Raw genomic sequence first — 54747 nt, 5'->3', positions numbered from 1 at the left:
GCCCACCGGCAACGAAGTCCGCAGCATGTTGAACATGCCGGCGCACCCCGAAGGCGACAGCCTCGCCAATCCGCACATTACCACGACGCCGGCCGCGCCCTCGCCGGCCAATCCCGAACAAAAGGACGAGTCCCAATGAATGACAATCTTCCGGCCGGCCTAATCGTCGATCTCAACAGTTGGATCGACAAGTTCGAACGCGAACTCGATGAGAAGTTCAAGCCTGCCCTTGCCAAGGCAATTCACGAAGTTGTTGGCGAGTTTCTCGGCGACGACATGGCTGGATGCGTCCAAATTCGCGCCCGCGAGGGAGCCGACATGGAAGCCGGCTTCCATGGCAAGGCGGTTTGGACGAACGCCGAAATGCTTGCGTCAAAAGTGAAGAGCTACGCGGCCGGCGGCATCGTTGGAAAGCGCCCCGAATGAAGCACACCGCCTTTTTCGGTGACGCGACCTATACCTTCGCACTCACCGACACCACGACCACCGAACTTGAGCGACTGACCGGCGTCGGCGTCGGCGCGCTCTATCTCCGCATGGTCAATTCGTTGTTCTACGTTTCCGACATGACGCAGATCATCCGGCTCGGATTGATCGGCGGCTGCGTTTCGCCTGAGAAGGCGCACACTCTTGTCGAGACCTATGTGAATGATCGCCCCTTCGCCGAGATCGTCCCGCTTGCGCTCGATATCCTCGATGCGCGCTGGAACGGCTCGCCGGCCGCACCTGTCCAACCGTTGGACAATGAGGCAGCAGCATGAGCGACACCGAAAACCTCGAAATCAAAGCCGAGATCTCTATCGACGACGCCGGCACCGTGACCGGCCTTGCTTGGCCGTTCGGCGCGCCTGACAGCGTCGGCGACGTGATCGAAAAGGGAGCCTTCGGCTATGCCAACACCATGCCCATGCTCATGGAACATGAGCAAGGCAAAGGAGCAATCGGCGTTTGGGAATCCTTCGCCGAGACCGACAAGGGGCTTGAAGTCAAAGGCCGCTTGTTTCTGGAAGGCGTCAAACCCGCCCGTGATGCACACCGCGCCTTGAAGCTCGGCACCATCACAGGCTTGTCGATCGGCTTCCGACACAACGGCTTCGAAGAGCGTCCCGAAGGTGGCCGCGTCTTCAAGTCAATCACCGTCAACGAAATCAGCCTGTGCCGCCGTCCGGTTCATCCCGGCGCGCGCGTCACCGTCGTTAAATCTGTAATTGAGGAACTCAAAATGCACACCGAAGAAATGAAGAACGAACCGGAAACCAAAAGCGATCCGGTTGTTAGCGCCGAAGAATTTAAGGCCGTGAAGGCGCGCCTCGACGCCGTCGAAGCCAAGTCGAACCGCCTTCGCGGCGCGAACAACAATCAGCCGGCCGGCGAAAACGAAAACGGCGAAGAGAAGAAAGCCTTCTTCGACTTCCTCCGCACCGGCCGCAGGGAAGAAAAGGCCCTGACCACCTCGACGGGCGGCGTTCTGATTCCCGATGAATTCCGCGCCACCATTATCCAGAGGCTCATGCAGTTCTCGCCGGTTCGCAGCGTGGCGAACGTCACCCGCATGAACGGCTCGCTTCTGGAATGGCCGCGTCTCGTCAACGACGTGACCGTCGGTGAAGTCACCGAAACCAGCGCGCGCCCGGAAAGCGAGCCGACCTTCGACAGCATCGACCTGAAGCCGTTCGAAATGTCGGTGATCGTTCCTGTCTCGCGCACCATGCTCGAAGACAGCGTCGTGAACCTCGAAGGCTTCCTTCGCGACTACCTCGCCAAGCGCTACGGCCAGAAGGAAGGCGCTTGGTTCATCAACGGCAACGGCACCACGCAGGCCGAAGGCATTCTCACGTCCGCCGACGTTGCGGCCGGCGTCACCACGGCGAGCACGACCGCAATCACCGCCGATGAACTGATTGATCTCTTCTACAGCCTCTCGACGCCCTACGCCTCTTCCGGCGTCTGGATGATGAACCTCGCCACGATGGCGCGCATTCGCAAGCTGAAGGACGCAGACGGCTCTTACCTGTGGCAGCAGTCGCTCGCCGCAGGCCAGCCGCCGACCCTTCTCGGCCGTCCTATCATCGAGGCCAAGGACATGCCGAACGTCGCGGCCGGCGCAACGCCGATCCTCTTCGGTGACTTTGCATCGGGCTACACCATCGCCGATCGCGTCGATTTCGAATTCGACACCGATTACAAGGTTGGCTACGGCAACGGCCTTGTGAAGATCCTCACCCGTCGCCGCGTCGGTGGCCGCGTTGTTCTGGGTGAAGCCCTTACCAAGCTGAAGATGAAGGCCGCCTAATGTCTTCCCGGCTCGCATTCAATCCGATTCAGATTTCGGCCGGCAACATTGCCGTCCGTCTGCGTCCGTCTTTGCGGGCCGGTTTGCTCGTCGCGCAGCAATATGACCTCGACGACCTCCGGCAAAAACTCGATGAATGTCACTTCGGCGCAATCTCGTATCTCATCGCGATTGGATGCGACGACATCACCCGAACGTCTGAATTGATCGCGGCCAAGACCGAAATGAATGGCCTGTGCCTGATTCAGGATTTTACGCCGGCCATCGTCGAATTCGTGAAGCATTCACTCGGCTGGACAGACGACGCGCCCGAACAGGCCGCGCCGTCATCCAAACCTTTCGTGCTCACAGATCACCTCACCGAACTCTTTGAGTTTGCGACCGGCGTCCTGCACTGGTCGCCGGCCGATACCTGGGCCGCAACGCCCGCCGAGATCGAACACGCTCGCAAGGGCCATTTCGACATGCTCCGGCTCATCCACGGCAATGCGGAAGACGACGACCCTCGCAACCTGCCGACCGAAGCCGAGATCGATCAAGGCCTTGCCACGCTCCGCGCCCTGTCCGGGGAGGCCAGCTAATGCGCCCGCCTCGCCTCTGCCAGTGCGGCAACATCGTCCCGGCCAGCATCCGTTGCACCTGTCAGCAAAAGCAGGACCGCGAACGCAAAGCTCGCCATGACGCTCGCCGTCCTTCAGCCCGTCAACGCGGCTACACGAGCGAATGGGATAAAGCCCGGTGTGAATACCTCGCCGCGCATCCCCATTGCCGCCTGTGCGCAGCTATGGGCCGAACCACGCCGGCTAACGTCGTCGATCATATCAAGCCGCATCGCGGCGACATGCGCCTGTTCTGGACAAGAGCCAACTGGCAGCCCCTTTGCACGCCCTGTCACAGCAGCGCCAAGCAGAAGCAGGAGCGCGACGCATGATCAGGCGCAACTCTCACAATCCACCACCGAACCACACGCCATACATCGTCGCGAACCCGAACCAGAAAGTGATCAGAAGCCAGGCTGCGAGCAGAAATGTGAAGACGATCAGCACGGCCGCAGAGAGCCGCTTCCAGATTTCTGTTTTCAACGTCGACTCCACTTTCCGCACGCGAACGAAGGCTGACGGTTGCACATTGGAAGATCGCAATCAAGCGAGGTCCATCCAGTGACACCCGCCCAACGTGCTCGCCAAATCGATGCAGAAGAATTCCAACGTGACAGCAGGCAAGCCCTCGCGCGCGCCCTCGCCTATTCCAGACATAAGCAGGAAGAGCGCCGTCGCCAGTTCCTCACCGTCATCTATGGCGAGCAAGGCCAAACCATGCCGTTGTGGTCGACGCAGCCAAAAGACAATGAAGGGCTTCCCGTCGCGCCTGTGCAGCAGTCGAAGCCCAAGACGAAAGCGCCGGATGACCATCATGGCCGTGTCGCCAAAATCCATACCGTCAACGGTCGATCCCTCACGGCGCGGCAATGGGCGAACCTTCTCGGCGTCAGCATCTCAACCCTGTTTGCACGCGCAAAGAAACTTGGCAGCCTTGAAGCCGCGATCGGTCAAGGCGGCAAGCAGCGGAGCAAGTCCGACAAGCGCATCACCTTCGACGGCTTGAGCTTCACCCGCAAGGAATGGGCTCACCATCTCGGCATCAGCTACGACGCCCTTTGCGCTCGCATCTCCAAGCATGGCCAGCATGAAGCAATCGCCATGGGTGGACCCGGCGGAAACGGACCACAACGGGCCAATGACAGCACCCCGGGGGTGGTTGAGGACTTTTCAGAGCGCTTAGGGACCGGCGGCGGGAGTCACGCGCAAGAGACGCCCAAAATAAGTTTTTCAGGAAAGACGACCCAAGAATGACCAACATCATCAGCCTTGCGCTCTTCAAAGCGCACATTGGCAGCGACGAATTGATCGATCCCGGCGCGCTCGGCGGACTTGCGGCCGGCACCGACGAGTTGCTTCAGCACTATCTCGACGCAGCGGAGAGCCGCGCCGTCGCCATGCTCGGCAAGCCGCTTTCGGACTTCACGCCGGTTCCGATCGACATCAAACAGGCCATCTTGCAGCTTGCCGCGCACTTCTACGCCAACCGCGAAACCGTGCTTGTCGGCACCAGCGGCAACGAAATCCCCTATGGCGTCGCCGATTTGCTGCGTCCGTATCGTGTTCAGGTGACGGGTTATGTCCGAACCTAAGTCACTCACCGAACAATCCCGCGACCTTGAAAAGCGCTTGAACGCTATCCCGACCGCGATCTTGGAAGCACTTCGGCCGGCGCTCATGCGCAGCGGCGAGGAAGTCGCGCGGAACATGCGCGCGTTGGTCCCCGAAGACACCGGCAACCTCAAGGAGTCGATCACCGTCACCGGCCCCGGCGAGACGACGCCGCCCTATGCGGCCAACGGCGGCAAGCGCACGGCCGGCCCTAATCAGGTGCTCGTCACCGTCGGCGACACCCACGCCCGGTATGGTCACATGCTGGAATTCGGAACCGTGAAGATGGAAGCGCAGCCGTTCGTTCGTCCTAGCTGGCGCTTGGCGCGAACCCGCATCGATCGCCGCCTCAAGGCCGCGATCACGTCCGCAATTAAGAAGGCGGCGAAGAATGCTTGAGCCGACCCTTGCACTTCAAAAAGCGATTGGCGACACGCTCATCAATACGCCAGCCGTGACAGCGCTTGTCACGCCCGATCATATCCGCGCCGGCAGCACTCGCCCGGAGAACCTTCCGGAGATCATCATGAGCGGCGGTCAAACCATCTTTCTCGGCAACGCTTCCGGCTCGCAACTTGTCGCGCGCGTCTATCTCGACTTGCATGTTTGGGCCATCGAAGACGGCGCTGAAACGGCCAAACATATCGGTTTTGCTGTTTGCAACGCCCTGAAGATCGCCCCGAAGACACAGGGCTTTTCCATCGATGAATTCCAGCTTCCGGCTATCCGATGGATGCGCGACCCAGACCCGGCGCTCAACTACGTGCATGGCGTTATCACGGCTGAAGCCGTGGTGCGGTGGAAGGTGTAAATGCAAGCTGGCAAACTCTCCCGCGTCATCTTCATTGAACGCCTTGTTGAGGTGAAGAACGAATTTCACTCTATCGTTTCCACCTGGGCGACAGTCGGCACCGTTCGCGCCGAAGTCGCGCGCCAGTTGATCGACGAAGCGACGACCGGCTTCGGCGAGGCCGGGACCGATCGTGTCACCTTCCGCACGAAATACTTCACCGGCCTGACTACGGCCGACCGCATCCGTTTCTTGGGCCGTGCTTTCAATGTGAAGAGCATCCTTGACCTTGGCGTTCGCGACGGTCTCGAAATCACAGGCGAGGCCAGCGAATGACACGCGGCCTGAAACCAGCTTCGATCGCGCCGGGAAGTTCGCCCGTCGTCACCGTCCCGCCGCCGCCCGCATACCTCGCCAAGGACGCGAAAGCGGAATGGCGTCGTGTTGCGCCGATCCTCATTCTTGAGCGCAAGGTTCTCACCGTCGCCGACATGGCGACACTGGAAAATCACTGCATTTCCACCGGCACAATGCGCGAGCTTCATCGCCAGCTTCAGGACGAAGGTCACGTTCTGCCATCCGGCAAGCGGCACCCCGCAAGCACTGCCCTCATTCAAGCGCAGCAGATGCAGCTTCGCGCGGCCGGCGAACTCGGCTTGACCCCTTCGGCACGCTCACGTGCCGCCCTTGGCGAAGCCGCTGCCGACGATGAGGATTTTCTGTGAGCGCGCTCATTACCTATCCGGCATGGCTGTTTGACGACTCGCCGATTGAGGACACCTTCGGCGATGGCGAACGCGCCATTCAATGGCTGCGCAGAAACAAGCATCCGAAGAGCAATGCACCGGGCAAGCCTTTCCAGTTGGCCGAATGGCAAGAGCGTATCATTCGCGCCATCTTCGGGCCGCGCAACCCGGACGGCACCCGGATCATTAAGAAGGTGGTCATGCAAATGGGCCGCGGCTCACGCAAGACGGCACTCGCCGCGGCGATTGTTCTGCTTTGCACCTTCGGACCCGAACGCATTCCCGGCGGCCTTATCCAGTCCGCAGCCTTCGCCCGGAAGCAGGCACGCGAACTGTTCGAGGAAGTGTCGCTTATCGTCTCACAGGACGCGCGATATAAGCGCAAGGCTCAAATCAGGGATTACAAATCCCAGATCGTGAACAAGGATATCCGCGCCCGCTATGAGGCGATTTCATCCGAAGGTTTGGGGCATCATGGCTCTACGCCCAACGTGGTCATTGCCGACGAACTTCACGCTTGGAAGACCGAGAAACATCGCGAGCTTTGGCGCGTTCTGTCTTCAGCAGCCGACAAGACCAACAACAGCTTGACCGTCGTGCTGACAACGGCAGGCAGCGGTCAAGAGACGCTTGCCTATAAGGAAGTGTTTGCCGCCAAGCGTATTCAAACCGGCGAACTCACGGACCCGCACACCCTGCCCATCATCTTCGAAGCGTCCGCCGATGCGGATTGGCGTGATGAAGATCTGTGGCACAAACTGCTTCCCGGCCTCGCCGATGGCTATCCGTCGCTTCAGGCGCTTCGCGAGCGCAAGATCAAGGCCGAATATTCGATCATCGAGCGCGAAATTCTGCAGCAGCTTTATCTCGGCGTCTGGCAAAATCAATCTGCGTCACCGTTCGTTGATATGGTCATTTATGACCGTTGCGGCTCGCTTCCGATCGACTATGAGGCGCTCAAGGGCCGCCCCTGCTTCCTCGGCGTCGATCTCTCCCAAGTGTCCGACCTGACCGCGATCGTCGCCGCATGGCCGACCGACGACGGCGGCTATATCATCCGGCCATGGTTTTTTTGCCCTCAAGACGTGATCGAACAGAAGTCGCGGCTCGAAGGCGTGAACTATGTCGAGTGGGCAAAGCGGGGCTTGATTACACCGACGCCCGGCGCTGCGATCGATTACGACTTCGTCGAAGCCGAGATCAGGCGGATTTGCGCGGACCATGACGTTCGGCAAATCGCGTTCGACCCATGGCGCGCACAGAAGACGCAGCAGAACCTCTTGGAAGACGACCTTCCCGTTGTCGACTTCCGACAGGGCTTCATTTCCATGTCACCGGCCTGTGACGTTGTCGAGAAGGCTATTCTCGACGGCAAATTCTACCATGCCGGCAATCCGGTCTTGCGCTGGAACTTCGACAACGTCGCCGTCGTCAAAGACGCATCCGGCAATCGCAAGTTCGACAAGTCCAAAGCCCGCGACAAGATCGACGGAGCCGTCGCCGCGCTCATGGCCGTCCGCTTCGCCTCGATCTACCAAGACAACCGATCCCGATACAATGACCCCGACAGCGAGGGTATTTTTACATTTTGAGGAATTCCAATGGCGAATGAAGCAGCACTTCCCGGCCTTGTGGTCGACATCGAAGCTCGCGTCGACAAGCTCGAAAAGGGCATTGCGAAAGCGAACGCAATCCACAAACGCGGCGCGACCGACATGGAAAACCGCGCCCGGCAATCGGCGCGGAAGATTGAAGACACCTATTCCCGGTCATTTGACCGCATCGGCAAGACCATCGAGAACGGTTTCGCCGCCTTCAGCCGTGGCAGCGCCATGGTTGCCGGCGTTGGCGCGGCGGCGCTCGCCTTCAAGGAGATCGCCAATTCCGTCGCCGAAGTCGATCGCGAGGCCCGTAAGGCTGGCGTCTCGACGAAGGTTTGGCAGCAATGGGCCTTTGTCGCCAAGGCGACCGGCGCAAGCGTTGACGGCGTCACCGACGCCTTGAAGGAACTGAACATTCGCGGCGATGAATTCGCCCGAACCGGCAAAGGCGGCGGCGCGGAATGGTTCACGCGCTTCGGCTATTCCGCCGAAGAGGTGGGCCGCAAGCTTCGCGAGCCGAACGCCTTCCTCGACGAGTTGATCGGCAAGATCAAACAGCTTGATCAGGCAGGCCAGACGCGCGCGCTCGACGAACTGTTCGGCGGAACCGGCGCGGAAGAGCTTGCGAAGACCCTCGGCTTGTCCGTCGAGCAAATCCAGAAGCTCCGCAGTGAGGCCGCAACCTTCAGCAAGGAACAGATCGAAGCCGCCAAGCGCATCGACGCCGAGTTTGAAACCATGTGGCGGAACTTCACCGTTCGGGCCAAGGCCGCAGCCATCGACGGCGCGAACGTCGCCGCCTCGATTGCACAGGCCATCCGCGACGCAGGCGCAAGCGTCGGCGCTGATAAATGGCTCGACGGCACCCGGCTTGCACCCGGCGCGCTCGACAATGCCCGCCGCGACTATGATCAGCGCCAAGAGCTTTCCGAACTCAATGACCTTCTCAAGCGCCGCGCCGAACTCATGGCAGAGCTTGACGGTATGTCGCCGGTTGCCCGCTCGCTCGGCTTTGACGAGAGCGTCAAGGCCAACCTTCGGGACGTGGACGCGCGCATTCGCGAAGTGCAACAGGCATTGCAGGACACTCGTCCGGCGCTCGACGGCGTCAAGGATTCCAGTGAACAGCTTTCGCCGGCCTTCGACCGCAACGCCACGGCGGCGAGCAACTTCAAAACCGCCCTGGCTGAACTGAAGGCCATGGTTCCCGGCCTGAAAGCCGACCTCGACGCGCTGGCACAGTCCGACGCCCTGAACACCGCATACATGAACGCCGCGCGAAACGCCCGCTCTATGGGCGAACTCATGCAGGCGACGGACCTCGCCAATCGCGCCCGATCGATCGCGACCTATGGTCAACACGACAATATCCTCGACTTGATCGGCGCGGCCGAAGGCACCGACAGGGGGCGCGGTTATAACGAGACGCTCGGCTACGGCGCTTATACAGGCGGCGCGGTCAACCTCACCGGCATGACGTTGGACGAGATCATGGCGCTTCAGGGCCGTATGCTCGCCAACCCCGCCAACACTTTCAATTCGTCCGCCGTGGGCCGATACCAGATCACGCGCCAGACGCTTCAGGACGCCATGCGCCAAATGGGCCTTGCCGGCGATCGGACCTTCGACGCCGCGACACAGGACGAAATCGCCCGGTGGATTCTCCGCAGCACAGGCGGCAACGTCGACGCGTTGCGTGGGCGCTGGGAAGGTCTTCAGCGCGTGGATGATTCCACCATCCGGAACGCCTACGCGGGAACACCGACCGGACAGCAGCAGCTTGACCCGTCGCCGGGACAGGAACGCCAGACCGAACTTTTGCAGCGCCAAGCCGACGCCCGGCGCAACCTGAATCAGGCAATCGACGAAGGCCTTAGCCGCGCCCGCTTCGAACAGTCTCTTTCCGGCATGTCGGAGAGTCAGAAGCGCGTCGAACTCGAATTGTATGATCGTCTTGCGCAGTTGAAGCGCGACGGCGTCACCTTGTCCGACGCCGAGATCGCCAAGCTTCGCCAGAAGATTGCGATGACCGACCAGTTGAACGGCAAGAACCGGGAGGTTGCGACATCGACCGAAGGCTTGAAGCAGGCACAGCAATATTTCGCGGAGAGCTTCACGTCGTCGCTTTCTGGCCTTCTCACCGGAACGCAGACATTGAACGGCGCGCTCCGCAACTTGCTGAACAACCTTGTCGACGCGGCGCTTCAGGCGTCTTTGCTCGGGAAAGGCCCCTTGGCCGGTCTCTTCGGTATGTCAAAGGGCGGCGGCATCTTCGGCGCGTTGTTCGGCTGGGCCAACGGCGGATATACCGGCGACGGCGGCAAGTATCAGCCGGCCGGCGTCGTGCATCGCGGCGAATACGTCATGAGCGCCCAAGCCGTCCGCCGCATCGGCGTCGGCAATCTTGAGGCGGCGCACCGCTCGGCGCTCAAGGGCTTCGCATCGGGCGGCTACGTCGGCAGCAATCCGCCGTATCAGATGGACAGGTTCGCCGGCCGCTCAAGTTCTTCCGGCAACGGCGGCGCGGCGCAGAACGTCACCATCAACGCGCCTGTCACCGTGAACGCCAACGGCGGAACACCCGAGCAAAACGCCGACCTCGCCAAGCGCGTCGGCAAAGAGATGGAAAACACCATGCGCGGCGTCGTGGTCGACGAGTTGAGAAAACAGATGCGCGTCGGCAATATGTTGAACAGGAGACGATAAAGCAAAACGCCCGCAAGGCGGGGCTTTCCTTGCAGGCGTTCTGATCAATACGACCGGACAAGCGAGGGGAATTCCTCGCTTTTGGTTGAACGACTATTCTACGATTATTCCGCACGGTCGACAATATAGAATCGAGATGACTTAGCGTTTAATGCGCATAAGCCATCATGATCACTAAATTAAATGAGTTGTTGCACCAGCAAAAGCACAGGTCTATAATCGACCTCACCGGAAAACAAAAAGGGCAGGCCTGTTTTTTGGAAGCCGGCCAGCCCTTTCGCCTTGAACGATGAAAGTAAGATACGTTTTTACTCTCAAACAGTCAAGGCATTTGCTTACATTTCTTGGTTGTCAGACCGGAAATGCGATACTGGCCTTGAACGATACGGCGCTAAAAAGGGACTCTAGACCGGCGCTATGAGCTTGCCAGAAGCGAACAGAACGACAGCGCTGCGAAGACTGTCAAAAGACGAACGCTCTGTGCAAGGTCACAACGTTCGGTCACATGGCTGTTGAGTGATATGCAGCATGTGGCGCGCACCGAGAGGTGTAACCGCTTAATCGAAAGATTGGATTCGGAACTAATGCGAGGGCAATGGAAGCCTCCTCGCTGGCCTGACAGCCTTTGTTCTTTACCTACCTGTTGAACGGTATCAACAGACAATCCCCCGCCTGATAGACTCACGAGACTGAAACACTGTCTCTTGTATGTGTTCTATCAGGCGGGGGAATAGACCTATTCCCGGTGATTGATGGACAGGCGACACAGACACACTTCCCGGCGAGCAACCAAAGACGACCGGACGGAACGAGCGAAGCGAGTGAAGGACGGCCAAGCCCGAAGGGCGCGGAGGCGAGCGAAGCGAGCGCATCGCACGTCGCTCAATCTATGTAGGCCTGAAGCTCTTGCCAAAGCCAACAAACGAAGCGCCAGATCAGCCCAATCGCGTTGACGATGCGTGCGGCACGTTCCGCCTGATTGAAGGCGCTCGTAAACCGACGACGCGGCTCTTCACGCACAGCTTGCGTATGTTTCTGATCAGGGCGGGATTGCTTTTGGATTCTGGGCATAGGAGTGCGCCTATTAGGACGGCACTCTTGCGCTCACGCCTCAACATATGTGGCGCTCTAACAATTTCGTCAAGCCGCATCCCAAGCTTCTAAGCGATCAGTCAATATTGACTGATCTAACCCATTGATATTTATATTAAAAAATCCTTGACGACCGAGAGCGAATGATTCAGATCTTGTGACGCAACCAACGAAGGGGCGAACATGACTGCAATCTACATGAATGACGAAGATCACTCCCGGTATGTCGATTCTATCCTCGACAGCTTCCTCGGCGGCATCCTGAAAGACCGCATCCGGGACGACGTTGTCTTGGCGCTCGGCGAGCACCTTGGCATTTGGCCGGAGAGCAGCCGGCCGGTGGACGCGGAAGAAATTTTGCAAGTGGCGTAACTTCTGGGCTTGCCAATCATAACCGTTACCTCTAAACGCAAGGTTACTAGCAAGGGTTATGGTTATGGCACTGACAAACGCAGAAAAGCAAAAGCGCTGGCGCGAACGCCAGAAGGCAATCAAGGCAGGGCTTTTGGAGATCGAGAAGAAGCCGCTCGACACGTCATTCCTGCAACACGGCTTCTTTGAATGGGTCGCCGAAGACGAAGACCGCTCCGGCGCGCTCGAATATGCGCTTGAGGTTATGTCTTCTCTGCCGCCTGAGACGCTCAAGCCCGGCAAGAATGGACAGGAAATGATCGCCATTGCATCGGCGATCACAAGCTGTCTCGAAGTGTCGCGCATCCTCGCGCAGTTGATCGCGCTCTTTAAGCAAGAAAAGATCATGGCCCGGCTTCAGGCCAGCCCTGAAGTCGGAAGTAGGGATGCAAAAGACATTGCAGAGATGACGCAGCTCATGACGCTCTATCAGGGCTACGGCAAGAAATCGCGCCACGAATATCAGACGTTCGTTCTTCCAGAAGAGGCCGCTGCGTTGATGGCGCTGGCCCAAAGCTTGGACGATGATCAGTCATAAAGAGGTTCTGCCGGATAGGGAGTCGATTGGAACCCGCACCCTTTCCGGCAGACGCATGAGCGAGGCAGGCGCTTACACCTGCCACACAAAGCCCATAGGGCAGAAAGTGATAGTAGCATGAACTCCACATCTTCAGCAACGATGACCGAACAAGAGCTTTTTGCCCGGTTCGTTGATGAGAAGTTTGTCAGGCGCGGCAAATCCGGCCGGATCAATCGGGCGTACTTCCCGTCGATGGCGCTCGCACCGACCTCAGAATATGAGGATCTGAACGAGTTTCTTGAGCAGGTCGCCAAAGAAGCGGCAGCGTCGGATGACCCTGCAAATCACCTGATTGAAATCGCCGGCGAGCTTAAGGGCTACGTTGACCTTCTGCGCATGGTCGCCTTCGATTTTCAGGTTTTCAAGGATCGGCTTGAAGAAAACGAAACGCAGGCAGGGGCCGCGTAACATGGCGATGAGCATGGATGCAGTTGCGAACCTCTCGCCTCGCGAGCAGGCAATTGAAGTCATCTTCAATGCGCTCAATGAAGCTCAGGACACCAAACAGGGCGAACTGCCAGATTTCTACGAACAAGCGACTTCGCTTGTCGAGGAACTCGAAAGGCGCGTCATCGGCTATGACACGGCCGGCCACTTCGTTTTCGGCAGCGAACTTGACGAGAAGCCGCGCGTCCGCGTGAAAGCGCTCAGCCGCGCCGCGTAGTCGATCAATCCGACCTAACAATGAAGCCCGCCGGTGAAGATCGGCGGGCCAATTGACAGAAACCCAGATAAAGAACATAAAGAGAACACTGCAAGATTCTACATGAACCGGTTGAATCGATCAAGGATTGCAACAAACGCTGGAGCTTACTAGGTTTGTTGAGTCTAAGGGGAGATTCCAATGGCAAGAAAAATCAAGGTATCGGCGGCGTCGCTAAATATTCGTCTTCATCCTCACAGCCCAGAGATTTATATGGATTGGATGGTTGACATTTATCGCAAGAAGTTAATTGGGCCGGTGCATGGGGACCGACATGCGATGATCTCCACTTTGGATGCATCGAAAGCGAACGACGGCATAATAAGAGGCGTGATAACAACTTTTATCAAGTTTGATTCCGATGGGGATTGGTTCAATTCCGAGAAACTTGAAGAGGCAACTAAAGATGATGTCTCAGAGATTAAAATACCAGATAACCTTCATTATAATCCTGCGCAGTTTTACTTCACCTTTTATGCACGCTATCATCGGTTATATTTTCAGACCTATTCCAACAAGAAAGTATTAACACCCCCATCTGCCCATAATTTCTTTAGCCACCTTTCAAGGGATTTGGATGTTATGGAGAAATTTGGCGAAGCTCAGATATCCATTGTTCAGGATCGTGCGACGTTGGACAAGATGTTCAAAATTGAACGCATAAAAGAAATATCAGTAACTATTCTAAAGCCTAACACTGATGTTTTCGACGATGATTTTGAGAAAAACATCGAGGCTCATCTCGCAAATACAAAAAGTAGAGAATTTACCGTTAAATATAAGGCAGATGCGAGGGGCTCTATAGAGCCAGACGATGATATAAAAAGGATAAGCAAAATCGCACTGGACAATGGGTCGGTAAAAGTAATTGGCCGTGACGATAAAGGAGCGGTGAATTTAAACAGCGAGAAATATCCGGAAGAGTTTCACGACAAGTTCGATCCTGATGTCCAATCAGAACGCAGCGCCTTCGACGCTCTATTGCCAGCGGTTCCTCGGGTAGCACGTTAGCTATGTTTGATCAATGGAAAGCCCTGTTTAAGCGACTTCGGCGTTACTTCCACTCTTACGGAGGATTTCGCGGCCTTATCGGCTCGCCGCTTTTTGGATTGGCGGTGATAATATCTGGCTTAAACTACTCGATGTGGCTAACGCCGCAATGGCCTTCTAGGGTCGAAGCAGCCATGCCAACGTTACTGGGCTTTAGCCTTGGCACATACGCCATACTTTTTAGCATCATAGGCAGCCGACTCAAAGGTGCGCTTCGAAAAGTTGAGGCGCGACCGGGTGTGACCTATCTCGAAGCAATCAATGCCACGTTTTTTCACTTCATATTTGTTCAGGTTCTTTCACTCATTTGGGCGATACTGTTTCAGGGCACTTGGCTGATTGACTTTGCTATCAGTCACAAAGCATCGGACCCTTGGGTTGTCCCGACCTATTTCTGGGCCTCTAGCATCGGATCATTCATCGGTTTTTTTCTTTTCGTCTATTCGATTTTATTGATCATTGCCTCCGCACTCGCGGTGTATCGTCTTGCTCTAATCAAAGATCCAAACGAAGACTAACTGGCACTCTGAATTGCTCCAAATAAAATCACCCACAACATGAAGTTGATTTCCTCAAATGACATAGAATCGTTTGCAGCACTTTTCAGCCCTCTTGATTCGGCAACGCGACAGAGCTATTGGAGCGGCAGGCTTTCAGAGTCGCCGATTGTGCTTCAAAACACACAATATAATTTGCTACAAAAACTGCGAATGAGGGCTCTATAAGTGATTGAAATACAAAGAATAGTCGGACGCGGTGCGATTTCGAATCTCTCCACTCCGACCATTTCTTTGTAACGTAAGTGCCTGAAACGCCTGAAAAACGTTGAAAAACAACGACCTTTGTTCGAAACCCTGTTACAATCGTTGTTACAAACGGGCTTCGATAAATGGCGAAAAAGGCATTGGCTGATATCCCCTATCTTCTGGATCGTGGTGGGCGCTATTTTGCCCGTGTGGTGATTCCCAAAAAGCTTCGGCCCTTCCTCGACAACAAATCAGAGCTACGCGAGCCGCTTGGGCCCGATCGCCGCGCCGCGAAGGAAGCCCTTAACGAGGCCGTGGGCCGGCTCAAGGCCACGTTGCGACAAGCCGCCCGCGCCGCCGAAGCGGCCGGCGCTGGCCCGGTGTCGATCCCGGCAAATGCGCAGACGCCGGAAAAGATCATGGTCGCGCACTACCGCCGCATGATCGCCCTCGACAACGAATTCAGAAACACCGATCACCGCTTCGCCCGGTTCGGCTATGCCGACGAGCAAGTCGTGGAAGCACTTCGGCAGGGCATGGCCGGCGCGGTCACCGATGGCGAGCTTATGGACGTGATCGGCGATCGGTTTTGGCGCTTATGCGGGTGATCGAGAACGCGTCGCCCGCGCCGGACGAAGCCGCCTAGGCCGCTCACCGCGACCTGATAACGAACCCCGCCGGTGAAGATCGGCGGGCTTTCAGGAACATCGGCGTCTCGGATTTTTGTTGCTAAATATTCCACTACGCATTATGTTTAGCTCTCAAAACGCAGAGAGCAAGAAGAGAAATAACGCTTGCCACCGAACAAATCCTTAACTGTTTGCGTTTACTCTGCATAGACGTTGGAGGCCAAGATGGTCGCACTTCTGAAAGATGACGGCGAGTTCACGCCGATGCCAGTTGTTTATGATACGGCTAAATTCGAGCAGTTGAAAGCCAAGATGGAAAAGCCTGCCACTTCGGTGCCGGCTTTGGCAAAGCTCATCCGTGAATCCCGTGCGCAGTTTGTGACGCGCTCAAAGTAAGTCGTCTGGCGGATGGAAGAAATTGTTATCGAGCCCCTCGACGATCATCCGCGAGGGGCTTTTTGCTGCGGCCTTGATAAAATTGATAACTTTTTCAAGAACAACGCCTCTAAAAGCCACAAAGCTTACTCGCAAAGGGTGTTTGTAGCGCGTCACGCAGACGACAAGACGCCACTCGGATTTTACGCGCTAACAACGATGACGTTCAGACCGGGCATGAACGAAGAGGCTGACAAGAAGTTCGGCCGCTTTGCTGCAATTCCTTCGATTTATCTAACCATGATTGCGCGCGACAAAAACGGCCCCAAGGGGCTAGGAGTGCAACTCATGTTAGACGCCTTCAAGCGAGCTCTAGACGTGCGTGAGCAAGTAGGCGTGTATGCCCTGACGCTTCATGCTTATAACGATACCGTTCGGGCGATCTACCAATCGATGGGGTTCGAAGTGTTTGCCGATCCGGCGCAAGACCAAAACAACTTCAAGGCGATGTTCATTCCGCTCTCATCGGTCGCTGCAACGTTCGCCGAAGTCTAAATCGCAGCATCCTCCAAAAAGCGGTAGCTAACGCTAGGTGAGCGGCTCGCATTGCTGTGCGAAATTTAGGGAATGACGACATATGTCGTGTGTGGATGATTCTCAAAAGACGTTGCTAAGGCCCCGGATCGAAGCTAAAGACATCCTCACAAACAAAACGTCGTCGGTTACAATTTTTCAGATCGCCGATAAAAAGTGTTGAATTTCAAAGTCTTCCTTGATTTTGAATGTCTCCACTCCGACCAGTCTGAAACGCCACACATTGTTTTCCTTTTCAGGATTTTGTGGCAAAGTGCCGATATCGCGGCGAAAAGCCGACCGACGACCGCTTTTGATGCTTGATGAGGTGTCCGAGATTATGACGGCCAAGATCTACCGTCCCGCCAAGACCGCCATGCAGTCCGGCAAGGCCAAGACCCATCTCTGGGTGCTGGAGCATGAGATGGAAAAGCCCAAGGTCATCGACCCGCTGTTCGGCTATACCGGCTCGGGCGACATGAAGCAGCAGGTCAAGCTGACCTTCGAGACCCAGGAACTCGCCGAAGCCTACGCCCAGCGCCACGGCATAGCCTATCGCGTGATCCAGCCCAAGGAAGCCACCCGCAAGACCGTTTCCTACATCGACAATTTCCGCTATACGCGCACCCAGCCCTGGACGCACTGATCGTCCGCGCTTGTGTCACGGCCCCGGTCTCCGAGGCCCTCAGCGGTCCCTTAGCTCAGCTGGATAGAGCACCTGCCTTCTAAGCAGGTTGTCGCAGGTTCGAGCCCTGCAGGGATCGCCATTTATTTCATTGCTTGATCGCGGTACGTTCGTGCAGCCTAGTCGTTAAGCCGGGACGCTCGAAGGGCTGTTTCGATACGTTCGAAGCCACGGACGACAACGCCGATGATGATGAGCAAAAGCCCGATCGCATAGGCGTTTGCGCTGACGAACAAGACAAAGTAGTCATCGAATTGCAGGCCCAGCCATGCGGTCAATACGGCGCTGGCGATCAAGAAATAGCCGATCAAACTGACACGATGCGAGAACATCTCTTCTCCTCAGCGGGGCGCTAGCGAGTGGGGGAATGTTGGCTGATATGACATCGGTGAAAAGCTGACTTGGATGGACCGCGTGTGCTTCGCCGATAGAGTTGGGACAACGTCGACGTATAGCGGAAACATTTCCTGCGCCACCATCAATTGTTCTTCAACACGGTCGAAAGTATTTGATTGCGCTAACTTCATGGACCATTTGGGCGCACTCAACCGGCCTCAACCATTCATAGCAATTCGGAGATCACTCAGTGCATCCTCCGCCCAATCGCGGAAACCGTCCCTCTCTTCAAACGGCTCGATGAGCCGGTAGATTTCTTTGGGGTCGACATCAGAATGAAATAACCCAAGCTCGCCCAGCGCGACAATCGATGTGCCAACAATCCAATAGTCTTTACTATTTTGGAGCTGAAACTTCAGCTGCTCCAACAACCAGGATGAATCGTCGATGGAGTCAACCGCGTCCATCATTGCGGCGGTGACAATCTCGGACTCACCAGTCGTCAGCGCATGCAGAAATTCATCTTTTGAAATAACCTGGCGGCTTCTATAGGTATTCAATGATGACGTCCGATTTTTCAGTTGCCGCTTCGGCACTGTAACTCGACCAGACGCTGGCGTCATCAATGAAACTCACTCCGCAAAGTGAAAAGGGCTCCTTCTTTTGACCCGGCTCCGAATGGCCGCGTCAACCGACAGATTTTGGATTGTTCATCCAGCCCCCCATCTCGCATCCCAGCCGGATCCTGCGCCTTTCTGCGTTCGCACCGGAACAAATCCGCCTCTCTCACGTTCGGTTTGCGAAACATGATGGAGGCAACACATGCTCAAATGGGCGCTGATTTTTCTTCTGATTTCGATCGTCTCGGGCTTTCTGGGCTTTTCGGGCGTCTCGGCGGCGACGGCCGGCATCGCCAAGGTGCTGTTCGTGCTGGCGCTGATCATCTTCCTCGTCTTCGTGGTCCTCGCCTTCATGGCCGGCAGCTTCGTGCTGTAGCCTTGGGGACACGGTCGTCCCGAGAATCGTCAGGCAGGCCTTCGGGCCTGCTTTTCTCGTTGTGGCCGGGCCGAAACGACCGTACCGTCAGGTACATGCGGAGGGGAATCAGAATGGCGCGGCGCGACAGCGCGCAGAGCCGGGTCCAGCCTTCCGCCTGCGCCCGCCCTTCGAGCCCCTGAGAATCCATGTCCGACCTCGCCGCAAAACACGCCGTGCCGTCCGTTTCCGCCGTCAAGCTGAAAGCCGCCCTTCTGGGCCTCGCCTCCTACGGCACCTTCACCCTCGCCGACGCCACTGTGAAGCTGCAAAGCGGCGCCTATGCGCTGGCGCAGGTGACGCTGATGCTGGAGATTTCGGCGGCCGTGATCCTTCTCGCCATCGCCGCCGCAAGCGGGCGGGTGAAAAGCGTCGTTCCGCGCCAGCCCGGCTTCACCTATCTGCGCGCCCTGCTGCTGGCGATCGAAACGGCGTTGATCTACTACGCCTTCGCCAATATTCCCATGCCGGAAGCCTATGTGATCGCCTTCATGTCGCCGATCCTGGTGGCGGTGATGTCTTATCTCGTCTTCAAGGAGCGGCTGACGCCGATCGCCTGGGCCGGCGTGGTGCTGGGCTTCATCGGCGTCATCGTGGCGCTTCGCCCCGGCGCAGGCGCGTTTACCGCCGGTCATCTCGCGGCCATCGGCTCGGCCTGCCTGTTCTCCGTCACGCTGTTGATGGTGAAGAAAGCCCATCCCGACGAGTCGGATACGGCGCTCGCCATAGCGCCGGCGCTGCTGCTGGCCATCGGCGCCGGAGCGTATCTGGCTTATTCGGGCGAGTGGAAGCCGCTGACCCTGCCTGCCGCAGCCACCTTCTTCGCCGGTGGGGCGGCGATCGTCGGCGGCAGCATGTTCCTGGTGCGCGCCTTCCGGCTGGGCGAACCGTCGCTGGTCGCGCCCACGCAATATAGCCAGATCGTCTGGGGCACGCTGATCAGCTATCTCCTGTTCAACACGGGGATCGACGCCTACACCATCGCCGGCGCCGCGATCATCATCGTCTCCGGCCTGCTCGTCTTGAAATAACCTCGCTCCGGCTGGGGACGGGCCGTTTTTTCCGCCCTCCCCGCCTTGCTCCTGATGCGGTCGCCCCCTATAGACCGTGAAAATTCAGGAAGGACGCGCCGCATGGTCTTTTTTCCGCACCGCCATCTGCTCGGCATCAAGGGATTGAACGAGCTCGATATCGGATTTCTCCTCGACAAGGCCGACGAGGCCGTCAAGATTTCCCGGCAGCGGGAAAAGAAGACCTCGACGCTGCGAGGCCTCACCCAGATCAATCTGTTCTTCGAAGCCTCCACCCGCACCCAGAGCAGTTTCGAGCTCGCGGGCAAGCGGCTCGGCGCCGACGTCATGAATATGTCGGTCGGCAATTCCTCGGTGAAAAAGGGCGAAACGCTGATCGACACGGCGATGACGCTGAACGCCATGCGCCCCGATGTGCTGGTGATCCGCCATTCCGCCGCCGGCGCCGCCGCCCTTCTGGCGCAGAAGGTGTCCTGCTCCGTCGTCAATGCCGGCGATGGCCAGCATGAGCATCCGACGCAGGCGCTCCTGGACGCGCTGACCATCCGCCGCGCCAAGGGCAAGCTGTCGCGCATCATCGTCGCCATCTGCGGCGACGTGCTGCATTCGCGCGTGGCGCGCTCCAACATCCTGCTGCTCAACGCCATGGGCGCCCGCGTTCGCGTGGTGGCGCCTTCGACGCTGCTGCCCTCCGGCATCGCCGATATGGGCTGCGAAGTCTTCCACGACATGAAGGAAGGGCTGAAGGACGCCGATGTGGTGATGATGCTGCGCCTGCAGCGCGAGCGCATGGCCGGCTCCTTCGTGCCCTCGGTGCGCGAATATTTCCACCATTACGGCCTCGACGCCGAAAAGCTGAAGGCGGCCAAGGAAGATGCCCTGGTCATGCATCCGGGCCCGATGAATCGCGGCGTCGAGATCGCCTCTGAGATCGCCGACGGTCCGCAAAGCGTGATCGGCGAACAGGTGGAAATGGGTGTGGCCGTGCGCATGGCGGTGATGGAAGCGCTGCTGATCAGCCAGAACAAGGGAGAACGCGCATGAGCGTCACGATCCTCGATCGGGTCCGCATCATCGACCCCTCCCGCGACATGGACGAAGTCGGCGCCGTCGTCATCCAGGACGGCGTGATCGCGGCAGCCGGCAAGGACGCGCTGAACCAGGGCGCCCCTGAGGGCGCGACAATCCGCAATTGCCAGGGCCTGATCGCGACGCCTGGCCTCATCGACGCGCGCGTTTTCACCGGCGAACCCGGCGGCGAGCACCGCGAGACCATCGCCTCGGCCGGCCGCGCCGCCGCCGCCGGCGGCGTGACCTCCTTCATCATGATGCCGGACACCGATCCGGTGATCGACGACATCGCGCTGGTGGAATTCGTGCGGAAGATGGCGCGCGACGCTTCGCCCGTGCGCGTCTATCCGGCCGCCGCGCTGACCAAGGGCCTGACCGGTGACGAGATGACCGAGATCGGCCTGCTGAAAGAGGCGGGCGCAGTGGCCTTCACCAATGGCCGCAAGTCGCTGCACAACACCCAGGTGCTGCGCCGGGCGCTCACTTATGCCCGGGATTTCGATGCAGTAATCGCGCTCGAAGCCCGCGACAAATATCTCGGCTCCGAAGGCGTGATGAATGAAGGCCTGCTTGCAAGCTGGCTGGGCCTCTCGGGCATTCCGGGCGAAGCCGAGATCATTCCGCTCGAGCGCGATCTCCGCGTCGCCGCCCTCACCTGCGGCCGCTATCACGCCGCGCAACTCTCCGTTCCCGGCTCTGTGGAGGCGGTGAAGGTCGCTCGCGACCGCGGCGCCCGCGCCACCTGCGCCGTGTCGATCAACAATCTCGCGCTCAATGAAAACGACATCGGCGAGTACAGAAGCTTCTTCAAGCTCTATCCGCCGCTGCGCTCCGAGGACGACCGCGTCGGCATGGTGGAAGCCCTGGCGCGCGGCGATATCGACATCATCGTTTCCTCGCATGATCCGCAGGACGTCGACACCAAGCGCCTGCCCTTCGCCGAAGCCGCCGACGGCGCCATCGGGTTGGAAACGCTGCTGTCGGCGGCGCTGCGTCTGCATCACGACGGTTCGGTGTCGCTGAAACGCCTCATCGACGCGCTGTCGACCCGTCCGGCCCAGATCTTCGGTCTCCCCGGCGGCACGCTGAAGCCCGGCGCGCCGGCGGATATCACGCTGATCGATCTCGACGAACCCTGGCTCTGCATCAAGGAAGACCTGATCTCGCGCTCCAAGAACACGCCGTTCGAAAACGCCCGTTTCTCGGGCCGGGCGGTGGCGACCTATGTGGGCGGCAAGCAGGTCTTCGGCGCCTGATATCATAGCTTTTGCCGGTTGATCGTTGGCCGCGATAACCTCGTCGCCTATCGCGACGCGGGATTTCGCGCTAAATACCGGCGCATAGACCATCTATTAGAGGGGGATCGCATGGATTCGCTCACCACCTGGAATATCGCGGCCATGCCCGCGCTCATCGCCCTCATTCTCGGCTATCTCTCGGGCTCGGTGCCCTTCGGCCTGATCCTGACCAGGCTCGCCGGCCTCGGCGATGTCCGTGCGATCGGTTCGGGCAATATCGGCGCGACCAATGTGCTGCGCACCGGCAACAAGAAGCTGGCGGCCGCCACGCTGCTGCTGGATGCGATCAAGGGCACGGTTCCCGCCGCACTGGCTTACGCATTTTTCGGCGTCGGAGCGGGCGTGATCGCCGGTTTTGCGGCCTTTATCGGCCATATCTTCCCGGTCTGGCTGGGCTTCAAGGGCGGCAAGGGCGTCGCCACCTATATCGGCGTGATGTTCGGCCTCAACTGGCGGATGGGTCTGCTTTTTCTGCTGGTCTGGATTGCAACGGCCGCCATCACGCGTTACTCTTCTTTGTCCGCTCTGGTTGCAATGCTGGTTGTGCCGGTGGTGCAATATCTGACCGGAGATCCGAAGATCGCCGCCGTTGCGGCCGTCATGACGGTTATCGCCTACGCCAAGCATCACGCCAATATTTCCCGGCTGCTGTCGGGCACGGAAAGCAAAATCGGCAAAAAGGGGTAAGGCTCCATGTCTCAGGGGAGCGCCAAGGGAATAGCGCTCTCCGACCGACAAAGGATCGCCTGGCTGAGGCTGATCCGCTCCGACAATGTCGGGCCCGCCACCTTTCGCGACCTCATCAATCATTTCGGCTCCGCCGAAACCGCGCTCGACATGCTGCCGGAACTGTCCGCGCGCGGCGGTTCGACCCGACCGATCCGCGTGGCCAGCCGCGAAGAGGCTGAAGCCGAGTTGAATGAAGCCCTCAGGCGCGGCGCCCGCTTCATCGGCATCGGCGAACCGGATTATCCGCAAGCGCTCAGGCAGATCGAGGCGGCCCCGCCGCTGATCGCAGTCGAGGGCGATCCCAAGGTTCTGCGCAGTGTGGCGGTCGGCGTGGTCGGAGCGCGCAACTGTTCGGTCGCGGGCGCGAAATTTGCAAGCCTCATCGCCAAAGAACTGGGACGCGCCAGTTACGCCATCGTCTCGGGGCTTGCGCGCGGCATCGACGCCGCCGCCCATCGCGCCAGCCTCGACACCGGCACGATCGCTATTCTCGCCGGCGGTCTCGATCGCCCCTATCCGCCCGAAAATCTGGACCTTTTACGAGACATTATCGAACACGGCGGCGCGGCCGTCAGCGAAATGCCGTTCGGCTGGGAGCCGCGCGCCCGCGATTTTCCGCGCCGCAACCGGCTGATCGCCGGCATCGGCCTCGGGTTGGTGGTGGTGGAGGCGGCGGAACGGTCGGGCTCGCTGATCACCGCCCGCTATGCCGCTGATTTCGGTCGGCTGGTGTTCGCCGCGCCCGGTTCGCCGCTCGATCCGCGCTGCAAAGGGGCAAACGGGCTGATCCGCGACGGCGCGCAGATTGTCACCGAGCCGGAGGACGTGCTTCGGGCCATGGCCCCGATCACCGAACGCGACTTGTTTTCGCCGCCGGAAGCGCAGGAGCCGCCGCGTGAAGGCGACGGCGCGCATCTGCCGCCGCCGTCCGACAGCGAGCGCCAGCGCATCATCGATGCGCTCGGACCGAGCCCGGTGGAGATCGACGACGTCATCCGCCACACCGGCGCCTCGGCGCAAACCGTCTATCTCGTGCTGCTGGAGCTTGATCTGGCAGGCCGGCTCTACCGCCACCCCGGCGGTCTCGTGTCGCTCGAAATGGCCTGACGCGGCCGCGCCTCGAGCAGGTCGCCGGCTTCGGTGAACGCCATCTCGATCAGATAGACGAGAAGGTCGGCGCGCTCGGCTCGCGCCACTTGCGACAGTTCCGCCAGCATCTGCTTGATATAGGAGATGCGCTCCCAGGAGGTCGCCACAGCAGTGGCGCTCACATCCAATCGTCTGTCCATCGCACAACCAATCTCTACCCATGATAGTATCGCGGAGCTGAGCTCACTTAGAGTTAGTATAATTGATTAATTTCAGATTGCAACAAATTGCACAACATTTTATGGTTGTATCACGTTGCATCGACGACGTTCGCGGCTCCGAAAGGATTGTCTGGCCCATGGATTGCATTGCCGGGCGTTGCAAGGCTATAAGCGCGGCGAAGTCTGGACGCCAAGCCAGCAAGATTTCCCTCTCGCAAGCGGCGAAAGGGTCAACAAAACCACAATCTGAAGCCGTCAGGCGGAATGTCGATAATGAATGTAGTGGTGGTGGAATCGCCTGCGAAGGCAAAGACGATCAACAAATATCTCGGTTCGAACTACAAGGTTCTCGCCTCTTTCGGCCATGTGCGCGACCTGCCGGCCAAGGACGGCTCGGTGCGCCCGGACGAAGACTTCGAGATGTCTTGGGAAGTCGACGCCGCCTCGCAGAAACGGCTGAATGAAATCGCCGACGCGGTGAAGAAGTCCGACGGCCTCTTCCTCGCAACCGACCCGGATCGCGAAGGCGAAGCGATTTCCTGGCACGTGCTCGACATTCTCAAGAAGAAAAAGGTCATCGGCGACAAGCCTGTGAAACGCGTGGTGTTCAACGCCATCACCAAGAAGGCCGTGCTCGACGCGATGGCCGAGCCGCGCGATATCGACGCGCCGCTCGTCAACGCCTATCTTGCACGCCGCGCGCTGGATTATCTCGTCGGCTTCAACCTGTCGCCTGTGCTGTGGCGCAAGCTTCCCGGCGCAAAATCCGCGGGCCGCGTGCAGTCCGTGGCGCTGCGGCTGGTCTGCGACCGCGAAGCCGAAATCGAACGCTTCGTCGCCGAGGAATACTGGAACATCGTCGCGCTGTTGCGCACGCCGCGCAACGACACGTTCGAAGCCCGGCTGGTGTCCGCAGACGGCAAAAAGCTTCAGCCCCGCTCCATCGGCGACGGCGTGCAGGCGAAAGACCTGAAGTCGATGCTGGAAGGCGCGTCCTATCGCGTCGAAAGCATCGAGGCGAAACCCGTCAAGCGCAATCCCTCGCCGCCCTTCACCACCTCGACGCTGCAGCAGGCCGCCTCCTCGCGCCTGGGCTTCTCGGCCTCGCGCACCATGCAGGTGGCGCAGAAGCTCTATGAAGGCATGGATATCGGCGGCGAAGTCGCCGGTCTCATCACCTATATGCGTACCGACGGCGTGCAGATGGCGCCCGAAGCCATCGACGCCGCCCGCAAGGCGATCGGCGCGCAATTCGGCCCCCGTTATGTGCCGGAAAAGGCGCGCCTCTACTCCACCAAGGCCAAGAACGCCCAGGAAGCGCACGAAGCCATCCGCCCGACCGACTTCACCCGGACGCCCGACAGCGTGCGCAAATATCTCGACGCCGACCAGTTCCGTCTCTACGATCTGATCTGGAAGCGCGGCATCGCCAGCCAGATGGCGAGCGCCGATATCGAGCGCACCACGGCCGAAATCATCGCGGAAAACGCCGGCCGCGTCGCCGGCCTTCGCGCCGTCGGTTCGGTGATCAAGTTCGACGGCTTCATCGCTGCCTATACCGATCAGCGCGAGGAGATCGAGGACAATTCCGGCGAGGAGGAAGACGGCCGTTTGCCGGAGATCCGCGCCAAGGAAAGCCTCGCCAAGGAAAAGATCGACGCCAGCCAGCACTTCACCGAGCCGCCGCCGCGCTATTCGGAAGCAACGCTGATCAAGCGCATGGAAGAACTTGGCATCGGCCGGCCCTCGACCTACGCCTCGACGCTCGCGACGCTGCGCGATCGCGGTTACGTCACGATCGACAAGCGCAAGCTGATCCCCGACGCCAAGGGTCGCATCGTCACCACCTTCCTCGAAAACTTCTTCACCCGCTATGTGGAGTATGATTTCACCGCCTCGCTCGAAGAGAAGCTCGACAGCATCTCCGCCGGCGACTTGAACTGGAAGGACGTGCTACGCGACTTCTGGAACGAGTTCTTCGCCCAGATCGAACAGACCAAGGAGCTTCGCGTCTCCGACGTCATCGACGCGATGAACGAGGCGCTGGCGCCGCTTCTGTTCCCCGCCCGCGCCGACGGCGGCGATCCGCGCGTCTGTCAGGTCTGCGGCACCGGCAAATTGTCGCTGAAGCTCGGCCGCTACGGCGCCTTTATCGGCTGCTCCAACTATCCGGACTGCAATTTCACCCGGCAATTGTCGGCCGATGCGGCGGATGCCGAAGGCTCGGTGTCGAGCGAACCCGTCTCCTTCGGCGCCGATCCGATGACCGGCGAGGACATCAGCCTGCGGTCGGGCCGTTTCGGACCTTACGTCCAGCGCGGCGACGGCAAGGAGGCCAAGCGCGCCAGCCTGCCCAAGGGCTGGACGCCCGACAGCATGGACCATGAAAAGGCGCTCGCGCTGCTCAACCTGCCGCGCGACGTCGGCCAGCATCCGGAAACCGGCAAGATGATTTCCGCCGGCATCGGCCGCTATGGGCCTTTCCTGCTGCATGACGGCGGCTACGCCAATCTCGAAAGCGTCGAGGACGTCTTCTCGATCGGTCTGAACCGCGCTGTCAGCGTCATCGCCGACAAGGCCGCCAAGGGCCCGGGTCGCGGCCGCTCGGCGCCCGCGGCGCTCAAGGACCTCGGCGACCATCCCGATGGCGGCAAGATCACCGTCCGCGACGGCAAATACGGGCCTTACGTCAATTGGGAAAAGGTCAACGCCACCATCCCCAAGGGCACCGATCCGCAAAACGTCACGATCGAACAGGCGCTTGCCCTGATCGCCGAGCGCGCGGCCAAGGCGGGCGTCGGCAAGAAGCCGGCCGCCAAGAAAGCGCCGGCCAAGAAAGCCGCAGCAGTGGACGCCGAGGGCGCAACCCCCAAGAAGACCGCGGCGAAAGCCAAGACGACGAAGACCGCCGCCAAGACTGCGGCGACCAAGACCACAGGGGCCAAGACCAAGGCCGCTGCCAAGACGAAATCGAAGGAGAGCTGAGCTCAGTGTCCAAGGCGCCGAGATCCCGGACGGGCAAACCGGATCAGAAAACCACCAGCCGTTCCGCAATCATCCAGGGCGTGGCGCCGACGCGCGAGGTTCTCCTCGAATTCATTCAGGACAATCCCGATCTCGCTACCAAGCGCGATATCGCCAAGGCGTTCGGCCTGAAGGGCGAGCAGCGCATCGAGCTCAAAGAGCTTCTGCGCTCGCTCGAGGATGACGGCATGGTGGAGAAGAACCGCAAGACGCTGATGCGTCCCGGTTCGCTGCCGCCCGTCACCGTGCTCGACATCACGCTGCGCGATTCCTCGGGCGAACTCATCGCCCGGCCCGCAGAATGGGACGACGAGAACGGCGTGGCGCCCGCCGTGCTGATCCGCCGCTCCTCCGAACGGTCGAAGTCGAAGGCGCCGGTGGCGGGCCTCGGCGACCGCGTCGTCGCCAAGATCTTCGTCAACAAGGAGCGAGGCGGCCCGGCCTATACGGCGCGCGTCGTCAAGATCATCGACAAGCGCAAGAATGCGGCGCTCGGCGTGTTTCGCTCCCAGGGCGCGGGCGGCCGCATCATGCCGATCGAAAAGCGCGGCATGGAGATCGAAGCCGATCCCTCCTTTGTCGGCAACGCCAAGGACGGCGATCTGGTCGAAGTCGAAACGCTGAAGATCGGCCGCTTCGGCCTGCCGCGAGCCAAAGTGGTTTCGGTCGTCGGCTCGGTCGCCTCGGAAAAGGCGATCTCGATGATCGCCATTCACGCCCATGGCATTCCGCACATTTTCCCGGACGCGGTGCTGCGCGAGGCGGACGAAGCCGGTCCCGCCGACATGAAGGATCGCGAGGATTGGCGGCAGCTGCCGCTGATCACCATCGACCCCGCCGACGCCAAGGACCATGACGACGCGGTCTGGGCCGAGCCCGACGCCTCGCCCGACAATCCCGGCGGCGTGATCGTCGTGGTCGCCATCGCCGACGTCTCTTATTATGTGCGGTCCTTCTCGGGACTGGACCGCGAGGCGCTGAAGCGCGGCAACTCCGTCTATTTCCCCGACCGCGTCGTCCCCATGCTGCCGGAGCGGATTTCCAACGACCTCTGCTCGCTCAAGGAAAATGTCGACCGCCCGGCGCTCGCCGTGCGCATGGTCTTCTCCAAGGAAGGCCGCAAGGCGGGCCACACCTTCCATCGCATCATGATGCGCAGCGCCGCCAAGCTGTCCTATCAGCAGGCGCAGGCCGCCATCGACGGCGCGCCCGACGACAAGACCGGACCGCTGCTCGATCCGATCCTGAAGCCGCTCTGGAACGCCTATGCGATCCTGAAGGACGGACGCGACCGCCGCCAGCCGCTCGAACTCGACATGCCCGAGCGCAAGATCCTCTTGAAGCCCGATGGCACGGTCGATCGGGTCTATGTGCCGGAACGGCTGGACGCGCATAAGCTCATCGAAGAGATGATGATCCAGGCCAATGTCTCAGCCGCCGAGACGCTGGAGAAAAAGAAGCAGCCGCTGATCTTTCGCGTCCATGACCAGCCGTCGCTCGCCAAGCAGGAGACGCTCAGGCAGTTCCTGAACACGCTCGACATTTCGCTCGCGCATGGCGCGCTGCGCTCCAACAACTTCAACACCATCCTGCAAAAGGTCGAGGACAAGCCCTATCAGGCCATGGTCAACGAGATGGTGCTGCGCTCGCAGAGCCAGGCCGTCTACAGCCCGGCCAATATGGGCCATTTCGGCTTGAACCTGATGCGCTATGCGCATTTCACCTCGCCGATCCGTCGCTATGCGGACCTGATCGTGCACCGGGCGCTGGTGGCGTCGTTGGGCCTCGGCGCCGGCGGTCTGCGGCCGGAAGAGGAAGAACAGCTCGAAGATATCGCCGCCGAGATCTCCACTTTCGAACGCCGCGCCATGGCGGCCGAGCGCGAGACGGTGGAGCGGCTGATCGCCCATCATCTGGCAGGCCGCATCGGCGAGGAATTCGACGGCCGCATTTCGGGCGTCACCAAGTCGGGACTATTTGTCTCACTGCCCGCCTATGGCGCCGACGGCTTCGTGCCCGTATCTACCATCGGCCGCGATTACTATATTTATGACGAGGCGCATCAGGCCCTGACCGGCGACAAGACCGGTCTCGGCTTCCGGTTGGGCGATCCCGTGCGGGTGAGACTGGCCGAGGCGGTTCCGCTTGCCGGAGCCCTGCGTTTCGATATTCTGAGCGAAGGCCGCAAAATGCCGACGGCCATGCGCTCGTTCCATAAGTCGGGTAAGCGCGGACGCGAACCGGCGCGCAAGACGCCGGGCACAAGACCGCCTCGCGGGAGACGGTGACCGACATCCCAAGGAGAGACCCGATGGCCAAGATCGAAGACAGCCCAGTCTGGACCAATGCGCAGGTGAGCGAACGCCCGCCGCGCGACATCTGGGGCGCGATCAAGCGAGGCCTGTTCTGCCGCTGCCCGCATTGCGGCGAGGGTCGCCTGTTCAGGGCCTATCTGAAGCCGGTCGACGCCTGCGCGGTCTGCGGCGAGGACATGACCCATCAGCGCGCAGACGACCTGCCGGCCTATCTCTCCATCGTCGTCGTGGGCCATGTCGTCGTCGGCGGCTTCATGATGACCGATCTCGTCTGGCCGGCGTCCAACTGGACCCATCTCGCCATCTGGACGCCGATCACGCTTCTCCTGGCGCTGACCACCATCCAGCCGATCAAGGGCGCTGTCATCGGACTGCAATGGGGCGCGCGTATGCACGGATTCGGCGGCGAAGAACCGAAGCCCGAATCCTGACATCTTTAAAAATTACCGGAAAATGCGCGTCAGGGCTTTGAAATCCGGCCCTGAGCCGTCTAACTGTCTGGAGCCGTCAAAGCGCGCGGCGCGAGCAGGAAGCGAGCCTTTGAAAGTGAAGTTGCATGAGTGAACCCTTGGGAGGCGAAAGCGAGGCGATCCACTGGCCTTCGCTGATCGCTGCGATTGCGTCCATCTCCGCCGTGGGCATCGCCATCGGTCTCGGACTTCCGCTTCTGTCGCTGCTGCTGGAACAGCGCGGCATTCCCTCCTCTCTCAACGGGTTGAACACCGCCACGGCCGGCCTTGCCGCGATGATCGCAGCGCCGATCACCACCAAGCTCGCCCATGACTATGGCGTGGCCACCACCATGATCTGGGCGGTGTTCGTCGCCGCAATCAGTTCGCTCGGCTTCTACTACATCGAGAATTTCTGGGCCTGGTTTCCGCTGCGCATCGTCTTTCACGGCGCCACGACCACGCTGTTCATCCTGTCGGAATTCTGGATCAACCATGCGGCGCCGCCGTCGAAACGCGGTTTCGTGCTGGGAATTTACGCCACGGTTCTGTCTATGGGCTTCGCCGGAGGCACGGCGATCTTCTCGCTGGTCGGAACCCAGGGCGTGCTGCCATTCGTGATCGGCGCGCTGGTGATCACGCTGGCCGCGATCCCGATTTTCATCGCCCGCAAGGAAAGCCCCTATCTCGACGAAAAGCCGCGCCAGCACTTCCTGCGCTACACATTCGCGGTGCCCACCGCCATCATGGGCGTCTTCGTGTTCGGAGCGGTCGAAGCGGGCGGTCTCGCTCTGCTGCCGGTCTACGCCACGCGGCTCGGCTTCACCGAGGCGCAGGCGAGCACGCTCCTGACCGTAATGGCGATCGGCAATGTCGCGCTGCAGATCCCGATCGGGCTGATGGCGGACCGCATCCGCGACCGCCGCCTGCTGCTGCTCATCATGGGCGTGATCGGCCTCATCGGCGCCGTCCTGCTGCCGCATGCCTCATCCTCCTGGGTCAAGCTCGCGGTGCTGCTCTTGATCTGGGGCGGCGTGGTGGCCGGTCTCTACACGGTAGGTCTGAGTCTCATCGGCCAGCGATTCTCAGGCTCCGACCTCGCCGCCGCCAACGCCGCCTTCATTTTCTTCTATGCAGTCGGCACGGTGGCGGGTCCTGCGGCAATCGGCGCGGGCATGGATCTGCGTGGAACCGATGGTTTTGCCTGGACTTTGACGGCCTTCTTCGTGGTCTTCGTGGTCTTCGCCCTCTACCGCCTGATTTTTCATCCGCGCCGGACTTGACTTTCCAGGCTTTATGCGTAGTTTCGCGCCAGATTTCGCCGTGGCCTCACCGGTTTTCACGGCGTCAACTTTTTAAGGGCAGTACGACCATGGCGAAAGCAACAACCATCAAGATCAAGCTTCTCTCGACGGCTGACACCGGCACGTTCTACGTGACCACCAAGAACAGCCGCACCTTCACCGAGAAGATGGTCAAGACCAAGTATGACCCGGTCGTGCGCAAGCACGTCGAGTTCAAGGAAACCAAGATCAAGTAATCTGGTCTTCCGGTTCCGGAATGAGAGCGCGTCGCCCAAAGGCTGACGCGCTTTTTGTTTGTGTGGATCAGCGAATGGCCCGCCGGCGAAATGCATGAATGAGGGCGCCGAGAACCGATACGGCGATCTCCGCCGGGCTGATCGCGCCGATATCGAGCCCGATGGGCGCGTCGATCCCGGCGATCTGTTCCTCCGTCAGGCCAAGCGCCATCAGCCGCTCCACCCGCTTTGCATGCGTCTTGCGGCTGCCGAGCGCGCCGACATAGAAGCAGCCGGCCCTCAGGCCCGCAGCGATCGGGTAGTCGTCGATCTTCGGATCATGCGTCACCGCGATCAGCGCCGTATAGGCGTCGAGCGGCCGCGCCTCCAACACATCCTCCGGCCAGTCGGCGACGAGATCCACACCCTCGAACCTCTCGGGCGCCGCAAAGGCGGTGCGCGGATCGATCACGCTCACATCGAAGCCGGCAATGGCCGCCATCGGCGCCAAAGCCTGGGTGATGTGGACGGCGCCGATGGCGACGATGCGCGGCGGCGGAACCTGAACGTTGAGGAACAGACGCTTGCCGTCGATCTCGACCTGGTTGGACTTGCCGCTGAGAAAGGCCGTCCTGACGGCTGCGCCCAGACTGTCCTCCACCACCTCGCCTTCGGCGATCAACCGACCTCCGCCTTGTTCGAGATCGGCGACATAGACGGATGCGCGGCGCTCTGCCCTCAGGGCATTCAAGCGGACAAGATCCTCGCGCTTCATCAGGCGATCCTTTCGACATAGACGGCGATGCGGCCGCCGCAGGACAGGCCCACGCGCCAGGCGGTCTCGTCGGCGACGCCGAACTCCAGCAGTTTCGCCTCGCCCGAGGCGATGACGTCCTGCGCCTCGGAAATGACGGCGCCTTCGACGCAGCCGCCGGACACCGAGCCCTCGAAATTGCCCTCGGCGTCGATCACCAGATGCGACCCCACCGGTCGCGGCGCCGAGCCCCAGGTTTCAATCACTGTGGCGAGCGCCACACTACGGCCCTCTCCGGTCCAGGCCTCGGCAATATCGAGCGGATCAAGCGGCATGGCGATCAGTCCTTTCGTCTTTCGGGAAGAAAACGGCGCGGATCGGCGTCACGCGATGGCGCGCCCGACAGCGCACGGGCGAGATCGCCGATGGCGTCGAGATTGTGGACTGCCCTGAGTTCGTCGACATGGGCGGCCATGGCAATCACCCCGCGCGCCCGCGCCTCGAAACCTTCGAAGCGCAAAAGCGGATTGAGCCAGATCAGCCGCCGGCAGGAGCGATGCAGCCTGTCTGTCTCCTCGGCCAACAGCGTGGCGTCATCGCGCTCGAGCCCGTCGGTGATCAGCAGCACGGTCGCGCCCTGCCCCAGCACCCGACGCGCCCAGCGGCGGTTGAATTCCTTCAACGTCTCGCCGATGCGGGTGCCGCCCGACCAGTCCTTGACCGAGCCGAGGCAAAGCGCCACCGCTTCATCCGGATCGCGATGGCGCATGGCGCGCGTCACATTGGTGAGCCGCGTGCCGAACACGAAGGTATGGACGCGTTTGCGGCGCTCGGTCAGCACATGCATGAAATGCAGGAAGATGCGCGAATACTGGCTCATCGAGCCGGAAATATCGGCGAGCACCACCAGCGGCGGCTGCACGCGCCGGCGCTTGCGCCATTTCGGCAGCATCAGGTCGCCGCCGGTGCGCATGGCCGCCCGCAGCGTGGCGCGGGCGTCGAAGCGGGCGGGACGCTTGGAGGGCTCGTAGCGCCGGGTCAGAACCTCGTCCATCGGCAGCGTCAGCTTGGCCAGCGCCGCCCGCGCCTCGCGCAGTTCGACGGCGCTCATCTGCGCGAAATCCATCTGCCGGAACGTCTCGCGCTCGGAAACGGAGAAGCGGGAATCGATCTCGATCTCCTGCCGTTCCCGCGTCTGCTCGGGCCGTTCGGCGTAGAGCGCATCCGTGGCGCGCGCCTGCGCCGGGCGCGGCTTTTCCTTCTCTCCCAGATCCGGCGTCATCCGCGACAGCATCTGGATCAGCTTACCCTCGAAATCGCGCGGCCTCCAGAAGATATCAAAGACTTCATCGAACACAGCCATGTCTTCATGCCGCTTCACCAGCGTGGCCGATAGCGCCGTGTGGAATTCATCGCGCGAACCGACGCCGATCGCCTCCGCCGCCTCGATGGCGTCGATCACCGCGCCGGGGCCGATCTTCAGGCCGGCGCGACGCAGCGCTCGCGAGAAATGCACGATATTGTCGGCGAAGCGGCCCGCGCCCGGCGCGACCGGGGGAACGACGAGACCGTCCTGAACGCTCGAACGCCCCTCGATCATGGCCTCGCCTAGTCCGCCGCCAGAAGTTCGGCCTTGACGGCGTCGAGCGTCTGCCGTCCCTCGCTGCCCTGGATGCGGGCGATGTCTTCCTGATATTTCAACAGCGCGCCGACCGTGTCGGAAATGGTTTCGGGATCGAGCGCGACGCGATCGAGTTCGGTCAGCGCGGTCGCCCAGTCGATCGTCTCGGCGATGCCAGGATTCTTGAACAGGTCCAGCGTTCTCAGCCGCTGCACATAACCGACGATTTCGGAGGCCAGCCGCTCGTTGCAGCCGGGAACCTTGCGCCTGACAATGGCGAGCTCCAGCGTTGAGCTGGGATAATCGACCCAGTGATAGAGGCAACGGCGCTTCAGCGCATCATGCACCTCGCGGGTGCGATTGGTGGTGATGATGACGATGGGCGGCTCGGCGGCCTTGATCGTGCCGAATTCCGGGATCGTCACCTGATAGTCGGACAGGATTTCGAGCAGGAAGGCTTCGAAAGCCTCGTCGGTGCGGTCGAGTTCATCGATCAGGAACACCGGCGCAGCGCCCGAGGCGCTGGACAAAGCCTGCAGCACTGGTCGGCGGATCAGATGCTTTTCCGAAAACAGATCCTTTTCCAGCCGTCCGCGATCGGTCACGCCTTCGGCTTCGGCCAGGCGGATATCCAGCATCTGGGCAGGATAATTCCATTCATAGACGGCGGAGGAGACGTCGAGCCCCTCATAGCATTGCAGCCGGATGAGCTCGCGGCCCAGCCCCTTGGCGAGCACCTTGGCGATTTCGGTCTTGCCGACGCCGGCGTCGCCTTCGAGAAACAAGGGACGCCTGAGCTTCAGCGCGAGATAGAGCACCGTGGCGAGCGGCCGCCCTGCCAGATAATCCTGACTTTCCAGAAGCCGCAGCGTTTCGTCGATCGAAGCGGGCAGCGCGGTCTGGACCATCAGGCGAACTCCTCTCGACCCGGCGCGACGCGCGGGCATCCGTCCGCGCCAGACTACAGCGAATGATAGGAGCGGTCCATATAGACGAGCGCGGCATCCTGCCCGCCCAGTCGCAGGGATGCGACTTCGCCGATCAAAATCGTATGCGTCGTATAGGGAATCTTCTGCACGACGCGGCAGTCATAGGTCGCCACCGCATCTTTCAGCGTCGGCGCGCCGGTGGCGAGCGCATCCCACTCTCCATGAGCGAAACGCTCGTCCATCGTCAGCTTTTCGAGACCGGAAAAAGCGTGGCTCAACGGCTGGTGATGGGCGGCGAGCGAATTCAGCGCGAAGACGCCGCTGTCGAAGAAGATCTTGTTCTTCTCATTGTTGTGGTTGAGGCAGACGAGCACCGTCGGCGGCGCGTCGGACACCGAGCAGGCGGCGGTGACCGCCACCCCGCGGCGTTCGCCGTTCAGCGCCGTGGTGACGATCTGCACATGCCCGGCATAACGCGCCATGGCGTCGCGATAGAGTTTGGCTTCGACCAATGTCTTCCCGCCTTCGATTGTTGTTGATGACGCTATATACAGACGAAGGATTGAAAAAGTTCGAAGTCCAGCGATAGGCGCTTGCGAAATTGCGCCAATCCAGCTTTTGATGCGCACTCATCCCCAGGGGACGAAAACCTATGTCGATCAAGCCGTTCCTCCTCGCCGCCCTCGTCGCGGCGCTCGCATCCAGCGCCCTTTGCGCGCCGATCAAGATCGCCGTGGTCGCCCCGGAGGGCGAAGCGCTGGGCCTTCTCGGCGATCAGGTTCGGCGCGGCGGAAATGCCGCGGCCGGCGACAAGGCGGAACTGGTGACGCTGACCGAGAGCTGCGAAGACGGTTCGGGCCCGGCGCTGGCCGAAGCGATCAAGGCGTCGGGCGCCAAGGCGGCGATCGGCTTTCTCTGCACGGAATCGCTCGACGGTGCGCTGGCGCCGCTGTCGGAGGCGAAGATCCCGGTGATCACTGTCGGCATTCGCGCGCCCATTCCCATGGAGGACGCGCTCAAGCATGGCTGGCCGCTCTTCCGTCTGGCGCCGGGGTCGCAGGCCGAACGCGAGCGCATCACTGAAACCATTCGCCGCTACTGGGCCGACAAGCCCTTCGCCCTCCTCGACGACGGCACGATCACCAGCCGCGACACGGCCGAATGGGTGCGCAACGCGCTGGAGACGCAAGGGCTGAAGCCGACTTTCACCGATACGTTCCGCCCCGCCCAGGAAGTGCAGACGCAGCTGATGCGGCGCCTCGCGAAAGCCGGCGTCACCCATGTCTTCGCCGCCGCCGACCGCAGCGACATGGCTGTGATGGCCCGCGACGCGAAGAAGGCGGGCCTGCCGCTGGTCTTCCTCGGCGGCGACGCCTTGAACGCCGTGGATGTCGATGCGCCGCTCGAAGCAGGCGTGCTCGCCGTCACCCTGCCCGACTGGCCCGAACAGCCGGACGCCAAGACGGCGATCGAAGCGCTCAAAGCCACCGGCCAGTCAGCGGACGGCTACGCCCTGCCCGCCTATGCGGCCGTGACGATCGCCGTCGACGCCGCCGAGATCTCCGCCAATAGCGGGGCCGACATCGCCGAAGCGCTTGTAGACACGCCTTTCGACACCGCCATCGGACAAATCCGCTTCACCAAGAACCATGAACTGGCCGCCAATCCCTTCACTCTGATGCGCTGGACCGGCGAGAGATTCGAGCCGGCCGTGACAGTGGAGTAAGTCGCGCCAGAGGCTTGCGCAGTCAGCCGGATTCAATGTCTCAAGTCGGTGACTCAAACCTCGAGCAACCACCCCCAAACCACGGAGATCGTTATGAAAGCCGGCCCGCGCAATCTGCTGACCGATGTCGCCGGCCTCACCGTGGGGCATGTGACCGACGCCCGGCTTAAATCCGGCGTCACCGCCATTCTCTGCGATCCACCGGCCGTGGCTGCGGCGCATGTGATGGGCGGCGCGCCGGGCACCCGCGAGACCGATCTCCTGGAGCCGCACAACACCGTTCAGGCCGTGAACGCCATTACGCTGTCGGGAGGCTCGGCTTTCGGGCTCGACGCCGCCTCCGGGGTGCAATCGGCGCTTCGCGAGATGGGCCGGGGCTTCGCGGTCGGATCGGCGCGCGTGCCGATCGTGCCCGCCGCGATCCTGTTCGACCTGCTGAACGGCGGCGAGAAGGACTGGGGACGCCACTCGCCCTATCGCGATCTCGGCTACGAGGCCGCGCTCGCAGCTTCGGTCGAGTTCAGCCTCGGCTCGGTCGGCGCTGGCGCGGGCGCGCTGACGGCGGGTCTCAAAAGCGGTCTGGGTTCGGCTTCGGCCATCCTGCCGAACGGCTTCACCGTCGGCGCCCTCGCCGCCGTCAACGCGCTGGGCTCCGCCACCTTCGGCGCAACGCCCTATTTCCGCGCCGCGGCCTTCGAACTCGATGGAGAATTCGGCGGGCTGGGCCTGCCGCCGCAGCTGCCGGAGGATGCAGCCAGGATCTTCACCAAGATGGATCTGGGGCAACCCAAGGACGCCAACACCACCATCGCGGTGATCGCCACCGACGCCGTGCTGACCAAGGCCGAAGCCAAGCGGCTGGCGATGGCGGCCCATGATGGTTTCGCCCATGCGCTCTGGCCCTCGCATACGCCGTTTGACGGCGACATCGTCTTCGCGCTGGCAACAGGCGCCTCCGGGCGCCGTCCCGAGCCTGCGGATCTCGTCGCCCTGTCCGCGGCCGCCGCAGCCGTCATGGCCCGCGCCATCGCCCGCGGCGTCTACTCAGCCGAAGCCGAGGACGGCGACCTGCTGCCAGTGTGGACGGACCGAGCCCGCGCCTGATAGTCTTCCGCCACAAATCTCGATTCACGGAGCCTTCCATGCGCGCCTGCCTTACAGGTCTCCTCATCGCCGCAGCCTTCGCCGCGCCGGCTTTGGCCGATCCTACCGGCTCCTGGCTGGTGAATGGCGGCAACGCCGACGGGACGGGCGCCTATAAAGGCAAGATCACGATCAATCGCAGCGGCGAGACCTACAAGGCCGTCTGGATCGTCGGCGATACGAAATTCACCGGCACCGGCGTGGGAGGCGTGATGGCCAAAGGCGTCTTCACGCCCGGCCCGGCCTCCGAGGCGGACACCGCCATCTCCATTCTGTTCCGCAGCGGCAAGGATGTCGGCCTCGCCGTCTATTCCGAGCAGGCCGACGGCTCCTGGAGCGGCACCTGGACCTATGAAAATCTCGATCGCGTCGCCTATGAGATATGGACGCAGAAAGATGGCGCGCGCGCCATGCCCAAGACCAAGACGACGACTCCCCCGGACGCCAAGCCCCAGGCGCCCGCGCCCTCCGCGCCCAAACCCTGACCAGAACAGCAACTGACGGAAGTTCCTTGTCCCCGATCGAAATCTATGTCGACGCTGACGCCTGCCCGGTGAAGCCGGAAATCCTGAAGGTCGCCGAGCGGCATGGCCTGAGGGTGACGCTCGTCGCCAATTCCGGCCTGCGCCCGTCGCGAGATCCGCTTGTGCGCAACATTATCGTGTCCAACGGTTTCGACGCCGCCGACAACTGGATCGCCGACGAGGTCAAGACCAACGACATCGTCATCACCGCCGACGTGCCGCTCGCCGTGCGCTGCGTGGCCAAGGGCGCGCATGTGACCGGCCCGACCGGCCGCGTCTTCGACCAGACCAATATCGGCATGGCCTCCGCCATGCGCGACCTCGGCCAGCATCTGCGCGAAACCGGCGAAAGCAAGGGCTACAACGCCGCCTTCTCTCCCCGCGATCGCTCGGCCTTTCTGGAGACGCTGGAGAAACTGTGCCGGCGGGCGAAGGCTGCCGTAACATGACAACCAAGCTGGACCGCGCACGGGGATGTCTTTTGGGGCAACTTACCGGTGACGCATTGGGCAGCCTCGTCGAGTTCCTGACGCCCGAGGAGATCGGGCGACGCTATCCCGATGGTGTGCGGGAAATTGCAGCGGGCGGAACCTGGGACACCATCGCCGGACAGCCGACCGATGATTCTGAAATGGCGCTCTTGCTCGCACGTACCATCGTTTCACAGGGCACATATGTTAAGGCCGCGGCCAGAAAAACCTATGAATACTTGCTGAGCACCAAGCCTTTCGACTGCGGGATGACCGTGATGAGCGGCATAAGAGGGCAACCGAACGAGGAGAGCCAGGCCAACGGCGCGCTGATGCGGATCAGCCCTCTCGGCATTTTCGGCGCGGATCGTCGCGGTCCGGACTTGGATGCATGGGCAGTTCAAGACGCTGTTATCACGCATCCCAACCCGGTCTGCCGTGACGTCAACGTCATTTTTGTGCGCGCTCTGTCGACTGCGATCGCCGACGCTCCGCCTCCACGCGAACTCTTTGCCGCTATGATCCGCTGGGCACAGGAATTGGACGTAGAGGAAAGTGTTGTCAGGGCATTGAGAGCCGCGGAAGACGGGCCTCCCAAAAACTTCCTTCATCAGCAGGGCTGGGTGCTGATCGCGTTTCAGAATGCGGTACACAGGATGTTGAACTGTTCGAATGTCGAAGACGCAGTCGTTGCGACTATCGCTTGCGGCGGCGACACGGATACGAATGCCGCAATCTGCGGCGCGCTGATGGGCGCGCTCTACGGGATCGACGCAATTCCATTGCAGTGGCGGGACGCGGTCCTCTCATGCAGACCGGAAGTGGGCAGGTTGGACGTTCGGCGCCCGAGACCAGTTGATCTCTGGCCGATTGATGGGAAGAAATTTGCAGAAGAACTCCTTTTCCGCAAAACATCCTGAAGGGCCCGCAGGCTATGATCGCAATGAAGCAACGGACGCAACCCAAAGCAATTTTTTGGCGAATGCGCGAACAATCAATGTCAAAGCTGCCAGAATTGCCGCAGCAAGCCAAATCGATTACCATAAAAATAATAAACAATATAGAAAATAAATCAAACATACATATTTAGTCGGACCTTTGTATAAAAGGGAATTACCTCAGTTGTTTTTGCAATATTTTTTGATATATTGCGTGATTACCGTCGAAATATTGATATACATTTCCGCCAAAAATTGCATAATTTTAATGAAGCGCACTTACTTCGATAAAAGTGAAAAAGCAGAAATATTTGATTTAAAATACTACATACTAAAAACAATATAATATATTTTTCCCTAACGATTGAACAGGAAATAATCAAAGCGTGAAACAAACTTTTTACCAGATGCCGTTTTAAATTCCAAAATATACTTTGGACTGAATTGCTCTTCCCAACGGAAACTCCATAAATTATCTACTCCAGTTGTAAATTTAATATTGTATATAACTTTGTTTCCAAATAGATCTCGGCCATTTTCGAGCAAACAACGTTCGAATTTTCGCATACTAGATAACTCAGCATCGCATTTAATATGATTCCCCGCCAATTTCTTGAACGGTATATTCAGTGAAAGAACGAAGGCTTTAGCCTCGTGAGGCGCGATAGTGAAAGGTGTTTTTTGCTCATCCATAATAGGCGAAAAATTTTCTAGAATAGGACTCGTATCACTTGTATAGATTGGCATATTATTCTCCAATATTTGGAAAACACGATAATCAACGAGTGAAACGGGCTTATCGTTTTCATTGAATATGCGAACCTTCCAGCTTATTGGACCGAGCATTGGAGACGGCTCAACATCATGCGACTTTAGCAACCCAACTCCCAAGATTTTTATAGGTCTGTCAGTCTCGATACGACTTTCGACCACAACCTGAATATTATCATCTTCTGGCCAAAATTGGGAGATCGCAGTTATAGTTGCAGTCAACAATCCTAGAACTCCGACAACAGAATTTATTGTCTCGTGCTTCATAATTTTAATTCGCCTCCATAAAAATTAATATATTATATTTTGATTTTACTTGATCTGTCAAATATATAATAGAAAATACATATGGAGCAATTCTCGCGGTAGCTCGGCCTCGATGACAAGGCCGTAATGGCTCTACACCAATGGGCTCAGTATTGGTCAACGGTTGACCATGCGTGTGATTTGAAGAACATGACGGCCGCACGAAAAGTAAGGAACGCCGCCGCTCAGGCGACGCGATCGAAACAGAGACACCTCCATGCTCCCCATCCTCCTCGTCGCGCTCGGCGGCGCGCTCGGCTCCGTCGCCCGCTATCTCACCGGCGTTTTGACCACCCGCCTGTTTGGCCCTTCCTTTCCCTGGGGCACGCTGATCGTCAACATCGCCGGCTCCTTCGCCATCGGCGTCCTGGTGGAGCTGATCGCGCGCAGGCTCAATGCGTCGATGGAGATGCGGCTGTTCCTGGTCACCGGCGTCATGGGCGGGTTCACGACGCTGTCGTCTTTCTCGCTCGATTTCGCCACTTTGTTCGAGCGCGGCGATCTCGGGCTCGCTTTCGTCTATGTGGCGGCGACGCTGGTGATCTCGATTGCCGCGGTTTTCGCGGGGCTGGCGCTCGGGCGCGCTTTGCTCTAAAGCCTGCCGAAAAGGAAAATTGAGACGATGGCTGGCGTAGAGCATAAACAGGTGGAAACAGACGAAGCGGGCATGCGGCTCGATCGCTGGTTCAAGGTTCATTATCCCGGACTGGGCTTCGGCCCGCTGCAGAAATTGCTGCGTTCCGGCCAGATCCGCGTCGATGGCGGCCGGGTGAAATCCGACACCCGCGTCCAGCCCGGCCAGACGGTGCGCGTGCCGCCGCTCGATGTCGACGAGAAGAAGGGCAAGCCGCTGTCGGGCAAGGAGCTCTCGCATTCCAGCGATCACGAGCTTCTGTCGCGCATGGTGCTCTATGAAGACAAGAAGGTCATCGTGCTCAACAAGCCGCACGGCCTGCCCGTCCAGGGCGGCTCCGGCGTGGTCCGCAATGTCGACAAGATGCTGGAAGCCTGGACGAGCCCGCGCGGCGAAAAGCCCCGCCTATGCCATCGCCTCGACCGGGACACGACCGGCGTCCTGGTGATCGCCCGCACCCGCGGCGCGGCGCAGGCGCTCACCGGCGCTTTTCGCGAGCGCGACACCAAGAAAACCTATTGGGCGCTGGTCAAGGGCGTGCCGCGTCCGGCTGAAGGCAAGATTTCGACCTGGCTGGTCAAGGAACAGACGCCGGATGGCGATCGCATGCGCGTCGCCAAGCATGGCGAGGACGGCGCCGATCACGCCGTCTCCTATTTCCGCGTCCGCGAACAGGCGGCGCAGCGCCTCGCCTGGCTGGAAATGGAGCCCTATACCGGCCGCACCCACCAGCTGCGCGTCCATGCCGCCCATATCGGCCATCCGATCATCGGCGATCCCAAATATTTCGAAGCCGAACAGGGCTGGGATTTCCCGGGCGGCGTGCAGAACAAGCTGCATCTGCATGCCCGCCACATCGATATTCCGCATCCCGACGGCGGCCGCCTGCGCGTGACCGCCCCCCTTCCCCCGCATATGGTCCAAACCTGGAACCTGCTCGGCTTCGAGGAAGGCAACGGCGACGACTACGGGGAATAAGCCTGTGAAACTGGTTCTCTTCGATTGCGACGGCACGCTGGTCGACAGCGGAAAGCTGATCCATGAAGTCATGGTCCGCACCTTCGTGCATCACGACATGCCCGAGCCGACTTATGAGGCGACGAAATCGATCATCGGCATCACGCTCGACAGCGCCATCGCCCGCATCATGGGCCAGGAGCATGTCGATGAGCGCGTGGCGGCGATGACGGCGCATTACAAGTCGATCTATAGCGATGTCCGCGCGCTGCCGCATTTTCAGGAGCCGCTGTTTGACGACATCGCCCATGTAATGGACACGCTGTCGGCGCGCGGCGACCTGCTGCTCGGCGCCGTCACCGGCAAGTCGCGACGCGGGCTGAACCTGATCGTCGACGCACATGGCTTCGAGAAGACCTTCTTCGTGTCGCGCACGGCGGATGACTGCCCCTCCAAGCCGCATCCGGCCATGGTGCTGGAATGCTGCACCGACGCGGGTATCGACGCCGCCGACACCATTGTCATCGGCGATTCCATTTACGATATGGGCATGGCGAAAGCCGCCGGCGCGAAAGCGATCGGCGTTTCCTGGGGCTATTGCGCCGTTGACGCGCTCTGGGACGCCGGCGCCGACGCCGTGCTTCACACCCCTCTGGAGATCCTGGCCCATGTCTGAAGAGGAAAAATCGATGCGCGACATATTCAGCGACCTCGCCGCGCCCGTGCTGTCGGATGAAGATCCGACACGCCGCGCCCAGATCCAGATGAAGCGGCCGCTGCCGAAGCGTTTCTACAAGGACGTGTCTGTCGAACAATCCGACGCCGGTTTCCAGATTCTGCTCGACGGTCGGCCGGTCAAGACGCCGATGAAATCCGCTCTCTTGCTGCCGACGGCCGCCGCAGCGGAAATCGTCGCGGAGGAGTGGCGTTCTCAGGGCGAGGAGATCAATCCCGCCAAAATGCCGGCGACGCGGCTGGCCAACACCGCCATCGATGGCATCGCCCGGGAGATCGACGCGGTTGCCGAGGATATCGTCTCCTTCGCCGGCACGGATCTCCTCTGCTATCGTGCCGAACATCCGGAGCGGCTGACCGCCTTGCAGGCGAGACATTGGGATCCGGTGCTGTTCTGGGCGGCGGACAATGTCGGCGCGCGCTTCATTCTGGCCGCAGGCGTCATGCATCAGGAGCAGCCGGAAGAGGCGCTCTCAGCCTATCGCCGCGCGCTTTCCGATCATCACCAGCCGCTCGCGCTCGCAGCGCTGCACACGATCACCACGCTGACAGGCTCGGCGCTTCTGGCGCTGGCTTTCGCCAAGCGCCGGATCGACGCCGAAGCGGCCTGGGCGGCGGCCCATGTCGACGAGGATTTCAACATCGAGCAATGGGGCTCCGACGCCGAAGCAGAGGCCAGACGCAAGGCCCGCTGGATCGAAATGAAAACAGCCGCCGATCTGTTTCACAGTCTCTCCGCTTAACGGAGAGACTACGCGCCGCCGCTCGTTAACGCTACGCTAACCATAAACGTTCATGGTCGCTTAAGCACTTGCTTAAGGGGGAATCGAACGATGCTGGGGCATTTTCTGCGCGTGGTCGTCATCTTAGCGGCTGGCGTCCTTCTGTCCGCCTGCGGAACCAGACCGAAGAGCCTGCCGGAAGTGACCCAGATCTACGAGGTCCGCGCGGCGCTGGTCACCGGCAATGCCGGAACGCCCAAAAAGCTCATGAGCGCCATTCAGGACCGGCTGGACGATGCGATCGCCGCCACCGTGCGGCCGACCCCCATGCCCCGCGCGGTGATGACGGTGCATATCGTCGACGTCCAGCAGGCCCCGACCGAAGACGGACTGCAAACGCAGACCGAAATTTCCGTGATGTTGACCGACGTCGTCTCGGGACATCCCGTGCATGTCCGCAGCTATCTGGTGCTGAGCCTTTCGGTCGACCGTCGCGCCGCCAACTGGTCGGCCGCGGAAGCCATCGCAGCGCGCCTCCGCTACGAATATCGCCTCAACCAGCCGCCGATCGTCAAGCGCCTGACCCACGACCCGCGCCTGTCGACCCAGATCAGCGGCCCGGCGCTGCCCGCCGAACAACAGATCGCGCCGTCCGCCGAGGGAGAGATCAAGCCGGTCGTCATCCCCCTGCAGAACGCGCCCGTGGTCGGCGCCGACCAGGATCCGCTGCTGAATTCCAAGACCCCCGTCACCGAACAGGCGGCCCCGGCGAAGGTGCCGCAGGCAGGAATGAACGACACGACGCAACCCGACGCGACCGCCCCGGCCACCGTGGAAGACGGCGCCAAGGCGAAGGTGGTGATCATGCCGAAAAAACCTGCCGCCGAACCTGCGGCGACGACGCCCGCCGCCGATGATCCGTCCGCCGACGGCGAACCCTGCGTCGAGACGCTCGAGAAGAAGTGCTGAGACCCTGCCTCTCCGTCGTCACCCTCGGCCTTGCGCCGAGGGTGTGAGCCAGTCAACCCGACCGCGACGTCGCGCCGGATAATCCGCGGGTAGATACGCAGGACCAACCCGGGCAGGACGATCGCGCAGTCAGTCGGGGCTTACTTCGCCAGACGCTCCGCGTGCCAGCGCAGATGATCGTCCATGAAAGTCGAGATGAAATAGTAGGAGTGGTCGTAGCGCTCGTGATTGCGCAGCGTCAGCTTCATGTCGGTATTCTCGAGCGCTTCCTCGAACTGCCAGGGGCGCAGTCCGGTCTGCAGGAAACTGTCGGCGAGCCCCTGGTCGATCAGGAATTCCGGGAACGTCATGCCGTCCTCGACCAAGGCCACCGCGTCATATTTCCGCCAGGCGAGCTCATCCGTTCCGAGATATTTCTCGAAGGCCGGCCGCGACCAGTCGGCGGTGGAGGGCTGGACGATCGGGGCGAAGGCCGAGCAGCTCTTGAAGCGGTCGGGATGCTTGAGCGCGATGGTGAGCGCGCCATGGCCGCCCATCGAATGGCCGAAAATACCCTGCCGGGTCATGTCGGCGCGGAAGGTCTTGCCGATCAACTCGGGCAATTCCTGGGTGACATAGGTGTACATCTGATAGTTCTCGGCCCAGGGCGCTTCGGTGGCGTCGAGATAGAAGCCGGCGCCCTTGCCCATCTGCCAGTTGGTCAGCTCATCCGGCACGTCATTGCCGCGCGGCGAGGTGTCGGGGCAGACGATGATCAGGCCGAGTTCGGCGGCGAGACGACGATATTCGCCCTTTTCCATGACATTGGCGTGGGTGCAGGTCAGGCCCGACAGATACCACAGCACCGGGCGCAATTCGTCCTTGGCCTGCTGCGGCACGAACACCGAGAAGGTCATGTCGCATTTGCAGGCCTCGGAGGCATGCGAGAAAACGCCCTGCATGCCGCCATGCGCGGTGGTTTCGGAAATGATGTTCAGCATGTGTAGTCTCCTGTGAAAGTCGGCGGCCTCAATGCCCGGCGCGGGTGGCGGCCAGCCATTGGTGAAGCTCGTCCTCGAAACCCGGCTTCATGCGGCCGGCGATCCGCGCGCAGGCGTCGAAAACGCTGGCGAGGTCGTCGCTCGGATCGCTGACGGCGGCTTTGAGTTCGGCGATGTAATCTTCGAAACCTCGGTAGCGCTCGGCATTCTGGGCGGCGTTGCGCAGCAGCGATCCCAGAAGCGCGATGGTCGCCGTATAGAGCGCCTTGAGGCGATCGACCTCCGGCAGCGACAGCGACGGCCGCTGCGTCGTCACGAAGACATCGAGATATTTGAACAGCAAATCGAACTTCGCCGCCCAGTCCGGAAGGCCCGCATCGAGATAAAAGCCCCTGACCGACGCGTCGATGCTCTCCTGCCGGCGCCAGCGGCCGAGATCGTAGCGATAAAGCGTCGACGGATCATGCGCGACCTTGCCTTCGAACAGAAGCGAGGTGGTCACCGCCCAGTCGAAATCGCCGATCACGGTTTTGCGCATGCGCCAATAAGGCTCATGGACGGACAGAAAGGAGTCGCGTCGGAAAAAACTGTAATAGAGCGAATTGCAGCCGCCCCGTCGCTGCGCATAGGCGTGAAACCGGTCAACCGGACTATCCTCCGGCAGAGCGTAGTCCAGGCGACGGAGTTCGGGCTCCCCCGCCGCGAAAATCACCACCGTCGGCCGCGCGCCGATGAAGTCGTCCGGCAGCCGAGCCAGATCGATCCCCGCCGCGCCCGCCGCCTCTTCGATGAAATCATCGTCGCCCACCGGCAGGATGAAAGGCGTATCGGCCGCCTCAACCGTGCGCATCAGGTTGTCGAGCGGACCAGCGCCCGGATTTTGCAGCACCGTCACGATGTCCGAATGCGCGGCGTAATGCGCCGCCTTGCCCTGCTCATCGGAATTGTCGGAAATGATCAGCCGACAGTTCCGCGCCCGCGCATAGGCGGCCATGCTATCGATCGAGGCTTTGGACGTCGCCAGCGGACGGCGGCTCGGCATGCATAGACTGACGAGGCTCATCCCCATTCCTCATTTCTCGCCCCGCTCCTCGCGGAGTTTCGTCCAATATTGCAGGCGCTTGTTGATCTCGCGTTCGAATCCGCGATCCGGAGGCGCATAATAGCGGCGCCGTCCCATCTTTTCCGGGAAATAATTCTGGCCGGAAAAAGCGTCGGGCTCGTCGTGATCATAGCGATAGCCATCACCATAGCCTTCCTGCGACATCAGCTTGGTCGGCGCGTTGAGAATGTGCTTGGGCGGCAAAAGCGAACCATTGGCCTTGGCGTCGCGCACCGCCGCCTTGTAGGCGACATAGGCGCCGTTGGATTTCGGCGCGGTCGCCAGATAGATGCAGGCATTGGCGAGCGCGAGCTCCCCTTCCGGCGATCCCAAGAAATCATAGGCGTCCTTGGCGGCGTTGCAGACCACCAGCGCCTGCGGATCGGCAAGCCCGATATCCTCCACCGCCATGCGCACGAAGCGGCGGGCGACGAACAGCGGATCTTCGCCGGCGTCGAGCATCCGACACATATAGTAGAGCGCCGCATCCGGATCGGAACCGCGGATCGACTTGTGCAGGGCGGAGATCAGATTGTAATGGCCGTCCTGACCCTTGTCATAGATCGGCGCGCGGCGTTGGACGACATTCAGCAGCTGCGCGGAATCGAACAGTTCGCCGTCGCGCGCCGCCCGCCAGACTTCCTCGGACAATGTCAGGATGGCGCGGCCGTCGCCGTCGGCAAGCGTCAAAAGCAGCGCGCGCGCTTCCTCGTCAACGGGCAAAGGCTTGCCCATCTCGGCCTCGGCGCGGCCAAGCAGCGAAGCGAGGCTCGCCTCGTCATGCGATTTGAAGGTCAGCACGCGGGCGCGCGACAGAAGCGCCGCATTGAGCTCAAAGGACGGATTTTCGGTGGTCGCGCCGACCAGCACGATGGTGCCGTCCTCCATCACCGGCAGGAAACTGTCCTGCTGCGAGCGGTTGAAGCGATGGATCTCGTCGACGAACAGCAGCGTCTGGCGCCCCTGCTCCCGCCGCATCCGCGCAGCTTCGAAGACTTTCTTGAGATCGGCGACGCCGGAAAAGATCGCCGAAATCTGCTCGAAATAGAGATCCGTTTCGCGGCTGAGAAGCCGCGCCACGGTGGTCTTGCCGGTTCCCGGCGGGCCCCAGAAGATCATGGAACCCAGAGATTTCGCTTCGATCATGCGCGTCAACGCGCCGTCGGGCCCGGTCAGGTGTTCCTGGCCCGAGACTTCGGCGAGGCATTTTGGCCTGAGACGGTCGGCAAGCGGCCGAATGGCGTCGGCGACGCCGGCATGATCGAACAGGCTGCTCATCGAATGAACTGCCGGATGCGCTGGCCGCCGCGATCGATCTCGACCCGCCAGAAATTGGGATCGGATTCGAGCATGGCCTGCAGTCCCTCGGTGGAGGTGATTTCCTGGCCGTTGATGGCGATGATGATGTCGCGCGGCTCGAAGCCGAGGCGGGCGGCGGGCGAGCCGCGGGAGATCTGCTCGATGACCACGCCCGTGGCCTCCGACGGCATCTGCAGCTCCTGGGCAAGCCGCGGCGACAGATTGGCCACCAGCGCCCCGGCGAAGGGATTGCGCCCGTCAATCAGCCGCTCATCCTTCGGCCGCGTCTCCGGCGCCTGCTGCAGGGTGAGGCTGACTTCGCGCTCCTTGCCGTTGTCGGAGACAGCAAGCGTCACGGTCGAGCCGAGGCCGGCGGTGGTCAGGCGATAGCCGAGCGCATCGGGATGTTCGACCGGGCGCCCATTGACGGCGGTGACGACCTCGCCGGGGCGCAGGCCCGCTTTATCCGCCGGTCCATCCTTGACGATCTTGGTGACCAGCGCGCCGCGCGCGAGCTTGAGACCCAGGGCTTCTGCGACCTCGGACGTGACGGGTTCGAACGTCGCGCCGACATAGGGGCGCGTAAATCCGCTCTGGCCGCCGCGCGCCGCCTCGATGAACACTTTCACCAGATTGGCGGGAATGGCGAAGCCGATGCCGTTCGAGCCGCCGTCGCGCGACACGATCGCGGTGTTGAGGCCGATCAGTTCGCCGCGCATATTGATCAGAGCGCCGCCGGAATTGCCGGGATTGATCGAGGCGTCGGTCTGGATGAAGAAGGAGAAGTCGCCCTCGCCCACCCGGTTGCGCGCCAGCGCGGAGACGATGCCGGAGGTCACGGTCTGGCCGACGCCGAAGGGATTGCCGACCGCCAGCACGAGATCGCCGACCTCGACGCCGTCGGAATCGCCGATCGGCAGCGCTTCGAACGAGCCGCCGCCCTGGACCTTCAGGAGAGCGAGATCGAGCCGCTCATCCTTGAACGTCACCTTGGCGGAGAATTCGCGCCCGTCCGACAACGCGATCTTGATGTCGTCGGCGCCGGAAATGACATGGTTGTTGGTGATGACGAGACCATCCTTGGCGATGATGACGCCGGAGCCGAGCGAGCTCTGTTTTTCCGTGCGGTTGGGCAGCCGCTGGCCGAAGAATTCCTCGAAGAACGGATCGGAATAGAGCGACGGGCGCTCCACGACCTTTTCGGCATAGACATTCACCACCGTCCCGGCCGTCTGTTTCACCAGTGGCGCAAAGGACAGCTGAACTTCGGCTCGGCTCTGAGGCAGCGTTTTCACCTCTTCCGCCCCAACAGGCGCGGCGAGCGACAGAGCCATGACCATCAACAGGATGCGCGGACGAAACAGCATGTGATTCCCTTTTTCTTGCGGTTTTCTTTCTCTCATTCCAGCGCGCGGCTTGCCAAGTGCGGCAACGACGCTTTGCGCCGGCCGCACTATAACGCGCCGATCGGGGCGAGATTTCATCGCAACCTGAGAAAAATCAGTGGGCGGGCGCAAAACTTTCCGCGCGGGCGATCTGCCAGGGAATGTGGAAGCGCACGTCGTTCGTCCCTTCCAAGAGTTCGCCGGACCGCAGCGGCGGATAGAGATGGGTGAACGTGGTCACCTGGCTGTGATTGATGCGCTTGTGGAAATGAAAGGGCTTGAATTCGGATGGGTGGTGCAGCCCGGCGCCCGCCACCACTTCCGCCAAAGCTTCGAGCGTCTTGGCGTGAAACTGCGCCACGCGCGTCGCCTTGTCCGGCACCACCAGCGCCCGCTGCCGATGCTCGTCCTGGGTGGCGACACCGACGGGACAGTGATCGGTGTGACAGGCCTGCGACTGGATGCAGCCGATCGAGAACATGAAGCCGCGCGCCATATTCACCCAGTCTGCGCCGAGCGCCATGACGCGGGCGATATCGAAGGCGGAGATGATCATGCCGGACGCGCCGATGCGGATCTTGTCGCGCAGGCCCGCCCCGATCAGCGCATTGTGCACGAATGTGAGGCCTTCACGCAGCGGCATGCCGATATGGTCGATATATTCCGAGGGCGCAGCCCCGGTGCCGCCCTCCTTGCCGTCGACCACGATGAAGTCAGGGGTGACGCCCGTCGCCAGCATCGCCTTGACTACGGCCAGGAATTCATGGGCATGACCGATGCAGAGCTTGAAGCCGACAGGCTTGCCGCCCGACAATTTGCGCAACTGGGCGATGAAGGCCATGAGTTCGAGCGGCGTCGAAAACGCCGGATGGCCTGCGGGCGACACGCAGTCGCGATCCATCGGAATGCCGCGGATCTCGGCGATCTCAGGCGTGATCTTGGCCTTGGGCAGCACGCCGCCATGGCCGGGTTTGGCCCCCTGGCTGAGCTTGATCTCGATCATCTTGACCTGCGGATCTGCCGCAGCCTTCTCGAAACGCTCCGGTGAAAACGAGCCATCGTCATGACGGCAGCCGAAATAGCCAGATCCGATCTCCCAGATCAGATCGCCGCCATATTCGCGGTGATAGGGAGAAATGCCGCCCTCGCCGGTGTCATGGGCGAAGCCGCCCGTCTTGGCGCCCTTGTTCAGCGCCCGGATGGCGTTGGCCGACAGCGAGCCGAAGCTCATGGCCGAGATGTTGAGCACGGAATGGCTGTAGGGCTGCGTGCAGTCGGGACCGCCGACAATGACGCGGAAATGGTGATCGGCGATCCGGGTCGGGGCCAGCGAATGCGAGATCCATTCGTAGCGCGGCTCATAGACATCGTATTCCGTGCCGAACGGCCGCTTGTCGAGCTGGCCCTTGGCGCGCTGATAGGCGAGCGAGCGCTTGTCGCGCGGGAACGGCCGCCCGTCCTTCTCGCCCTCGAAGAAGTATTGCCGGATCTTCGGCCGCAGGTCTTCCATGATGTAACGCGCATGTCCGCTGATCGGATAGTTGCGCAAAACCGCATGCCGGCTCTGGACGATGTCGTGAATGCCGACAACCGACAGGAACAGCGACAGAAGAAAAAAGCCGAGAATGACGGGATGAAAGAAACCCATCGAAATCAGGGCCAGGCCGAAGATCGCAACAAAGGCGATGCTGATGGTGAGCGGCAGGATGCGGGCGGAGAAGAGAAGACGGAACGCGGCCATGGTGCTACCCGAAAGGATGCTGAAGGCCGTAAATTACGTGAATTCGATTATACAAACGTGAAGCCGATACGGAGCATTCACCGCTTTTTCGTGCTCCGCCGCCTCTTTGTCTTGCGCTATCGTCGCGGTGCCGGGCGCGAACCCTTCGCAAAGGCCTCGTCAGGTTTCGAGCCGGCCCAGCACCGTCACGGCGCCCTTGTCCAGCGAAACGAAAATGATCTCGCCCGAGGCCGGGAAGACGCCGGTCAAACCGGTGATGTTGACCTGATGGGTGACGAGGACCACGGGCGCCGCCGGTTTCAGCGAACGGATCCAGGCAAGCGTCTGCGCGCTGCGCGCCTCGCTCTGCCCGGGTTCGCCGAAGAAGGAATTGAGGAGCGGCTGTTCGGCGACCTCTCCCAATCCGAGGCCGCGCGCTGTGTCGAGGCAGCGGCACCACTGGCTCGAATAGACGGAGGCGGTGTTGACGCCATTCTGACGAAACAGCGCGCCGATCCGCCGCGCCTGCGCCCTGCCCTCGTCCGATAGATTGCGTTGCGTCGAGCAATCCCTCAGTTGAAACCCGTCCGGATCTCCCGTTCCCGGCGCAGTCGCATGCCGCATCAGCGCCAACACGTCGCCGCGACGAAAAAGCGGCCAGATCTCCGCAGCCCAGGCGCTGCCGCCCGCCAGCATGGCGGCGGCGGCCAGACAAAATGCGCGTCTCTCGATCAGCGGCATGCGGCGTCTCCATCATCTCGAACCCTGAACGGACCAAGGACGCCCGGGGGAGCGTCCTTGGTTTATAGGGCGGAGACGCGCAGCCGGATCAGCCGACGGCGCGAAGCGCCCGGGGTGGATGAGTTGCAGCCCGCTCATTGCCGACCTTGAAGCGCGAGATCAGGCGGGCGAGCTGGTTGGCGTCGTCTGCGAGCCGGCTGGTGCTGGCGGTGGTTTCCTCGGCCATGGCGGCATTGCGCTGGGTGACCTGGTCGAGCTGGTTGACGGCGTCGTTGATCTCCTGAAGCTTGTAGGACTGGTCCTGGGCGCCGGAGGAAATCTCCTTCACATGCAGGTTCACCTCGCCGACATGCTGGCGGATGGCGGTGAGCACATTGCCGGTGGCGGTGACGAGGCGAACGCCTTCGGTGACCTCGGTCCCGGATTTGCCGATCAGGGCCTTGATATCCTTGGCGGCGCCGGCCGAACGGCTGGCCAGTTCACGCACTTCCTGGGCGACGACTGCGAAACCCTTGCCGGCCTCGCCCGCGCGCGCCGCCTCGACCCCGGCGTTGAGCGCCAGGAGATTGGTCTGGAAGGCGATTTCGTCGATGACATTGATGATCTTGCCGATCTCGGTGGACGCCTGTTCGATCCGCTCCATGGCAGCGACCGCCTCGCCGACCACGCTCGACGATTTCTCGGTGCTGTTATGCGCGAGCGTGACCGCCTTGGCGGCCTCGATGGCGCGCTCGGTGGACTGGCGGACGGCCACCGTGATCTCTTCCAACGCAGAGGAGGTTTCCTCGAGCGCCGCCGCCTGCTGTTCCGTGCGCCGCGACAGATCTTCCGACGCCAGGCGAAGTTCGCCTGAACCCGAATTGATCATGTCGATGGAGGCGCGCACCTCGGTGACCAGCACGCGCAGAACCTCCATGGTCTGGTTGACATTGTGCTGCAGTTCGGCGAATGCGCCCTGGAAGACGCCGCGCATCTGCTCGGTCAGATCGCCGTCGGACAGCGACGACATCACCCTCCGGACTTCGGACAGGCCGCTGCCGATCGACTCCACCAATTCGTTCATCGATCCCGCGAAAGCGTTGAGATCGGCATTGCCGAAATCGGCGCGGATGCGGCGGCTGAAATCGCCCTCCACGGCGGCGGCGACGATTTCTGCGATCGCCGCCTGCAGCGCCTCGCATTGCTGCTTGAGCGCGCGCTCCTGTTCGTTCATGGCGCGGACGCGGATGGCGTTCTGCTTGAACACGTCGACGGCGCGGGCCATGTCGCCGATTTCGTTGCCCTGATCGAGATAACGGATGGCGACATCGAGATCGCCGCCGGCCAGACGCCGCATCAGCACGGTGGTCTCACCGATCGGGCGCGAGACCCGGCGGATGACGAAGGCCATGGCGGCAACGCCGACCGCAAGGCCCAGGAGAAGCACGGCGACGCTGGCGATCCAGGCGTTGCGGAAACCGCGGATCGCCTCCTGATGCATCTCCTCGGCGGCGTCGACATTGGCGTCGCGGAAGGCGTCGGCGGCATCGTCGATCTCGCCATAGATCTTGGTCATCGAGTTGATGAGAAGATCGGACGCCTCCTTCTTCATGCCGGCGCGCGACAGCGCGATCATCTGGTCATGGGCGGCGAGATAGGCCGACAGCCGTTCCGTGAACACCGCATAGGCGGCCTTTTCCTTGGGCAGCGAAATCAGCGCTTCATAGCGGGCCATACGGTCGCGCAGCTTGCCGAGATCCTTGGCGATCTGTTTTTCCGTGGCAGCCATTTCCTCCGGCGTGCGATCCACGAGATGCCTGTTCTGCAGGCCGCGCAGATTGGCGATGGTGATGTTCAACCGGTTGGTGATATCGACCGCCGGCAGCGCCTTGGAGGCCAGCCGCTCGGTGTTGTCGAACACGCCGCTGATCGATAGGAGACCGAAACCACCCTGCGCGACGAGCAGCACGAACAGCGTCGCCATCATGCCGATGAGCGAAAATTTCAAGGAAGCGGTCTTTTTCAGCATGGGTCACATCCCTCTCTGGCGACGATCTTCACCCGCGCCCGGTTGCATCTCAGTCAGTCTCCGAGGCCGTGCTCGGACATGGCTCCGCCTTCGCCCGTTGGCTCAACGGGACGGCGTCCGTCTACGGCGCATCATGCAGCTGACTCTCTCGCGGGCATGCGAGAACCGCCCCGCTGCGCCGACGAAAGGATCGGCGCAAGCGTGTAGGAGCGAACCAACATCATTACCCTGCGTTGATGGAATATTAGGAAGGCGTGCGTTTAAATTATCCTAATAAGTTGCATAAGAAATCGATAAAATATATATTATCTTGCGGAGGATTCACGTTTTTGGGGGAGGCAGGCGCGGCAAAGGGCAACAGGACCGCCGCTGCAACCGCCAGCCATGACTGTCGCGCCTTGATGGCAGACTGCGCGCTGTCGTCGCGCTGCACGGTGGACGCACGGGCTCAAGGTCCGGCCTCACGTTGCGTCATGCTCAACGGCTTGAGGGGTGAGGCTATGCGGGCAGATCTTCCGGGCGGACATTCATGACGGAAACCCCTTCTCTTGAGGTTTCCCGTTTTAATCCCCGCCCGCAAACGCTGCGTGATTTAAGTCAAGCACGGGCAATGTGCCGCATGAAGAGGGATGCACTTTCGTCAAAGGAGCTGTTTTGTACTATAACATTTAGACGGTGCAAGCGCCAAACAACAATCACTTCCAGAGCCTTCACCATAGGATATAAAAATCCGCATATAAATTTCTCATAAAAACGCGGCCAATCATACTATATATTAGAAAACCAATCCTTGTTTACACTGATACTCTCGACAAGCCTTGTGCTTACACCAAGGTCAAACTGCTTAAGTAACTCACAAAGTCTTTCACCATCGATAAGATCAATAGCTATAGCCCCATCTCTGGTTGCCTCTTCGGAGGCCTGGCTAAAGCATCGTACCGAAAACGTGAATCGTTGGGATTTTGAGATTTCCGGTTTTCATGATTCCCTTCTGATTGGAGGTGTT

The 54747-nt window shown here is 60.8% G+C and carries 63 protein-coding genes and 1 tRNA gene (1 of these 64 only partly in view); 46 read left to right on the top strand and 18 right to left on the bottom strand.

Features of this window, described 5'->3' with window-relative positions; translation table 11 throughout:
* The 6 genes from E8Q41_RS00315 to E8Q41_RS00290 form a co-directional block, all read left to right on the top strand.
* Window positions 1-139, top strand: partial view of a phage portal protein gene (locus E8Q41_RS00315; RefSeq protein WP_137153690.1) — the end only. 1082 nt of this gene lie to the left of the window's left edge; 139 of the gene's 1221 nt are visible here — the last part of the coding sequence; the start codon falls outside the window, past its left edge; it ends in the stop codon at window positions 137-139.
* Window positions 136-426: a hypothetical protein gene (locus E8Q41_RS00310; protein ID WP_137153502.1), complete on the top strand. Its 291-nt coding sequence runs from the start codon at window positions 136-138 to the stop codon at window positions 424-426. The genes E8Q41_RS00315 and E8Q41_RS00310 overlap by 4 nt, the downstream gene beginning before the upstream one ends.
* Entirely contained in the window at window positions 423-761 is a 339-nt protein-coding gene (locus E8Q41_RS00305; RefSeq protein ID WP_137153501.1) for a gene transfer agent family protein, read from the top strand. The genes E8Q41_RS00310 and E8Q41_RS00305 overlap by 4 nt, the downstream gene beginning before the upstream one ends.
* Window positions 758-2293, top strand: a complete 1536-nt coding sequence (locus E8Q41_RS00300; protein WP_137153500.1) for a phage major capsid protein — start codon at window positions 758-760, stop codon at window positions 2291-2293. Before E8Q41_RS00305 ends, E8Q41_RS00300 begins: the two co-directional genes overlap by 4 nt.
* Window positions 2294-2496: 203 nt before the next feature.
* Entirely contained in the window at window positions 2497-2874 is a 378-nt protein-coding gene (locus E8Q41_RS25425; protein ID WP_170976306.1) for a phage tail assembly chaperone, read from the top strand.
* Window positions 2874-3224, top strand: a complete 351-nt coding sequence (locus E8Q41_RS00290; protein WP_137153498.1) for an HNH endonuclease signature motif containing protein — start codon at window positions 2874-2876, stop codon at window positions 3222-3224. Before E8Q41_RS25425 ends, E8Q41_RS00290 begins: the two co-directional genes overlap by 1 nt.
* Window positions 3225-3237: 13 nt before the next feature.
* On the opposite strand, the gene E8Q41_RS25420 is transcribed toward E8Q41_RS00290, so the two are convergent.
* Window positions 3238-3375 carry a hypothetical protein gene (locus tag E8Q41_RS25420; protein ID WP_170976305.1) on the bottom strand — a complete coding sequence of 46 codons (138 nt, stop codon included), beginning with the start codon at window positions 3373-3375 and terminating at the stop codon, window positions 3238-3240.
* 78 nt (window positions 3376-3453) lie between these two features.
* Between E8Q41_RS25420 and E8Q41_RS00285 the strand changes: the two genes are divergently transcribed.
* The 17 genes from E8Q41_RS00285 (at window position 3454) to E8Q41_RS00210 (ending at window position 16487) form a co-directional block, all read left to right on the top strand.
* Window positions 3454-4146 (top strand): hypothetical protein, encoded by a 693-nt coding sequence (locus E8Q41_RS00285; RefSeq protein WP_137153497.1) that lies wholly within the window; start codon window positions 3454-3456, stop codon window positions 4144-4146.
* Entirely contained in the window at window positions 4143-4484 is a 342-nt protein-coding gene (locus tag E8Q41_RS00280; protein ID WP_137153496.1) for a head-tail connector protein, read from the top strand. The genes E8Q41_RS00285 and E8Q41_RS00280 overlap by 4 nt, the downstream gene beginning before the upstream one ends.
* Entirely contained in the window at window positions 4471-4902 is a 432-nt protein-coding gene (locus E8Q41_RS00275) for an HK97-gp10 family putative phage morphogenesis protein (RefSeq protein WP_137153495.1), read from the top strand. The genes E8Q41_RS00280 and E8Q41_RS00275 overlap by 14 nt, the downstream gene beginning before the upstream one ends.
* On the top strand, window positions 4895-5314 hold the full coding sequence (locus E8Q41_RS00270) for a DUF3168 domain-containing protein (protein WP_137153494.1): 420 nt from the start codon (window positions 4895-4897) through the stop codon (window positions 5312-5314). Before E8Q41_RS00275 ends, E8Q41_RS00270 begins: the two co-directional genes overlap by 8 nt.
* Complete coding sequence (locus E8Q41_RS00265; protein ID WP_137153493.1) at window positions 5315-5629, top strand: head-tail adaptor protein; 315 nt, start codon at window positions 5315-5317, stop codon at window positions 5627-5629.
* Window positions 5626-6018, top strand: a complete 393-nt coding sequence (locus tag E8Q41_RS00260; protein ID WP_137153492.1) for a phage terminase small subunit P27 family — start codon at window positions 5626-5628, stop codon at window positions 6016-6018. The genes E8Q41_RS00265 and E8Q41_RS00260 overlap by 4 nt, the downstream gene beginning before the upstream one ends.
* A complete protein-coding gene (locus E8Q41_RS00255) occupies window positions 6015-7631 on the top strand; it encodes a terminase TerL endonuclease subunit (protein ID WP_205910346.1) in 1617 nt (538 codons plus the stop codon). The genes E8Q41_RS00260 and E8Q41_RS00255 overlap by 4 nt, the downstream gene beginning before the upstream one ends.
* A gap of 9 nt (window positions 7632-7640) precedes the next feature.
* Window positions 7641-10346 carry a hypothetical protein gene (locus E8Q41_RS00250; RefSeq protein ID WP_137153491.1) on the top strand — a complete coding sequence of 902 codons (2706 nt, stop codon included), beginning with the start codon at window positions 7641-7643 and terminating at the stop codon, window positions 10344-10346.
* A 1275-nt stretch (window positions 10347-11621) separates the two neighbouring features.
* Window positions 11622-11810, top strand: coding sequence for a hypothetical protein (locus E8Q41_RS00245; protein ID WP_137153490.1), 189 nt, complete (start codon window positions 11622-11624; stop codon window positions 11808-11810).
* Window positions 11811-11874: 64 nt separating this feature from the next.
* Window positions 11875-12387, top strand: coding sequence for a hypothetical protein (locus E8Q41_RS00240; RefSeq protein WP_137153489.1), 513 nt, complete (start codon window positions 11875-11877; stop codon window positions 12385-12387).
* Between the two features lie 117 nt (window positions 12388-12504).
* Window positions 12505-12837: a hypothetical protein gene (locus tag E8Q41_RS00235; protein WP_137153488.1), complete on the top strand. Its 333-nt coding sequence runs from the start codon at window positions 12505-12507 to the stop codon at window positions 12835-12837.
* Between the two features lie 13 nt (window positions 12838-12850).
* Window positions 12851-13093: a hypothetical protein gene (locus E8Q41_RS00230; protein ID WP_137153487.1), complete on the top strand. Its 243-nt coding sequence runs from the start codon at window positions 12851-12853 to the stop codon at window positions 13091-13093.
* A gap of 180 nt (window positions 13094-13273) precedes the next feature.
* The gene (locus E8Q41_RS00225) at window positions 13274-14143 is read left to right on the top strand and encodes a DUF4747 family protein (RefSeq protein WP_137153486.1); all 870 of its coding nucleotides are present in this window, start codon (window positions 13274-13276) and stop codon (window positions 14141-14143) included.
* 2 nt (window positions 14144-14145) lie between these two features.
* Window positions 14146-14700 carry a hypothetical protein gene (locus E8Q41_RS00220; protein WP_137153485.1) on the top strand — a complete coding sequence of 185 codons (555 nt, stop codon included), beginning with the start codon at window positions 14146-14148 and terminating at the stop codon, window positions 14698-14700.
* A 371-nt stretch (window positions 14701-15071) separates the two neighbouring features.
* Entirely contained in the window at window positions 15072-15536 is a 465-nt protein-coding gene (locus E8Q41_RS00215) for a DUF6538 domain-containing protein (protein ID WP_137153484.1), read from the top strand.
* A 246-nt stretch (window positions 15537-15782) separates the two neighbouring features.
* Window positions 15783-15953: a hypothetical protein gene (locus E8Q41_RS25415; RefSeq protein ID WP_170976304.1), complete on the top strand. Its 171-nt coding sequence runs from the start codon at window positions 15783-15785 to the stop codon at window positions 15951-15953.
* Between the two features lie 12 nt (window positions 15954-15965).
* Complete coding sequence (locus tag E8Q41_RS00210) at window positions 15966-16487, top strand: hypothetical protein (RefSeq protein WP_137153483.1); 522 nt, start codon at window positions 15966-15968, stop codon at window positions 16485-16487.
* 177 nt (window positions 16488-16664) lie between these two features.
* On the opposite strand, the gene E8Q41_RS00205 is transcribed toward E8Q41_RS00210, so the two are convergent.
* Complete coding sequence (locus E8Q41_RS00205) at window positions 16665-16856, bottom strand: hypothetical protein (protein ID WP_137153482.1); 192 nt, start codon at window positions 16854-16856, stop codon at window positions 16665-16667.
* On the opposite strand from E8Q41_RS00205, the gene E8Q41_RS00200 reads away from it, so the two are divergent.
* The gene (locus E8Q41_RS00200; RefSeq protein ID WP_137153481.1) at window positions 16846-17151 is read left to right on the top strand and encodes an ETC complex I subunit; all 306 of its coding nucleotides are present in this window, start codon (window positions 16846-16848) and stop codon (window positions 17149-17151) included. The two genes, E8Q41_RS00205 and E8Q41_RS00200, sit on opposite strands and share 11 nt — an antisense overlap.
* Window positions 17152-17195: 44 nt before the next feature.
* Window positions 17196-17272, top strand: a tRNA-Arg gene (locus E8Q41_RS00195).
* A 37-nt stretch (window positions 17273-17309) separates the two neighbouring features.
* On the opposite strand, the gene E8Q41_RS00190 is transcribed toward E8Q41_RS00195, so the two are convergent.
* The gene (locus tag E8Q41_RS00190; protein WP_137153480.1) at window positions 17310-17522 is read right to left on the bottom strand and encodes a hypothetical protein; all 213 of its coding nucleotides are present in this window, start codon (window positions 17520-17522) and stop codon (window positions 17310-17312) included.
* A 222-nt stretch (window positions 17523-17744) separates the two neighbouring features.
* On the bottom strand, window positions 17745-18149 hold the full coding sequence (locus E8Q41_RS00185) for a hypothetical protein (RefSeq protein WP_170976303.1): 405 nt from the start codon (window positions 18147-18149) through the stop codon (window positions 17745-17747).
* Window positions 18150-18348: 199 nt separating this feature from the next.
* On the opposite strand from E8Q41_RS00185, the gene E8Q41_RS00180 reads away from it, so the two are divergent.
* The 6 genes from E8Q41_RS00180 to dprA all read left to right on the top strand — a co-directional run bounded on the left by E8Q41_RS00180 (window position 18349) and on the right by dprA (window position 23797).
* Entirely contained in the window at window positions 18349-18522 is a 174-nt protein-coding gene (locus E8Q41_RS00180) for a DUF1328 domain-containing protein (RefSeq protein WP_137153478.1), read from the top strand.
* A 188-nt stretch (window positions 18523-18710) separates the two neighbouring features.
* Entirely contained in the window at window positions 18711-19592 is an 882-nt protein-coding gene (locus tag E8Q41_RS00175) for a DMT family transporter (RefSeq protein ID WP_137153477.1), read from the top strand.
* Between the two features lie 102 nt (window positions 19593-19694).
* Window positions 19695-20636, top strand: a complete 942-nt coding sequence (locus E8Q41_RS00170; RefSeq protein WP_137153476.1) for an aspartate carbamoyltransferase catalytic subunit — start codon at window positions 19695-19697, stop codon at window positions 20634-20636.
* The gene (locus tag E8Q41_RS00165) at window positions 20633-21919 is read left to right on the top strand and encodes a dihydroorotase (RefSeq protein WP_137153475.1); all 1287 of its coding nucleotides are present in this window, start codon (window positions 20633-20635) and stop codon (window positions 21917-21919) included. The genes E8Q41_RS00170 and E8Q41_RS00165 overlap by 4 nt, the downstream gene beginning before the upstream one ends.
* A gap of 111 nt (window positions 21920-22030) precedes the next feature.
* Window positions 22031-22648, top strand: coding sequence for a glycerol-3-phosphate 1-O-acyltransferase PlsY (gene plsY / locus E8Q41_RS00160; RefSeq protein ID WP_246660027.1), 618 nt, complete (start codon window positions 22031-22033; stop codon window positions 22646-22648).
* Window positions 22649-22654: 6 nt separating this feature from the next.
* Window positions 22655-23797, top strand: a complete 1143-nt coding sequence (dprA, locus tag E8Q41_RS00155) for a DNA-processing protein DprA (RefSeq protein WP_137153474.1) — start codon at window positions 22655-22657, stop codon at window positions 23795-23797.
* Here dprA and E8Q41_RS00150 read toward each other — a convergent pair.
* On the bottom strand, window positions 23755-23979 hold the full coding sequence (locus tag E8Q41_RS00150; RefSeq protein WP_137153473.1) for a hypothetical protein: 225 nt from the start codon (window positions 23977-23979) through the stop codon (window positions 23755-23757). The two genes, dprA and E8Q41_RS00150, sit on opposite strands and share 43 nt — an antisense overlap.
* Window positions 23980-24273: 294 nt before the next feature.
* On the opposite strand from E8Q41_RS00150, the gene topA reads away from it, so the two are divergent.
* From topA to rpmG, 5 genes are all read left to right on the top strand, one after another.
* On the top strand, window positions 24274-26985 hold the full coding sequence (gene topA / locus E8Q41_RS00145; protein ID WP_137153472.1) for a type I DNA topoisomerase: 2712 nt from the start codon (window positions 24274-24276) through the stop codon (window positions 26983-26985).
* A 68-nt stretch (window positions 26986-27053) separates the two neighbouring features.
* Window positions 27054-29312, top strand: a complete 2259-nt coding sequence (rnr, locus tag E8Q41_RS00140; RefSeq protein WP_246660037.1) for a ribonuclease R — start codon at window positions 27054-27056, stop codon at window positions 29310-29312.
* 23 nt (window positions 29313-29335) lie between these two features.
* Window positions 29336-29770: a DUF983 domain-containing protein gene (locus E8Q41_RS00135; RefSeq protein WP_137153470.1), complete on the top strand. Its 435-nt coding sequence runs from the start codon at window positions 29336-29338 to the stop codon at window positions 29768-29770.
* Between the two features lie 125 nt (window positions 29771-29895).
* Complete coding sequence (locus E8Q41_RS00130; RefSeq protein WP_137153469.1) at window positions 29896-31071, top strand: MFS transporter; 1176 nt, start codon at window positions 29896-29898, stop codon at window positions 31069-31071.
* A gap of 89 nt (window positions 31072-31160) precedes the next feature.
* Window positions 31161-31328 carry a 50S ribosomal protein L33 gene (gene rpmG, locus E8Q41_RS00125; protein ID WP_137153468.1) on the top strand — a complete coding sequence of 56 codons (168 nt, stop codon included), beginning with the start codon at window positions 31161-31163 and terminating at the stop codon, window positions 31326-31328.
* A 67-nt stretch (window positions 31329-31395) separates the two neighbouring features.
* Here the strand turns inward: rpmG and E8Q41_RS00120 are convergent, their stop codons facing one another.
* The 5 genes from E8Q41_RS00120 to E8Q41_RS00100 are packed head-to-tail and all read right to left on the bottom strand — an operon-like array spanning window position 31396 to window position 35093.
* Window positions 31396-32082, bottom strand: coding sequence for an XdhC family protein (locus E8Q41_RS00120; protein ID WP_137153467.1), 687 nt, complete (start codon window positions 32080-32082; stop codon window positions 31396-31398).
* A complete protein-coding gene (locus tag E8Q41_RS00115; RefSeq protein WP_137153466.1) occupies window positions 32082-32396 on the bottom strand; it encodes an XdhC family protein in 315 nt (104 codons plus the stop codon). Before E8Q41_RS00115 ends, E8Q41_RS00120 begins: the two co-directional genes overlap by 1 nt.
* Before the next feature lie 5 nt (window positions 32397-32401).
* Window positions 32402-33661 carry a VWA domain-containing protein gene (locus E8Q41_RS00110; protein WP_137153465.1) on the bottom strand — a complete coding sequence of 420 codons (1260 nt, stop codon included), beginning with the start codon at window positions 33659-33661 and terminating at the stop codon, window positions 32402-32404.
* A gap of 8 nt (window positions 33662-33669) precedes the next feature.
* Window positions 33670-34590, bottom strand: coding sequence for a MoxR family ATPase (locus E8Q41_RS00105; RefSeq protein ID WP_137153464.1), 921 nt, complete (start codon window positions 34588-34590; stop codon window positions 33670-33672).
* 53 nt (window positions 34591-34643) lie between these two features.
* A complete protein-coding gene (locus E8Q41_RS00100; protein WP_137153687.1) occupies window positions 34644-35093 on the bottom strand; it encodes a flavin reductase in 450 nt (149 codons plus the stop codon).
* A gap of 170 nt (window positions 35094-35263) precedes the next feature.
* On the opposite strand from E8Q41_RS00100, the gene E8Q41_RS00095 reads away from it, so the two are divergent.
* From E8Q41_RS00095 to E8Q41_RS00075, 5 genes are all read left to right on the top strand, one after another.
* Entirely contained in the window at window positions 35264-36337 is a 1074-nt protein-coding gene (locus tag E8Q41_RS00095) for a branched-chain amino acid ABC transporter substrate-binding protein (RefSeq protein WP_137153463.1), read from the top strand.
* Between the two features lie 93 nt (window positions 36338-36430).
* Window positions 36431-37441, top strand: a complete 1011-nt coding sequence (locus tag E8Q41_RS00090; protein ID WP_137153462.1) for a P1 family peptidase — start codon at window positions 36431-36433, stop codon at window positions 37439-37441.
* Window positions 37442-37479: 38 nt separating this feature from the next.
* Entirely contained in the window at window positions 37480-37965 is a 486-nt protein-coding gene (locus tag E8Q41_RS00085) for a hypothetical protein (RefSeq protein ID WP_137153461.1), read from the top strand.
* A gap of 26 nt (window positions 37966-37991) precedes the next feature.
* Complete coding sequence (locus tag E8Q41_RS00080; RefSeq protein WP_246660026.1) at window positions 37992-38453, top strand: YaiI/YqxD family protein; 462 nt, start codon at window positions 37992-37994, stop codon at window positions 38451-38453.
* Window positions 38450-39394, top strand: a complete 945-nt coding sequence (locus tag E8Q41_RS00075; RefSeq protein WP_137153459.1) for an ADP-ribosylglycohydrolase family protein — start codon at window positions 38450-38452, stop codon at window positions 39392-39394. The genes E8Q41_RS00080 and E8Q41_RS00075 overlap by 4 nt, the downstream gene beginning before the upstream one ends.
* A 375-nt stretch (window positions 39395-39769) precedes the next feature.
* On the opposite strand, the gene E8Q41_RS00070 is transcribed toward E8Q41_RS00075, so the two are convergent.
* The gene (locus E8Q41_RS00070) at window positions 39770-40450 is read right to left on the bottom strand and encodes a hypothetical protein (protein WP_137153458.1); all 681 of its coding nucleotides are present in this window, start codon (window positions 40448-40450) and stop codon (window positions 39770-39772) included.
* A gap of 256 nt (window positions 40451-40706) precedes the next feature.
* On the opposite strand from E8Q41_RS00070, the gene crcB reads away from it, so the two are divergent.
* The 5 genes from crcB (at window position 40707) to E8Q41_RS00045 (ending at window position 44506) form a co-directional block, all read left to right on the top strand.
* On the top strand, window positions 40707-41084 hold the full coding sequence (gene crcB / locus E8Q41_RS00065; protein ID WP_137153457.1) for a fluoride efflux transporter CrcB: 378 nt from the start codon (window positions 40707-40709) through the stop codon (window positions 41082-41084).
* A 27-nt stretch (window positions 41085-41111) separates the two neighbouring features.
* On the top strand, window positions 41112-42101 hold the full coding sequence (locus E8Q41_RS00060) for an RluA family pseudouridine synthase (protein ID WP_137153456.1): 990 nt from the start codon (window positions 41112-41114) through the stop codon (window positions 42099-42101).
* 4 nt (window positions 42102-42105) lie between these two features.
* Window positions 42106-42756, top strand: a complete 651-nt coding sequence (locus E8Q41_RS00055) for an HAD-IA family hydrolase (protein WP_137153455.1) — start codon at window positions 42106-42108, stop codon at window positions 42754-42756.
* A 13-nt stretch (window positions 42757-42769) separates the two neighbouring features.
* On the top strand, window positions 42770-43558 hold the full coding sequence (locus E8Q41_RS00050; protein ID WP_137153454.1) for an ATP12 family protein: 789 nt from the start codon (window positions 42770-42772) through the stop codon (window positions 43556-43558).
* Between the two features lie 90 nt (window positions 43559-43648).
* Entirely contained in the window at window positions 43649-44506 is an 858-nt protein-coding gene (locus E8Q41_RS00045; RefSeq protein ID WP_137153453.1) for a hypothetical protein, read from the top strand.
* Between the two features lie 140 nt (window positions 44507-44646).
* Here E8Q41_RS00045 and fghA read toward each other — a convergent pair whose 3' ends face one another.
* From fghA to E8Q41_RS00010, 7 genes are all read right to left on the bottom strand, one after another.
* A complete protein-coding gene (gene fghA / locus E8Q41_RS00040; protein ID WP_137153686.1) occupies window positions 44647-45483 on the bottom strand; it encodes an S-formylglutathione hydrolase in 837 nt (278 codons plus the stop codon).
* A 31-nt stretch (window positions 45484-45514) separates the two neighbouring features.
* Window positions 45515-46549: a hypothetical protein gene (locus E8Q41_RS00035; protein WP_137153452.1), complete on the bottom strand. Its 1035-nt coding sequence runs from the start codon at window positions 46547-46549 to the stop codon at window positions 45515-45517.
* 9 nt (window positions 46550-46558) lie between these two features.
* Entirely contained in the window at window positions 46559-47866 is a 1308-nt protein-coding gene (locus E8Q41_RS00030) for a replication-associated recombination protein A (protein WP_137153451.1), read from the bottom strand.
* Entirely contained in the window at window positions 47863-49254 is a 1392-nt protein-coding gene (locus E8Q41_RS00025; RefSeq protein WP_137153450.1) for a DegQ family serine endoprotease, read from the bottom strand. The genes E8Q41_RS00030 and E8Q41_RS00025 overlap by 4 nt, the downstream gene beginning before the upstream one ends.
* Before the next feature lie 133 nt (window positions 49255-49387).
* Window positions 49388-51013: an FMN-binding glutamate synthase family protein gene (locus E8Q41_RS00020; RefSeq protein ID WP_137153449.1), complete on the bottom strand. Its 1626-nt coding sequence runs from the start codon at window positions 51011-51013 to the stop codon at window positions 49388-49390.
* Window positions 51014-51172: 159 nt separating this feature from the next.
* Window positions 51173-51733 carry a histidine phosphatase family protein gene (locus E8Q41_RS00015; RefSeq protein WP_137153448.1) on the bottom strand — a complete coding sequence of 187 codons (561 nt, stop codon included), beginning with the start codon at window positions 51731-51733 and terminating at the stop codon, window positions 51173-51175.
* Window positions 51734-51821: 88 nt separating this feature from the next.
* The gene (locus tag E8Q41_RS00010; protein ID WP_137153447.1) at window positions 51822-53741 is read right to left on the bottom strand and encodes a methyl-accepting chemotaxis protein; all 1920 of its coding nucleotides are present in this window, start codon (window positions 53739-53741) and stop codon (window positions 51822-51824) included.
* Window positions 53742-54747: the final 1006 nt, after the last annotated feature.

Source organism: Rhizobium sp. FKL33 (genome assembly GCF_005222915.1).
Lineage (GTDB): Bacteria > Pseudomonadota > Alphaproteobacteria > Rhizobiales > Rhizobiaceae > Rhizobium_E.
This window is presented reverse-complemented; position numbering and strand designations above follow the sequence as displayed.

Bases quoted from the DNA above. Each gene is read 5' to 3' on its own strand.
- E8Q41_RS00215 (WP_137153484.1), top strand. From the start codon at position 15,072: ATGGCGAAAAAGGCATTGGCTGATATCCCCTATCTTCTGGATCGTGGT.
- E8Q41_RS00275 (WP_137153495.1), top strand. From the start codon at position 4,471: ATGTCCGAACCTAAGTCACTCACCGAACAATCCCGCGACCTTGAAAAG.
- dprA (WP_137153474.1), top strand. From the start codon at position 22,655: ATGTCTCAGGGGAGCGCCAAGGGAATAGCGCTCTCCGACCGACAAAGG.
- E8Q41_RS00225 (WP_137153486.1), top strand. From the start codon at position 13,274: ATGGCAAGAAAAATCAAGGTATCGGCGGCGTCGCTAAATATTCGTCTT.
- E8Q41_RS00180 (WP_137153478.1), top strand. From the start codon at position 18,349: ATGCTCAAATGGGCGCTGATTTTTCTTCTGATTTCGATCGTCTCGGGC.
- topA (WP_137153472.1), top strand. From the start codon at position 24,274: ATGAATGTAGTGGTGGTGGAATCGCCTGCGAAGGCAAAGACGATCAAC.
- E8Q41_RS00300 (WP_137153500.1), top strand. From the start codon at position 758: ATGAGCGACACCGAAAACCTCGAAATCAAAGCCGAGATCTCTATCGAC.
- E8Q41_RS00015 (WP_137153448.1), bottom strand. From the start codon at position 51,733: ATGCCGCTGATCGAGAGACGCGCATTTTGTCTGGCCGCCGCCGCCATG.
- E8Q41_RS00010 (WP_137153447.1), bottom strand. From the start codon at position 53,741: ATGCTGAAAAAGACCGCTTCCTTGAAATTTTCGCTCATCGGCATGATG.
- E8Q41_RS00035 (WP_137153452.1), bottom strand. From the start codon at position 46,549: ATGAGCCTCGTCAGTCTATGCATGCCGAGCCGCCGTCCGCTGGCGACG.
- E8Q41_RS00115 (WP_137153466.1), bottom strand. From the start codon at position 32,396: ATGCCGCTTGATCCGCTCGATATTGCCGAGGCCTGGACCGGAGAGGGC.
- E8Q41_RS00290 (WP_137153498.1), top strand. From the start codon at position 2,874: ATGCGCCCGCCTCGCCTCTGCCAGTGCGGCAACATCGTCCCGGCCAGC.
- E8Q41_RS00090 (WP_137153462.1), top strand. From the start codon at position 36,431: ATGAAAGCCGGCCCGCGCAATCTGCTGACCGATGTCGCCGGCCTCACC.
- E8Q41_RS00085 (WP_137153461.1), top strand. From the start codon at position 37,480: ATGCGCGCCTGCCTTACAGGTCTCCTCATCGCCGCAGCCTTCGCCGCG.
- E8Q41_RS00230 (WP_137153487.1), top strand. From the start codon at position 12,851: ATGGATGCAGTTGCGAACCTCTCGCCTCGCGAGCAGGCAATTGAAGTC.
- E8Q41_RS00135 (WP_137153470.1), top strand. From the start codon at position 29,336: ATGGCCAAGATCGAAGACAGCCCAGTCTGGACCAATGCGCAGGTGAGC.
- E8Q41_RS00050 (WP_137153454.1), top strand. From the start codon at position 42,770: ATGCGCGACATATTCAGCGACCTCGCCGCGCCCGTGCTGTCGGATGAA.
- E8Q41_RS00165 (WP_137153475.1), top strand. From the start codon at position 20,633: ATGAGCGTCACGATCCTCGATCGGGTCCGCATCATCGACCCCTCCCGC.
- E8Q41_RS00020 (WP_137153449.1), bottom strand. From the start codon at position 51,013: ATGGCCGCGTTCCGTCTTCTCTTCTCCGCCCGCATCCTGCCGCTCACC.
- E8Q41_RS00130 (WP_137153469.1), top strand. From the start codon at position 29,896: ATGAGTGAACCCTTGGGAGGCGAAAGCGAGGCGATCCACTGGCCTTCG.
- E8Q41_RS00075 (WP_137153459.1), top strand. From the start codon at position 38,450: ATGACAACCAAGCTGGACCGCGCACGGGGATGTCTTTTGGGGCAACTT.
- E8Q41_RS00105 (WP_137153464.1), bottom strand. From the start codon at position 34,590: ATGGTCCAGACCGCGCTGCCCGCTTCGATCGACGAAACGCTGCGGCTT.
- E8Q41_RS00260 (WP_137153492.1), top strand. From the start codon at position 5,626: ATGACACGCGGCCTGAAACCAGCTTCGATCGCGCCGGGAAGTTCGCCC.
- E8Q41_RS00095 (WP_137153463.1), top strand. From the start codon at position 35,264: ATGTCGATCAAGCCGTTCCTCCTCGCCGCCCTCGTCGCGGCGCTCGCA.
- E8Q41_RS00235 (WP_137153488.1), top strand. From the start codon at position 12,505: ATGAACTCCACATCTTCAGCAACGATGACCGAACAAGAGCTTTTTGCC.
- E8Q41_RS00270 (WP_137153494.1), top strand. From the start codon at position 4,895: ATGCTTGAGCCGACCCTTGCACTTCAAAAAGCGATTGGCGACACGCTC.
- E8Q41_RS00210 (WP_137153483.1), top strand. From the start codon at position 15,966: ATGGAAGAAATTGTTATCGAGCCCCTCGACGATCATCCGCGAGGGGCT.
- plsY (WP_246660027.1), top strand. From the start codon at position 22,031: ATGGATTCGCTCACCACCTGGAATATCGCGGCCATGCCCGCGCTCATC.
- E8Q41_RS00200 (WP_137153481.1), top strand. From the start codon at position 16,846: ATGACGGCCAAGATCTACCGTCCCGCCAAGACCGCCATGCAGTCCGGC.
- E8Q41_RS00240 (WP_137153489.1), top strand. From the start codon at position 11,875: ATGGCACTGACAAACGCAGAAAAGCAAAAGCGCTGGCGCGAACGCCAG.
- E8Q41_RS00250 (WP_137153491.1), top strand. From the start codon at position 7,641: ATGGCGAATGAAGCAGCACTTCCCGGCCTTGTGGTCGACATCGAAGCT.
- E8Q41_RS00185 (WP_170976303.1), bottom strand. From the start codon at position 18,149: ATGACGCCAGCGTCTGGTCGAGTTACAGTGCCGAAGCGGCAACTGAAA.
- E8Q41_RS00310 (WP_137153502.1), top strand. From the start codon at position 136: ATGAATGACAATCTTCCGGCCGGCCTAATCGTCGATCTCAACAGTTGG.
- E8Q41_RS00070 (WP_137153458.1), bottom strand. From the start codon at position 40,450: ATGAAGCACGAGACAATAAATTCTGTTGTCGGAGTTCTAGGATTGTTG.
- E8Q41_RS00025 (WP_137153450.1), bottom strand. From the start codon at position 49,254: ATGCTGTTTCGTCCGCGCATCCTGTTGATGGTCATGGCTCTGTCGCTC.
- E8Q41_RS00190 (WP_137153480.1), bottom strand. From the start codon at position 17,522: ATGTTCTCGCATCGTGTCAGTTTGATCGGCTATTTCTTGATCGCCAGC.
- E8Q41_RS25415 (WP_170976304.1), top strand. From the start codon at position 15,783: ATGGTCGCACTTCTGAAAGATGACGGCGAGTTCACGCCGATGCCAGTT.
- E8Q41_RS00030 (WP_137153451.1), bottom strand. From the start codon at position 47,866: ATGAGCAGCCTGTTCGATCATGCCGGCGTCGCCGACGCCATTCGGCCG.
- E8Q41_RS00265 (WP_137153493.1), top strand. From the start codon at position 5,315: ATGCAAGCTGGCAAACTCTCCCGCGTCATCTTCATTGAACGCCTTGTT.
- E8Q41_RS00060 (WP_137153456.1), top strand. From the start codon at position 41,112: ATGGCTGGCGTAGAGCATAAACAGGTGGAAACAGACGAAGCGGGCATG.
- E8Q41_RS00170 (WP_137153476.1), top strand. From the start codon at position 19,695: ATGGTCTTTTTTCCGCACCGCCATCTGCTCGGCATCAAGGGATTGAAC.
- E8Q41_RS00220 (WP_137153485.1), top strand. From the start codon at position 14,146: ATGTTTGATCAATGGAAAGCCCTGTTTAAGCGACTTCGGCGTTACTTC.
- E8Q41_RS00100 (WP_137153687.1), bottom strand. From the start codon at position 35,093: ATGGCGCGTTATGCCGGGCATGTGCAGATCGTCACCACGGCGCTGAAC.
- rpmG (WP_137153468.1), top strand. From the start codon at position 31,161: ATGGCGAAAGCAACAACCATCAAGATCAAGCTTCTCTCGACGGCTGAC.
- E8Q41_RS00305 (WP_137153501.1), top strand. From the start codon at position 423: ATGAAGCACACCGCCTTTTTCGGTGACGCGACCTATACCTTCGCACTC.
- E8Q41_RS00245 (WP_137153490.1), top strand. From the start codon at position 11,622: ATGACTGCAATCTACATGAATGACGAAGATCACTCCCGGTATGTCGAT.
- E8Q41_RS00280 (WP_137153496.1), top strand. From the start codon at position 4,143: ATGACCAACATCATCAGCCTTGCGCTCTTCAAAGCGCACATTGGCAGC.
- E8Q41_RS00150 (WP_137153473.1), bottom strand. From the start codon at position 23,979: ATGGACAGACGATTGGATGTGAGCGCCACTGCTGTGGCGACCTCCTGG.
- crcB (WP_137153457.1), top strand. From the start codon at position 40,707: ATGCTCCCCATCCTCCTCGTCGCGCTCGGCGGCGCGCTCGGCTCCGTC.
- E8Q41_RS00110 (WP_137153465.1), bottom strand. From the start codon at position 33,661: ATGATCGAGGGGCGTTCGAGCGTTCAGGACGGTCTCGTCGTTCCCCCG.
- E8Q41_RS00175 (WP_137153477.1), top strand. From the start codon at position 18,711: ATGTCCGACCTCGCCGCAAAACACGCCGTGCCGTCCGTTTCCGCCGTC.
- E8Q41_RS00045 (WP_137153453.1), top strand. From the start codon at position 43,649: ATGCTGGGGCATTTTCTGCGCGTGGTCGTCATCTTAGCGGCTGGCGTC.
- E8Q41_RS00120 (WP_137153467.1), bottom strand. From the start codon at position 32,082: ATGAAGCGCGAGGATCTTGTCCGCTTGAATGCCCTGAGGGCAGAGCGC.